The organism is Trichocoleus sp. FACHB-262, assembly GCF_014696035.1.
GTDB lineage: Bacteria > Cyanobacteriota > Cyanobacteriia > FACHB-46 > FACHB-46 > Trichocoleus.
The window spans coordinates 1-57,671 of the sequence record NZ_JACJPK010000064.1 but is presented as its reverse complement, the minus strand read 5'-3'; the positions used below and the strand labels follow the sequence as shown (position 1 = coordinate 57,671).

Annotated in this window: 55 protein-coding genes (1 of these 55 running past the window's edge); 29 read left to right on the top strand and 26 right to left on the bottom strand. The window is 49.0% G+C overall.

The genetic code is table 11. From position 1 onward, the window contains the following. Nucleotides 1-50 carry the 3' portion of a M23 family metallopeptidase gene (locus tag H6F68_RS12160; RefSeq protein ID WP_190559311.1) on the top strand. The gene continues 604 nt to the left of window position 1, outside the view, so the window shows 50 of its 654 coding nt (coding positions 605-654); its start codon lies beyond the left edge, outside the window; its stop codon occupies nt 48-50. A 156-nt stretch (nt 51-206) separates the two neighbouring features. Then, nucleotides 207-554 (top strand): helix-turn-helix domain-containing protein, encoded by a 348-nt coding sequence (locus tag H6F68_RS12155; RefSeq protein WP_190559309.1) that lies wholly within the window; start codon nt 207-209, stop codon nt 552-554. Between the two features lie 101 nt (nt 555-655). On the opposite strand, the gene H6F68_RS12150 is transcribed toward H6F68_RS12155, so the two are convergent. Then, on the bottom strand, nt 656-1,666 hold the full coding sequence (locus tag H6F68_RS12150) for a phosphoribulokinase (protein WP_190436037.1): 1,011 nt from the start codon (nt 1,664-1,666) through the stop codon (nt 656-658). A 571-nt stretch (nt 1,667-2,237) separates the two neighbouring features. Here H6F68_RS12150 and petH point away from each other — a divergent pair. Further along, nucleotides 2,238-3,494 (top strand): ferredoxin--NADP reductase, encoded by a 1,257-nt coding sequence (gene petH / locus H6F68_RS12145; RefSeq protein WP_190436040.1) that lies wholly within the window; start codon nt 2,238-2,240, stop codon nt 3,492-3,494. A gap of 172 nt (nt 3,495-3,666) precedes the next feature. Continuing rightward, complete coding sequence (locus tag H6F68_RS12140; RefSeq protein ID WP_190559307.1) at nt 3,667-4,992, top strand: homoserine dehydrogenase; 1,326 nt, start codon at nt 3,667-3,669, stop codon at nt 4,990-4,992. 124 nt (nt 4,993-5,116) lie between these two features. Here H6F68_RS12140 and H6F68_RS12135 read toward each other — a convergent pair whose 3' ends face one another. From H6F68_RS12135 to H6F68_RS12110, 6 genes are all read right to left on the bottom strand, one after another. Next, nucleotides 5,117-5,728 (bottom strand): hypothetical protein, encoded by a 612-nt coding sequence (locus H6F68_RS12135; protein ID WP_190559305.1) that lies wholly within the window; start codon nt 5,726-5,728, stop codon nt 5,117-5,119. Nucleotides 5,729-6,101: 373 nt separating this feature from the next. Next, nucleotides 6,102-6,392: an Asp-tRNA(Asn)/Glu-tRNA(Gln) amidotransferase subunit GatC gene (gatC, locus tag H6F68_RS12130; RefSeq protein WP_190559303.1), complete on the bottom strand. Its 291-nt coding sequence runs from the start codon at nt 6,390-6,392 to the stop codon at nt 6,102-6,104. Between the two features lie 96 nt (nt 6,393-6,488). Then, the gene (locus H6F68_RS12125) at nt 6,489-7,010 is read right to left on the bottom strand and encodes a photosystem I assembly protein Ycf3 (RefSeq protein WP_190436057.1); all 522 of its coding nucleotides are present in this window, start codon (nt 7,008-7,010) and stop codon (nt 6,489-6,491) included. Between the two features lie 141 nt (nt 7,011-7,151). Beyond that, complete coding sequence (gene bioD / locus H6F68_RS12120; RefSeq protein ID WP_190559301.1) at nt 7,152-7,880, bottom strand: dethiobiotin synthase; 729 nt, start codon at nt 7,878-7,880, stop codon at nt 7,152-7,154. A 125-nt stretch (nt 7,881-8,005) separates the two neighbouring features. Continuing rightward, nucleotides 8,006-10,036, bottom strand: coding sequence for a serine/threonine-protein kinase (locus H6F68_RS12115; RefSeq protein ID WP_190559299.1), 2,031 nt, complete (start codon nt 10,034-10,036; stop codon nt 8,006-8,008). A gap of 201 nt (nt 10,037-10,237) precedes the next feature. Next, complete coding sequence (locus H6F68_RS12110) at nt 10,238-10,696, bottom strand: GatB/YqeY domain-containing protein (protein WP_190559297.1); 459 nt, start codon at nt 10,694-10,696, stop codon at nt 10,238-10,240. A gap of 373 nt (nt 10,697-11,069) precedes the next feature. Here H6F68_RS12110 and H6F68_RS12105 point away from each other — a divergent pair, with 373 nt between their 5' ends. Further along, nucleotides 11,070-12,086 carry a ribose-phosphate pyrophosphokinase gene (locus tag H6F68_RS12105; protein WP_190436069.1) on the top strand — a complete coding sequence of 339 codons (1,017 nt, stop codon included), beginning with the start codon at nt 11,070-11,072 and terminating at the stop codon, nt 12,084-12,086. An 87-nt stretch (nt 12,087-12,173) separates the two neighbouring features. Here H6F68_RS12105 and H6F68_RS12100 read toward each other — a convergent pair whose 3' ends face one another. From H6F68_RS12100 to H6F68_RS12090, 3 genes are all read right to left on the bottom strand, one after another. Beyond that, on the bottom strand, nt 12,174-12,626 hold the full coding sequence (locus H6F68_RS12100; protein WP_190549778.1) for an NUDIX hydrolase: 453 nt from the start codon (nt 12,624-12,626) through the stop codon (nt 12,174-12,176). Between the two features lie 78 nt (nt 12,627-12,704). Next, entirely contained in the window at nt 12,705-13,160 is a 456-nt protein-coding gene (locus H6F68_RS12095; RefSeq protein ID WP_190436075.1) for a DUF3531 family protein, read from the bottom strand. Between the two features lie 195 nt (nt 13,161-13,355). Then, a complete protein-coding gene (locus tag H6F68_RS12090; protein WP_242065467.1) occupies nt 13,356-14,339 on the bottom strand; it encodes a Sll0314/Alr1548 family TPR repeat-containing protein in 984 nt (327 codons plus the stop codon). A 455-nt stretch (nt 14,340-14,794) separates the two neighbouring features. Here H6F68_RS12090 and H6F68_RS12085 point away from each other — a divergent pair, with 455 nt between their 5' ends. The 11 genes from H6F68_RS12085 to H6F68_RS12035 all read left to right on the top strand — a co-directional run bounded on the left by H6F68_RS12085 (nt 14,795) and on the right by H6F68_RS12035 (nt 27,837). After that, nucleotides 14,795-15,475 (top strand): ABC transporter ATP-binding protein, encoded by a 681-nt coding sequence (locus H6F68_RS12085; protein ID WP_190436078.1) that lies wholly within the window; start codon nt 14,795-14,797, stop codon nt 15,473-15,475. Nucleotides 15,476-15,480: 5 nt separating this feature from the next. Then, a complete protein-coding gene (gene rsmG / locus H6F68_RS12080) occupies nt 15,481-16,296 on the top strand; it encodes a 16S rRNA (guanine(527)-N(7))-methyltransferase RsmG (RefSeq protein WP_190559295.1) in 816 nt (271 codons plus the stop codon). A 182-nt stretch (nt 16,297-16,478) separates the two neighbouring features. After that, a complete protein-coding gene (locus tag H6F68_RS12075; protein WP_190559293.1) occupies nt 16,479-17,564 on the top strand; it encodes an ABC transporter ATP-binding protein in 1,086 nt (361 codons plus the stop codon). Beyond that, complete coding sequence (locus tag H6F68_RS12070; RefSeq protein WP_190559291.1) at nt 17,564-18,346, top strand: ABC transporter permease; 783 nt, start codon at nt 17,564-17,566, stop codon at nt 18,344-18,346. The genes H6F68_RS12075 and H6F68_RS12070 overlap by 1 nt, the downstream gene beginning before the upstream one ends. 90 nt (nt 18,347-18,436) lie before the next feature. Beyond that, the gene (locus H6F68_RS12065; protein ID WP_190436089.1) at nt 18,437-20,113 is read left to right on the top strand and encodes a Gldg family protein; all 1,677 of its coding nucleotides are present in this window, start codon (nt 18,437-18,439) and stop codon (nt 20,111-20,113) included. 183 nt (nt 20,114-20,296) lie between these two features. Further along, complete coding sequence (locus H6F68_RS12060; protein WP_190559289.1) at nt 20,297-21,145, top strand: DUF4340 domain-containing protein; 849 nt, start codon at nt 20,297-20,299, stop codon at nt 21,143-21,145. Nucleotides 21,146-21,238: 93 nt separating this feature from the next. Continuing rightward, nucleotides 21,239-22,093, top strand: coding sequence for a formyltetrahydrofolate deformylase (gene purU, locus H6F68_RS12055; RefSeq protein WP_190559287.1), 855 nt, complete (start codon nt 21,239-21,241; stop codon nt 22,091-22,093). A 439-nt stretch (nt 22,094-22,532) separates the two neighbouring features. Continuing rightward, nucleotides 22,533-24,842, top strand: a complete 2,310-nt coding sequence (locus tag H6F68_RS12050) for an ATP-binding protein (RefSeq protein ID WP_190559284.1) — start codon at nt 22,533-22,535, stop codon at nt 24,840-24,842. Then, the gene (locus H6F68_RS12045; RefSeq protein WP_190559282.1) at nt 24,790-25,236 is read left to right on the top strand and encodes a response regulator; all 447 of its coding nucleotides are present in this window, start codon (nt 24,790-24,792) and stop codon (nt 25,234-25,236) included. Before H6F68_RS12050 ends, H6F68_RS12045 begins: the two co-directional genes overlap by 53 nt. Nucleotides 25,237-25,260: 24 nt before the next feature. Beyond that, nucleotides 25,261-26,427: a hybrid sensor histidine kinase/response regulator gene (locus tag H6F68_RS12040; RefSeq protein ID WP_199300053.1), complete on the top strand. Its 1,167-nt coding sequence runs from the start codon at nt 25,261-25,263 to the stop codon at nt 26,425-26,427. Nucleotides 26,428-26,607: 180 nt separating this feature from the next. Next, nucleotides 26,608-27,837, top strand: a complete 1,230-nt coding sequence (locus tag H6F68_RS12035; protein WP_190559280.1) for a M20 family metallopeptidase — start codon at nt 26,608-26,610, stop codon at nt 27,835-27,837. 1 nt (nt 27,838) lies between these two features. Here the strand turns inward: H6F68_RS12035 and H6F68_RS12030 are convergent, their stop codons facing one another. Beyond that, nucleotides 27,839-28,387: a hypothetical protein gene (locus tag H6F68_RS12030; RefSeq protein ID WP_190559279.1), complete on the bottom strand. Its 549-nt coding sequence runs from the start codon at nt 28,385-28,387 to the stop codon at nt 27,839-27,841. A 65-nt stretch (nt 28,388-28,452) separates the two neighbouring features. On the opposite strand from H6F68_RS12030, the gene H6F68_RS12025 reads away from it, so the two are divergent. From H6F68_RS12025 to leuD, 3 genes are all read left to right on the top strand, one after another. Further along, a complete protein-coding gene (locus H6F68_RS12025; RefSeq protein ID WP_190559277.1) occupies nt 28,453-28,896 on the top strand; it encodes an NADAR family protein in 444 nt (147 codons plus the stop codon). A 117-nt stretch (nt 28,897-29,013) separates the two neighbouring features. Then, a complete protein-coding gene (leuC, locus tag H6F68_RS12020; RefSeq protein WP_190559275.1) occupies nt 29,014-30,417 on the top strand; it encodes a 3-isopropylmalate dehydratase large subunit in 1,404 nt (467 codons plus the stop codon). Between the two features lie 11 nt (nt 30,418-30,428). Then, complete coding sequence (leuD, locus tag H6F68_RS12015; RefSeq protein ID WP_190559273.1) at nt 30,429-31,031, top strand: 3-isopropylmalate dehydratase small subunit; 603 nt, start codon at nt 30,429-30,431, stop codon at nt 31,029-31,031. A gap of 95 nt (nt 31,032-31,126) precedes the next feature. On the opposite strand, the gene H6F68_RS12010 is transcribed toward leuD, so the two are convergent. The 3 genes from H6F68_RS12010 to ndhC are packed head-to-tail and all read right to left on the bottom strand — an operon-like array spanning nt 31,127 to nt 32,764. Continuing rightward, the gene (locus tag H6F68_RS12010; RefSeq protein ID WP_190559271.1) at nt 31,127-31,669 is read right to left on the bottom strand and encodes an NAD(P)H-quinone oxidoreductase subunit J; all 543 of its coding nucleotides are present in this window, start codon (nt 31,667-31,669) and stop codon (nt 31,127-31,129) included. Then, on the bottom strand, nt 31,662-32,405 hold the full coding sequence (locus tag H6F68_RS12005; RefSeq protein WP_190559268.1) for an NADH dehydrogenase subunit K: 744 nt from the start codon (nt 32,403-32,405) through the stop codon (nt 31,662-31,664). The genes H6F68_RS12010 and H6F68_RS12005 overlap by 8 nt, the downstream gene beginning before the upstream one ends. Continuing rightward, on the bottom strand, nt 32,402-32,764 hold the full coding sequence (ndhC, locus tag H6F68_RS12000; protein WP_190436122.1) for a photosynthetic/respiratory NAD(P)H-quinone oxidoreductase subunit C: 363 nt from the start codon (nt 32,762-32,764) through the stop codon (nt 32,402-32,404). Before ndhC ends, H6F68_RS12005 begins: the two co-directional genes overlap by 4 nt. Before the next feature lie 454 nt (nt 32,765-33,218). Between ndhC and H6F68_RS11995 the strand changes: the two genes are divergently transcribed. From H6F68_RS11995 to H6F68_RS11970, 6 genes are all read left to right on the top strand, one after another. Beyond that, the gene (locus H6F68_RS11995; RefSeq protein WP_190436126.1) at nt 33,219-33,554 is read left to right on the top strand and encodes a rubredoxin; all 336 of its coding nucleotides are present in this window, start codon (nt 33,219-33,221) and stop codon (nt 33,552-33,554) included. A gap of 102 nt (nt 33,555-33,656) precedes the next feature. Further along, nucleotides 33,657-34,667, top strand: a complete 1,011-nt coding sequence (locus tag H6F68_RS11990; RefSeq protein ID WP_190559266.1) for a photosynthesis system II assembly factor Ycf48 — start codon at nt 33,657-33,659, stop codon at nt 34,665-34,667. 137 nt (nt 34,668-34,804) lie between these two features. Next, nucleotides 34,805-35,050 (top strand): cytochrome b559 subunit alpha, encoded by a 246-nt coding sequence (gene psbE / locus H6F68_RS11985; protein WP_190436132.1) that lies wholly within the window; start codon nt 34,805-34,807, stop codon nt 35,048-35,050. 26 nt (nt 35,051-35,076) lie between these two features. Beyond that, nucleotides 35,077-35,211 (top strand): cytochrome b559 subunit beta, encoded by a 135-nt coding sequence (psbF, locus tag H6F68_RS11980; protein WP_190436135.1) that lies wholly within the window; start codon nt 35,077-35,079, stop codon nt 35,209-35,211. Nucleotides 35,212-35,219: 8 nt separating this feature from the next. Continuing rightward, nucleotides 35,220-35,345 (top strand): photosystem II reaction center protein L, encoded by a 126-nt coding sequence (locus tag H6F68_RS11975; RefSeq protein ID WP_190436139.1) that lies wholly within the window; start codon nt 35,220-35,222, stop codon nt 35,343-35,345. 70 nt (nt 35,346-35,415) lie between these two features. Continuing rightward, nucleotides 35,416-35,535 carry a photosystem II reaction center protein J gene (locus H6F68_RS11970; protein ID WP_190436142.1) on the top strand — a complete coding sequence of 40 codons (120 nt, stop codon included), beginning with the start codon at nt 35,416-35,418 and terminating at the stop codon, nt 35,533-35,535. A 161-nt stretch (nt 35,536-35,696) separates the two neighbouring features. Here the strand turns inward: H6F68_RS11970 and psaI are convergent, their stop codons facing one another. The 6 genes from psaI to H6F68_RS11940 all read right to left on the bottom strand — a co-directional run bounded on the left by psaI (nt 35,697) and on the right by H6F68_RS11940 (nt 41,544). Next, nucleotides 35,697-35,813: a photosystem I reaction center subunit VIII gene (psaI, locus tag H6F68_RS11965; protein ID WP_190436145.1), complete on the bottom strand. Its 117-nt coding sequence runs from the start codon at nt 35,811-35,813 to the stop codon at nt 35,697-35,699. Nucleotides 35,814-35,980: 167 nt separating this feature from the next. Beyond that, nucleotides 35,981-38,593 (bottom strand): hypothetical protein, encoded by a 2,613-nt coding sequence (locus H6F68_RS11960; RefSeq protein ID WP_190559264.1) that lies wholly within the window; start codon nt 38,591-38,593, stop codon nt 35,981-35,983. 220 nt (nt 38,594-38,813) lie between these two features. Further along, on the bottom strand, nt 38,814-39,485 hold the full coding sequence (locus tag H6F68_RS29010; protein ID WP_242065466.1) for a hypothetical protein: 672 nt from the start codon (nt 39,483-39,485) through the stop codon (nt 38,814-38,816). A gap of 22 nt (nt 39,486-39,507) precedes the next feature. Then, nucleotides 39,508-39,870, bottom strand: coding sequence for a YtxH domain-containing protein (locus tag H6F68_RS11950; RefSeq protein WP_190559262.1), 363 nt, complete (start codon nt 39,868-39,870; stop codon nt 39,508-39,510). Nucleotides 39,871-40,077: 207 nt separating this feature from the next. Further along, nucleotides 40,078-40,410: a hypothetical protein gene (locus H6F68_RS11945; protein WP_190559260.1), complete on the bottom strand. Its 333-nt coding sequence runs from the start codon at nt 40,408-40,410 to the stop codon at nt 40,078-40,080. 177 nt (nt 40,411-40,587) lie between these two features. Beyond that, nucleotides 40,588-41,544 (bottom strand): PRC-barrel domain-containing protein, encoded by a 957-nt coding sequence (locus H6F68_RS11940; protein WP_190559258.1) that lies wholly within the window; start codon nt 41,542-41,544, stop codon nt 40,588-40,590. A 297-nt stretch (nt 41,545-41,841) separates the two neighbouring features. Between H6F68_RS11940 and H6F68_RS11935 the strand changes: the two genes are divergently transcribed. From H6F68_RS11935 to H6F68_RS11925, 3 genes are all read left to right on the top strand, one after another. Further along, nucleotides 41,842-44,079: an S-layer homology domain-containing protein gene (locus tag H6F68_RS11935; protein ID WP_190559256.1), complete on the top strand. Its 2,238-nt coding sequence runs from the start codon at nt 41,842-41,844 to the stop codon at nt 44,077-44,079. 203 nt (nt 44,080-44,282) lie between these two features. Next, nucleotides 44,283-44,618: a photosystem II reaction center protein Psb28 gene (gene psb28, locus H6F68_RS11930; protein ID WP_190436159.1), complete on the top strand. Its 336-nt coding sequence runs from the start codon at nt 44,283-44,285 to the stop codon at nt 44,616-44,618. A 129-nt stretch (nt 44,619-44,747) separates the two neighbouring features. Continuing rightward, nucleotides 44,748-45,257, top strand: a complete 510-nt coding sequence (locus tag H6F68_RS11925; RefSeq protein WP_190559254.1) for a molybdenum cofactor biosynthesis protein B — start codon at nt 44,748-44,750, stop codon at nt 45,255-45,257. A 77-nt stretch (nt 45,258-45,334) separates the two neighbouring features. Here H6F68_RS11925 and ctpB read toward each other — a convergent pair whose 3' ends face one another. Then, on the bottom strand, nt 45,335-46,693 hold the full coding sequence (gene ctpB, locus H6F68_RS11920; RefSeq protein WP_190559252.1) for a carboxyl-terminal processing protease CtpB: 1,359 nt from the start codon (nt 46,691-46,693) through the stop codon (nt 45,335-45,337). A 491-nt stretch (nt 46,694-47,184) separates the two neighbouring features. Between ctpB and H6F68_RS11915 the strand changes: the two genes are divergently transcribed. Next, complete coding sequence (locus tag H6F68_RS11915) at nt 47,185-47,883, top strand: YdcF family protein (RefSeq protein WP_190559250.1); 699 nt, start codon at nt 47,185-47,187, stop codon at nt 47,881-47,883. 43 nt (nt 47,884-47,926) lie between these two features. On the opposite strand, the gene recJ is transcribed toward H6F68_RS11915, so the two are convergent. The 5 genes from recJ to H6F68_RS11890 form a co-directional block, all read right to left on the bottom strand. Continuing rightward, the gene (gene recJ, locus H6F68_RS11910; protein ID WP_242065465.1) at nt 47,927-50,341 is read right to left on the bottom strand and encodes a single-stranded-DNA-specific exonuclease RecJ; all 2,415 of its coding nucleotides are present in this window, start codon (nt 50,339-50,341) and stop codon (nt 47,927-47,929) included. A gap of 108 nt (nt 50,342-50,449) precedes the next feature. Continuing rightward, the gene (locus H6F68_RS11905; RefSeq protein WP_190436175.1) at nt 50,450-51,982 is read right to left on the bottom strand and encodes an HlyD family efflux transporter periplasmic adaptor subunit; all 1,533 of its coding nucleotides are present in this window, start codon (nt 51,980-51,982) and stop codon (nt 50,450-50,452) included. 366 nt (nt 51,983-52,348) lie between these two features. After that, nucleotides 52,349-55,375, bottom strand: a complete 3,027-nt coding sequence (locus H6F68_RS11900; RefSeq protein ID WP_190559246.1) for a peptidase domain-containing ABC transporter — start codon at nt 55,373-55,375, stop codon at nt 52,349-52,351. Further along, a complete protein-coding gene (locus H6F68_RS11895) occupies nt 55,375-56,127 on the bottom strand; it encodes a peptidylprolyl isomerase (protein WP_190559244.1) in 753 nt (250 codons plus the stop codon). The genes H6F68_RS11900 and H6F68_RS11895 overlap by 1 nt, the downstream gene beginning before the upstream one ends. Nucleotides 56,128-56,626: 499 nt before the next feature. Beyond that, entirely contained in the window at nt 56,627-57,262 is a 636-nt protein-coding gene (locus tag H6F68_RS11890) for a calcium-binding protein (RefSeq protein ID WP_190559242.1), read from the bottom strand. Nucleotides 57,263-57,671 lie beyond the last annotated feature (409 nt).

Below are 57,671 nucleotides of genomic sequence, written 5' to 3'. Positions count from 1 at the left end.
ATCCGATCGCCTATCTTCCCAGTACGGTGGCTCAGCAATTCACTCGCTAACGATCTCTAGAAAAACTAGTGCTGCACCAAATCAGATTTGCAGGTTTATGTTGGGCAGGCGCAGACCACTCCACCAAGCAAAATTAACTTGAGGCGATGCTAGGGGCTAAATGTAAGGTATAGACTAGAAGCCTAGATACTACCTCAAAAGATACTATGGAGTCTCAAGTTGAGAGCCGCGATCGCGTCACCTGTGCTGTAGAAACGACACTAGGCGTGATTGGCGGGCGTTGGAAGGTTTTGATTATTCGCGAATTATTTCCTGGGGTGAAACGCTTTGGAGAGTTACACCGAGCGTTGAATGGCATCACCCAAAAAATGCTGACGCAACAACTGCGAGAAATGGAACAAGACGGTTTAGTACATCGCCAGGTTTACCTGCAAGTCCCACCCAAAGTGGAATACTCCCTGACTCCCCTAGGTGCAACCCTCAAACCAATCTTGAACTCCATGCACGAATGGGGAACCAAGTTTTTGGAGAGCCAGGAGTCAGACCAGATTTGACCTCAGCTAGCGATCGCCATATTGCCATCAACGCCATAGAAAAAGCGCGAGACTTCAGCCTCGCGCCCCAGTAATACAGCCTGTGATGGAAACAAAAAGCTTTAGACGTTAGCTGCTACTTTGGTCTTCGCTTCTTTAGACGTCAAACGCTCGTAAGTTGCCCGCATCTTCAGACCCGTCAGTACTTGGAATAAACCAGTACCGTTGTTCGAACCAGGATACTCACGGTGTTGCAGCAATAGATGAGTCACTTCACCTTCATACTTAGCCGAAGTCTTGCTGAGGTGCTTCTCAATGTAGATTACTTCCTCTAGCTCGTCGAACTGACCATCCACTTCCAGCACGGAAACGCTGTGATCGTAGTAGGTATCAGGACCGTAGAACATCTTGATACCGGGATACGAGCAAGTGAGCTTACGACCACAAGGAGTCCAGTCGATGGTAGAGCCTTCATCAAATAGATAAGCAGGCTCGAATCCTTCAACCCCATCTTTCTGCACCATACGAACGCGCAGAACTTTGCGCTCCGTTTCACCTTTGATCAGGTTAGTGGGTAGTACCTGAATCACCACATCAGCGTGGCCTTTTTGCGGATCGATATAAGCTTCGAAGTCAGGGCGACGAGCATTGATGGCTGCCATGACATCGTCATAGGTGTGACCACGCTCAGCCATATCCCGCTGAATCTTCCAAGCGATCTTCACTTCGTCGCTGATGTCGAGGTAAACGCTGAAGTCAAGCAGCGATCGCACCCGCTCATCATGCAGAGGATGCAAACCTTCAATCACGATGATGTGATTAGGATCAATCCGTTCTGGAGGATCGAGCTCGCCCGTTTCGTGGTTGTAGATAGGCTTATCAATAGACTGGCCGTTCTTCAGAGCTTTGACCTGCTCGTACATCAAGTCAAAGTTGTTAGCACGGGGATCAAGGGCGGTAATCCCGGTCTCCTTACGTTGCTTCCGGTCCAGACTGTGGTAGTCGTCGAGGCAGATTACGGTAACAAAATCTTCCCCAAACAAATCTGTCAATCGGCGCAAAAATGTAGATTTACCGCATCCGGAGTCTCCGGCAACGCCAATTAAAACCACGCGGTCTGGCTTACTGGTCATAGATTCCCTCTAACGATCGTTGAATAGACTGTTCACTAACTGAGTTTTGAGCAGATTCACTCTAGAGCCCGGAATTCACGCCCGAAGTGGGTAGTGCGGCTTAGAAGGCTGGCACAGAGGCAGATGCAAAACAAACGTGCAGCAAAAGAGCTACCGCTTATCCTGAGGAAGCTTTTCTAGTAAGTATTTAATACTACTTTAACAGTTCATCTTACCAGAACATGATCCCCTCTACAAGTTCAGCCTGAATTGAAAATTAGCTCGGTTCCTATCTATGCTAAGGTTAATTGCGCATTTTAAAGAAATGAAATTGGCTCGACATTGACATTCTTTTCCTGACTAACCTTTTATGCTTTGGGTAGCCATGAGAAAGAGGCCGAGATATTTCGGTCTTCCGATACTCTAGAAGTAGGCATGACTTCTATAACTGCGTGATGTAATTGCGTGATGCAGATTTAATCTTTCAGTCCTTTGAGACTTGCGATTGAGGCGTAGGGCTAACATTAATGGGAGCCAAGGACGCTTTGTAGCAAAATGTTAAGTTAAGTTGGGTTCGGAGATATCTATAGCAATGTTCAATTCAAGTGCAGCGGGCGGTGCTGGTAACACGGCTTCCGGTAGCCGTCTCTTCCGCTATGAAGTCGTCGGTCTGCGTCAGAATTCGGAAACGGATAAAACGAACTACCCCATTCGTCGCAGCGGTAGCACCTTTATCACAGTGCCCTATAACCGCATGAACGACATGATGCAGCGCATTCTGCGTATGGGCGGCAAGATTGTTGGCATTGAGCCACTCAATAGTGAAACCCTTACCAACGGTAATGCGGCTGCTAGTAAAAGTTCGCAGTCAGCGCAATCTGCTCCGGCGGCTCAACCCGCTAAGATGCAAGCAGATTCTGCTCCAGCAGCAGGTGCAAAGCATGAGGCTCTATTCGAAGAAAATGTTCCCGTTAACATTTATCGCCCAAATAGCCCCTATTTAGGTAAGTGTGTTTCTAACGAGGAACTAGTAGGCGAAGGCGGGATTGGTACCGTTCGCCACCTGATTTTTGATGTTTCTGGCGGTGATTTGCGCTACCTGGAAGGCCAAAGTATTGGTATCATCCCACCTGGAATTGACAAGAAAGGTAAACCCGAAAAGCTCCGTCTGTACTCGATCGCGTCTACTCGGCATGGCGATCATGTCGATGACAAAACTGTTTCTTTGTGCGTGCGTCAGCTAGAGTACAAGCACCCTGAAACAGGCGAAACCGTTTATGGGGTTTGCTCTACCCACCTCTGCAACCTCAAGGAAGGCGACGAAGTTAAAATCACGGGGCCAGTTGGTAAGGAAATGCTCTTGCCCACCGATCCCAATGCCAACGTGATCATGTTTGCAACAGGCACGGGGATTGCGCCTTTCCGCGCTTACCTGTGGCGCATGTTTAAGGACGCTGAGCGCCAAGCCAATCCTGGCTACCAATTTAAGGGCTTTGCTTGGTTGGTCTTCGGCATTCCCACCAGCCCCAACATTCTCTACAAAGAAGAGTTGGAAGAAATTCAGCAAAAGTATCCAGAAAACTTCCGCCTCACCTGTGCCATCAGCCGAGAGCAAAAGAATGCCTCTGGCGGTCGGATGTACATCCAAGACCGTGTGGCCGAGCATGCAGATGAACTGTGGAAGCTGATCCAGCAAGAAAACACCCACACCTACATTTGCGGTCTCAAAGGTATGGAAGGTGGCATTGATGAAGCTCTATCTGCTGCGGCTGCCAAAGATGGCGTGACCTGGAGCGATTACCAGAAGCAAATGAAGAAGAGCGAGCGCTGGCACGTAGAAACCTACTAAGCCGCGATCGCTCCGCTGAAGGCTCCACTGAGCTGAAGTCTCAGAGTGTCATCACTAGCAGTTAAACTAGCCCTAGAGTCTGGATCGATTGGGAAGCAACTTTTCTTCCTGAAGATTCAAACCCTAGGGCTTATTCGTTTGTCAGAACTTATTGGAATTTGGGATAACGGTTGTGACCTTCAAAGTCGGTTTGCTAGGGCTAGGAACAGTAGGCACGGGTACAGCACAGATTTTGCTCGATGCGACGCAGCGCCACCCTTTGTTAAAGGAGTTAGAAATTCATCGAGTTGGGGTGCGATCGCTCGACAAACCCCGTGAAATCGACCTACCTGCTGACTTACTAACCACGGATCTCGAATCCATTGTGACCGACCCCAACATCGATATTGTGGTTGAAGTGATGGGGGGTTTAGAGCCTGCGCGATCGCTGATTCTTCAAGCCATTGCTCATGGTAAGCATGTGGTCACAGCCAATAAAGCTGCGATCGCCCGGTATGGCGCTGAGATTTTCACCGCTGCCAACGAAGCAGGAGTATATGTACTGCTAGAAGCAGCGGTAGGCGGGGGGATTCCAGTAATTCAACCCCTCAAGCAGTCACTCGGGGCCAATCGTATTGATACGGTCATAGGAATTATCAATGGCACCACTAACTACATCCTGACCCGGATGCAAAACGAAGGCGCTGACTTCGCTGAGGTGCTAGCAGATGCTCAACGATTGGGTTATGCCGAAGCCGATCCCACCGCTGATGTAGATGGCCTAGATGCAGCCGACAAAATTGCGATTCTAGCTTCACTAGCCTTTGGCGGACGAATTAAATTAGCAGAAGTTTATTGTGAAGGCATTCGTCAGGTCAGTGCTGCTGATATTGCCTACGCGGAGCGGCTCGGTTTTGTAATTAAGCTGCTAGCGATCGCCAAACGCAACACAGTCTCTACTGAGAACGCACCGGAGCAGCTCCAAATCCGAGTACATCCAACTCTAGTTCCCAAGTCTCACCCTCTTGCCAGCGTCAACGATGTCTACAACGCCATCTTGGTGGAAGGTGAGCCAATTGGGCAGGTGATGTTCTTCGGTCGCGGTGCAGGCGCAGGACCAACCGCTAGTGCAGTGGTGTCAGATATGCTCAACATTGCCGCTGTGCTGCAAGCTAATCTAGTGCCAGTTCCCACTCAGCCTACTCAAGCCGCACACCCTCTGTTAGCTTGCTCTCACCAGCACTACAGCGCGATCGCACCGATGACAGACTTAGTGACTCGCTTCTACGCCCGATTTCTCACTAAGGACTACCCTGGCGTCATTGGCAAACTAGGTACCTGCTTCGGCAACCATCAAGTCAGCTTGGAATCCGTTGTTCAGATCGGCAATCAAGATGGTTTAGCAGAAATCGTCGTCGTTACGCACGATGTCCCAGAAGGGAACTTTCGCCAAGCCCTAGAAGAAATCCGCAGCTTGTCATCAATCAGCAGTGTCTCTAGCGTGCTACGAGTGCTTTAACTTTGCAACATAAAATCCAGCTCTAAGAAAAGCCTTATTACTTAGAGCTGGATCGATAAGATTCTAAGGTCTTGGTATGAGCTTGAAACAGTGCAACCCTGGGGGCTTTGTCTGACTGAGAGCCTCAGGGGGTCTGAGGTGCAGGTGAATCTGAGCCGGGGGCTGATTCAGGAGACATAGAACCGTCAGGACTCATGCCGGGGTCGGTCGTACTCCCAGCGTCATCGGCGGGGCTAGATGGGTCTACTTCAGGTACAGTGCCGCTGTCAGGGCTACCGGGGGAGCTGGGTGGACCCGCAGGCCGAGTCATATCGGGCTCTTCGGTCTCGGTTGTGTCTGTTGTGCCCGGGTCAGTCATAGTCCCAGAGTCATCAGCGGGGCTAGATGGGTCTACTTCAGGTACAGTGCCGCTGTCAGGGCTACCGGGGGAGCTAGGTGGACCCGCAGGCCGAGTCATATCGGGCTCTTCGGTCTCGGTTGTGTCTGTAGTTGTATCCGCAGGTTCAGCCGTATCCTCAGAAGGGCTGGTGGGGGCTGCGGTCGAATCTAAAGGGGTACCACCAGGACAGCGAGAGTTTAGGGGAAAAACTTCGCACAGAATTCTGAAGCCTTCTGGAGAAAGCTTGATTTCTGCCGCAGAGGGAGCAGTTGTGCCACTCGATTGGGCAACAGCAGCACCGCTAGTGAGAGCCAGGGCTAGGGCTGTCCCAAAGAGGGTAACGTATTTAGCCTTCACAAGACTTAACCTCAACAAAGGACTTTGCCAATTAAATCAGAAGGCAAATTTTTAGAAATCCGCCTTATAGGTAGTGTGAATATCCTCCTATGGAGGGTAGACAGCTTAACATCCTACTCCGTGGCATCCATCTATAGATATGCCAAACTTTGATGTCAGAGCTTACTAACCTGTTTTTAACCTTTTGGCTAACAGCATGGAGAGGAGGGCAACTTACGCCCCTCCTCTCCATGCTGTTAGGACTCTATAGGTGTCCTAAATAATTTATCCGGTTGGAATTTGTGAGAGGTGCACCTCTCACAAACCATTTAGGATTGCTAAATCTGATTGAGAGACACCAGTTGTTTGGTTAGATTTCACTAATCAGCTTTCACTAATCAGCGTTGATGATTTTAGGCACTCTAAAAAAGTCAGCATCTCGCTCAGGCGCACCTTCTAGAATCGTTTCGCGATCGCCATATGGCTGCAACTGGTCTACTCGCGTCACATTAGTCAAATCAATCGCCCGTGTGGTTGGTTCTACATTGCTTGTGTCCAACTCACTGAGCTGCTCAAAGTAGTCCAAAATGCTGCTTAGTTGTGTCGCAAATTTCTCTTCCTCTTCGACCGCCAATTCTAAACGAGCGAGATGAGCAACTTTATGAACTTGATCGCGATCCAGCATAGGTAAGTGGCTCAGAAGTAAAGGTCAAAAAAAACACAGCTAACCATGAAAAAAGATTAGCTGCTGTAGGTCAAGTGGTATAGAAGGAGCAACCGACTAAAAATACACATCCATCTGCGAACGGCCTGTGGTTTTGAGCCAGTTCTGCGCCTCAATATAGTTGTTAGGAGCCATCCGAATGGCAGTTTTCCAATATTGAGCTGCTTGATCAAACAAGGCTTCGGCTGCCTCATCGTTGCCCGCTTCTTTTTCCTGTTCGCCTCGGTAGTGGTAAATTACTGCTACGTTGTTGAGGGCCTGAGGTAAGCGAGGGTTCAGCTCGATCGCTTCTAGATAGTTCTTTAGGGCTTCTTCGTGTTCACCATTGTTGGTGCGAATTAAGCCAATGTTGTAAAGAACGTAACTGCGATCGTAGGGATCGTCTTCCAGCTTCAAGGCTTCGAAATAGTTGTCGAGAGCTTCCGCATACTCTCCATCAGCCTGAGCAGACATGCCATCTCGGTAATAGGCAAACGCTTCTTTTTCTTTCTTGGTGGCTGGCAGAACTTTGAGAATCATGTCTGCCATGACTGTGAAGCTTTTATCGATGAAGTTGTCGTTTCGTTGGAATCTTGGCATAGTCGCCTCTGCGAATGGGGGCCAGTGGCTCAGATAACCGCTTGGCTAGGTCACTTGCTAAACGCTTATTCCACTAATTTAGCGCCGATTGGTCACTTCCTGAGGAGCAATCCAGCTTGTAACAGTTCTTAGTGAGCTTAGTTAAGATGAAGCGCGATCGCCGACCGATAGAAAATCTTGTGGCGAGATAGCAATTGGCATCAGTCGCTCCAACTCCAAATTAGCGGCAACTTCCGTTAACTTCGCTAAATCGGTGGCATCTGTTAAATGGGGGATCACGCCTAACACTGGCACATTCGTTAAAGACTGAATCAAATCTCTGGGTGCCCAATCCTCGATCTCCTGCTCGGTGCGAGGTTGGGTACAGTTCAGCACAATGCCTTTGAGGTGCACCCGCGCTTGACGCGCTAAAGCAACATTAGCGACTGCTTGAGCGATCGCCCCTAAGCGCACAGGCACCACCAACACAGTCGGCAACCGCCAATCCCAAGCCAAATCTGCCACCGTGGTTTCGTGAGTAACCGGGGAACCCAAACCACCAAGCGATTCTACTAACACCCAATCTCGCCGTTGTCGGAGCGCTTCCAAACCTTTCCAAGCCAGTTCTAGCTCGATTTTGCGCCCTTCGCGATCGGCTGCCAGCGGTGGCGCTAAAGGAGCTTGGAAGTAAAGCGGGGTAATTTCGTCTATGGACTGATTCAAGTTGAAGAGGCGCAGATAGAGCTCGCGATCGCCCAGACCCGACTGGATCGGTTTCATAATCCCTAAACTGCGGGCAGAGCAGTAAGTCTGCCAGTAAGCAGCAAGAGCAGTCGTCAAGACAGTTTTACCCGCGTCTGTATCAGTTCCAGCAATGAGTAGTGCGTTCAAGGGGAGTGGAATGGTATCTGTTAGATTACGAAGTCAAGACAGTCTCAAACTATACTTTATCGTTCTTCCTCACATCAGTTAGGTTGAGCTGTGAATCTCATCATTGGGACCATAGGTGACCATAGCTATGGAGAGGGTTCCGGACTCTGGGCGCTAATATTTAGCGTGAAGTTAGTATCGCGAGCTGCAATCACATCAATTTGGTAATCTCCATCCGTTGGCAACTGCGATTGCCACGAAACAACTCCAGAAGCATCCTCTACCAACCGACCATCTGGATAGCGGATGTCTAGTGTAGCAGCGCCATCCGTGATTTCTACGTTGAGTACTTGTCCTGCTTGAGCGGTGACTAAATAACGCTTGATTGTCGTGGGGTTAGTCTGACCAGATACTTGGGTCTCTGTTGCACCTGCGGGAAAACTGACTCGCTCGACATCAACCGCACCCGGTGTAGGGCTAGGAGTAGGCGTCGGGCTAGGCGTCGGACTCGGAGTTGGAGTTGGCTCAACAGGGCTCTCTAAGTTCAACTCCAATTTATAATCTGCCTGAGCGATCCCTCGCACCGGACTGAGTTGAATATAGTAGTCTCCGGTATAAGGCAAAGCTCCTTCCCAAGCGGAGACACGCTTAGCGCGATTGTTGACAGGGTTTTGGTCCGGAGCGAGCACCGTCATTAAAATTCCTTCACCACCCAAATAAGCACTTAGGGTTTGGTCCTGCTGCCCTGGCACGATGTAACTAATGGTCTCGTTAGCTTTCAACCCGCCTTCAACTGTATTTTGTTCGCCAGGAGTAACATTCAGCCGTTGGCTAAATTGAACTGGACTAGGGCTGGGTGTTGGCGTCGGACTAGGGGTAGGACTAGGGGTGGGACTAGGACTAGGAGTAGAGCTAGAGGTGATAGTAACGGAAGGCGTTGGAGAAACAGAATCTCTCGGAGAGCGTAGTAAAGAAGTGACCAAAGCCCAAGAACCTAGCCCAGCAGCTAAAGCTAAAGCTGTTCCTACTGCTGCGATCGCCCAAGGATTTTCCCAAGACGGACCACTCGAAGGAGCGGGAATTACAGGATTGGTTCGGTTGGGATCACTATTGGGATTGGGATTTACAGGGTCTGGTCGGCGACCTACGGCAACAGTGGCCACCTGAGACAAGTTGGGATTAGCCGGGGGCGAAGGCGTTTGAGGAGGCGTTTGAGGAGGTGTCTGAGTAGGAGGAGGCGGAGGTGATGGTACTTGAGCCTGGATGGGAGGCGGCGGGGGGGATTGGGGTTGCCCCGGATAGGCAGGCGGAGGAGCTGGTGGAGAGACAACCGTGGGTTGAGTCAGAGCTTGTAGCGCTTGAACCACCTCAGCCACAGATTGATAGCGATCGCCCGGTTTATAACTCAACATTTGGTTCAAGATCTGAGCCAATCCGGGGCTAACCTTAGCCAAATCTTGCCAGTGCCAAGTCAGAGTACTTTCGTTATAGAGTTCTTGTGGCTCCTTACCCGTCAGCAAAACTATAGCCAGTACCGCCAAAGAATAAAGATCGCTGCTGGGGTAAGCGCGGCCCGTCTGCATCTGTTCGCTGGGTGCGTAACCAAACTTACCGACTGTGGTAGGTTGCGGCACCGTCTCCGGAGATTGAATCCGGGTCGCCAAGTCTTTCACCACACCAAAATCAATCAAAACTGGCAGGTGGTCACTTTCTCGCAAAATCAAATTATCAGGCGCAATATCTCGGTGAATAATGCCCTTACTATGAATGTGAGCCAGCACAGGCAATATTTGCCGTAGCAGTTGGATCACCTCTGACTCCGAGAAGGGATAACCCTGCGCCGTCCGCTCCTGAACCAACGTGCCATAGGTTTTGCCCTCAACATAGTCCTGAACTAAAAAGAGGCGCTGATCTTGTTCAAATGTGGCTCGAAATTGAGGTACTTGCGGGTGCTGAATTTGATACAGAATCGCCGCTTCTCGCTGAAACAATTCCTTGGACTTCTCCAAAGCGTAAGGACTCGACTGAGCCGGAATAAATTCCTTTAAGGCGCAGCGCTCATTAAAACGCCCTTGATCCTCCGCTAAATAAGTTCGGCCAAATCCACCTTGGCCCAAAATACTAACTAAGCGGTAGCGGTTTTGCAGAATAGTCCCGGCAGGAATTGGCGGTTGCATAGCAGGTTAGTTTGCTTTGAATTGATTGCAACAGGGACATCACGGACTCAGCTCACCAGAGGTAGAGCCACCAAAAATTAGCTGAGGGTGGCCCATAGCTATAATTGCGCCCGTAACTATGTTGTGACAAAGAGGCTACAGCTGAGTAGGTTTAGCTAGCAACTTTAGGGACACTCAAGCTAGCTGTGCTCCCACAACAGCTTATTCGCTCAACTTGGCTTTGACTAGAGCTTGAATCTTCTTACCATCTGCCTGACCTTTGACTCGTTGTATGGCAGCTCCCATAACTTTGCCTAGGTCTTTCAGTGAAGTTGCTCCCACCTCTGTGATAATTTCATCAATGATCTTGCTTAACTCGTCATCTGAGAGTTGTGTCGGCAAGTACGCTTCTAGAATCGCCAGCTCTTGCGCTTCTTGATCCGCTAAGTCTGTCCGTCCTGCTTGCTGATATTGTTCGATAGAATCACGGCGTTGCTTGGCTTGTTGCAGCAGTAATTCCATTTCCTGGGCTTCTGTCAAATCTGTCTGCCCACTGGGTCTGAGGCTGACTTCTTTTTCTAACAACGCCTTTTTAATACTGCGGATCGTCTCTAAGCGAAGTTTCTCCTTAGATTTCATTGCCGCTTTTATATCTTCACCAATGCGATCTTTCAAGCTCATAAGGCCATCCTCAGAAGAAATTTTTCGCCCTACTTAAAGTGGAGCTGTTTGCCTCTATTTCCCCAATAAACTAGGCAGAATTTTTCTCATAAGTATGAATGAGGAATTTTGCCTAAACCAGCTAGGTGATCAATTTTAGCTTGCTTACTGACTGTTTGGCAGGAAAGTGAACACAGCCATTGCCTTCCACCGATCTGCAAGTTTCTCTGAAATTCTCATTAATCTGCGGATTGTTCAGCCAAAAATCGCTAGTTTGCCTCTCCACTCTTGTGCGACAATTCCTAGTCAGTTTCCACAAAAATTACTCTCCATAGCTACACCTAATTCAGGGAATTTTTGGAGGATGATTCTGGATCAGAATGATAATATTGCGATGAATGCGCTTCGGGGGCCTGTTGTGATCCGTTCTGCAACTTTGACTCTTCACCCAACTCTGCCGACTATTTCTGACAATAGTCGTCTGCGGTTGTTTTCCGGCTCTGCCAATGTACCGCTCTCTCAAGAAGTTGCTCGGTACTTGGGCATGGACCTAGGACCTATGGTCCGTAAACGGTTTGCCGATGGAGAACTTTATATCCAAATTCAGGAATCGATCCGAGGGTGTGATGTTTATCTAATTCAGCCGACGTGCCAGCCGGTTAACGATAACCTGATGGAATTACTGATCATGGTGGACGCTTGCCGACGAGCTTCGGCTCGGCAAATTACCGCTGTGATTCCTTACTATGGATACGCTAGAGCAGACCGTAAAACTGCGGGGCGAGAGTCTATTACAGCCAAGCTTGTGGCTAACTTAATTACTCAGGCTGGCGCAAATCGAATTCTAGCAATGGATTTGCACTCAGCCCAAATCCAAGGCTATTTTGACATTCCCTGTGACCATGTCTATGGTTCACCAGTTGTGTTTGACTATTTAGCCAGTAAGAATTTATCGGATATTGTTGTCGTTTCTCCAGATGTGGGTGGAGTCGCGCGGGCCCGAGCCTTTGCCAAAAAGCTCAATGATGCTCCACTTGCCATTATTGATAAGCGTCGTCAAGCTCATAATGTGGCAGAAGTGCTCAATGTGGTTGGGGACGTTGCTGGCAAGACTGCCATCTTGGTGGATGACATGATCGATACTGCGGGCACGATCTGTGAGGGAGCTCGTCTCCTACGTAAGGAAGGGGCTCGTCAGGTTTATGCTTGCGCGACCCATGCTGTTTTCTCACCCCCGGCGATCGAGCGGCTATCCAGTGGCTTGTTTGAGGAAATCATTGTCACCAATACCATTCCAGTGCCTGACACAAGTCGCTTTGAGCAACTGACGGTACTCTCGGTGGCGAATATCTTGGGTGAGGCCATCTGGAGAATTCACGAAGACAGCTCACTCAGCAGTATGTTTCGGTAATGTATTAGCGTTCTAGTTTTGTATGTTAGGCGTAGCCATAACTTAAGTAGGGGCACCTCTTGTGGGTGCCCTTCATTTTTTAAAGCTTTAGAGGTAATCAAAAAACTGCTCTGGAACCAGGGTGAGTTCTCCAGATTTGAAGCGATCGCTCTCAATCCAGAGGGCTTTCTTCTGGCGATCGCCTTCGGCAAACATCAATTCATCCAGTTCATAGAATTTGGGATCAGCGAAGTCGCATTTGTAGAGCTGGATTAGCTCATGACCCGACTGGCCATTAAACACAAAGACGTTCTCTAGACAGCCCAAGTAACGAATGTTAGCTAGCTCTGCTTGGATTTCTTCCTGAAATTCTCGCTGCAAAGCGATCAGGCTGGTTTCGCCAAAGTCTACGCCACCTCCCAAGGCTCGATAAAAAGTTTTTTGTTTTACTGGGTCGTATCCTTCCGAGACAAAGATGCGATCGCCTTTTCCAGCAGCAGCAGCCTGACGGTCTTGGATTAGCCCTAGCGCTAAAACGCGAATTTGATTGACTCCGTACATAGTTCTTAGAAGATGGGATGCAAAAGCTACGCCAAACCTAACTAGCAAAAGTAACAGAGTGGCGTATGGGTTAGCTGATTAATTATCGTCGTATTCTGAGTACTCTCGTTTGCGGCTTTCGGGGATCGGCCAGTCTTCATTCTCTCCGCCAATAATCAGCGTTGTGATTTCTACGTAATCTTTGCTGAATTGCCGCAAGGAATTGATTAAAACATCTAGGGCGATCGCGTCACTGGTGCCTAAGTCAAACCAACAACGGGCCCAGTTGCTTTCGTACTCTACTTCCCCAATGTTGTGCATCAAGGCCATGAAGCTATCTTCAGCCGCATCCTGGTTGTAATTCATGTAGCTGATTTCTAGGCCAACATCTTGCACCTGGAGATTTTCGGCGTTAAACCCGCCTAACTTCCCTAGAAAAAACCAGGAGTTGATAATTTCTTCAACGTACTGTTTTTCTAGTTCAGAGGGGTTCAAGCTGAACTCTAGCCAAATCCAGACATTAAAGGGATCAAACTCCCGAAACTGTACTTGCATTTTGTTTGAAAACCGAATAAATGGGGCGTGGCTTAAGCGATCGCGAATCTGCAAGCTAAGCAATTCCAGAATACCGCAGCCAGTTTAGCCTGCTGTTGTGAGGGTAGCCACTCTGTAGAAACCCACCCATAAAAAAAGGTGCCATACTTGACACCCTCAGGAGTATTTTCGAGTAATTGATCGAGCGATCGCGACCTATTTCTTTAGCTCAGTACTGCAATTGCGCTCTTTTTGATCAATGCGGAATTCGGTTCTACAGCGCTCATACGCGATTTGGTTTCGCAGTTGGCGAGGCAATTGAGCGGTTTTATCCAAGGCTTTGCGGAAAAATTCTAGGCTTTCCTGATTTTTACCCTGTTTAACGAGAACTTGGGCTTTGAGGTAGTACAGATCTGGGTTGTTAGGGGTCACCTTCAAGGCTTGATCAACAAACTCTAGCGCTTTCGTCGGTTGGTTCAGGTCTCGGTAGCCAATCGCAATCCCCCGATAAGCCAAGTAACGAGGCTGGGCATATTTGTTCAATCGCTCTACCGCATCGGCTGGATTGGCAAAGGGGAGATTAACCGCCAGCATCAAATCCATAAAACCTTTTACTAAGTTAAGTTCTGGGTCTTGAGGACTGAGCTTTTCAGCCGCATTCAATGATTGAAACACTCGTTGAAGTTTGTTCAGGGCTTGAGGAGTCCCTCGCACCGTACCTTCACGGGAGACGATATAAGCGCCTTCCATAAATTCGCCCACTGCCACGTACAAGTTGCCGCGTAGGGGGTCAGTTTTGCGTAGCTGCTCAGCGGTTTCGCGAGTCTTAGTGGCATTGGTTCGCAAGGCATTCCAATCTTTGTCCAGGTAAGCCAGTGACGCTTTCATGGCATAGCTGAGTGGCTCACTGGATTCAGCTTGAGATAAGTATTTTCTGGCAGCTTGGTAATCACCCCGCTCAAAAATCGCTTTGAAGGCTGCTTCGGTATTCTTACCAATGGCATGCTGGTTAGCAGTACGGAAGGGGTCGCCCGCAAAGGCAGGACTGCCGCATAAGCTAAGGGCGATCGCCGCAGTACCTGCAACGGCAGAAACGAACCGCCGGGAGGCGGAAACGGGGCGGCTTTGGCGTTGCATCCTAGATGAGCAGGGTGGGGCACTCGTCCCAACACTACTGGAAGCAATTGGCATGTTCGTCATAATAGAGCCTCTCAAAACGTTCCTCGAATTCGTTCTGCTTGCAAATGCTCTAGAGCCTCGGATGGCGCTCGATGAGTTGAAAATTCGCTCATCGCGGTTGATGCCAAAGGTCTAGAAGCACTCGGTTCAGGTGCGATCGCCTACCGATTAAGGGTTCAGCTAGCTGCATAAATTTGACGCAGTCATTCGGTTTGGGTTCCAGTTAGACTGGTCGATGGGTAGGCTAAATTTGTCACCGTTGAAACAAAATTATGACTACCTCGCTACAGCCCACGCCTCAGGTTTGCAACTTTCCTTCTCGTTAGACTAGCGACTGGCACGACTGACTTGAATTAACTTGGGTGGCAATTTCAGCGTCAGGGCAGGCTCTAGCCAACGGCGATCGCTGTATCCTGACATTCATCGGCTGCTTTGCGCTTCTCTAGAAACCTTGCTCCTCGCTGGTAACATCGTTAATGCTCTATCTCAAAAACCTGATCTATCATCCGACTGCTACCCCGACCGCCATCCTCAAATCAATCAATTTGGAGCTAGCGCCTCAGCAAATGGGCTTGATCATCGGCCCCAGCGGTTCAGGAAAAAGCACCCTCCTGGAAATTCTAGCGGGGTTGGCGGAAAAAACTTCAGGTGACATCCTATGGCGAGAGCAGGAACTGACTCCAGCCCATCTCCAGCAACTGGGTGGTCTTGTCTTTCAGTTCCCGGAGCGACATTTTTGCGGTGCCACAATTCTAGAAGAGCTGCGCCTTGGCCACCCAGAACTAGGGACAGAAAAGGTAAATCAGGCTTTAACAGAAGTGGGGTTGGGGCACTTATCGCTACAAACATCGCCTCATTCCCTGAGTGGTGGACAACAGCGACGCTTAGCCTTGGCGGTACAGTTGATTCGCCAACCCTATTTATTACTATTAGATGAGCCAACGGCAGGGTTAGATTGGTCTATGCGACGGCAGTTGGTCAATTTATTGGCTCGCCTCAAAGACCACTGGAGTTTGTTGATCGTGACCCACGATGCGGGTGACTTGCTAGCGATCGCTGACCGCTGTTGGACTCTCAACCACGGCGAGTTGCAGTCTGTCGATCCCCAAGTGTTAGAAATGAATGCGAAGCAACCTCAATCTGTTGTCCAAAGTTAACTTTAATGTTGGATCTTGAAACCGTGAACCTGCCAGAAATGATCGCTGTTTGGCAAAAAACCCTCCACTGGCAGCCCACCTTGCACCAGCAACAGCAGTTACAGCGGCTTTACGAACTCATTCTAGAGGGCAACCGTCAGCTAAACCTCACCCGCATTACCGAGCCAAGTGAGTTTTGGGAAAAGCACTTGTGGGACTCGTTGCGAGGCATAGCACCATTCTTCAAGGAGGAAGGAGGAGGGATGAAGGATGAATTTGACTCCTCTTCCTCCTTCATCTCACCCTACGGAAGTGGCGAGGGCATACATCCTTCATCCTTTCGCGTAATCGACATTGGTACAGGTGGTGGTTTTCCTGGTATTCCGGCAGCGATCGCCTGTCCTGACTGGCAGGTAACACTGCTAGATTCGACTCAGAAGAAGGTTACTTTTCTGCAAACTCTGGCAACCACGTTAGAGCTGGAAAATATCACCACTTTAGTAGACCGAGCCGAACAGGTCGGGCAGTTGCCTGAGCACCGGGAAGCTTACGATCTAGCCCTGATTCGAGCAGTGGGGCCAGCTTCAGTTTGTGCTGAGTACGCCTTACCACTGCTGAAGCTGGAAGGCCAAGCAGTGCTCTATCGTGGTCAATGGACTCCTGAGGAAACCGAAGCATTGCGTCCGGCGGTGGCTCAGCTGGGTGGCGCGATCGCCGCGATCGAAGAATGCAGCACCCCCGTTAGCCAAGGGATGCGGCACTGTCTCTACTTACGCAAAGTGGCTCCCACCCCTAGTGAATTTCCCCGGGCGATCGGAGTCCCAGCAAAGCAGCCCTTATAGGTAAGGTGGCGATGAATTGCAGTTAATCCCAGATTTTGGTATCCTGCCAGACTGCAAGGCGCATTGCTTTTTGGGGTGAGTTGAAAGCGTGGCCTGTAAGTTAAAGCTGAGTTGAGTTAGGAAATTGTTGCCACGTATCAGGGTAACTGTCGGAATGAACAACTCCTGGGAGTGAAGTTTGCATGATTGAAGTTGAACAGTTGAGCAAGGTTTATGGCTCAACCCCTGCGATTCAAGATGTGACATTTGCGGTAGAACCAGGGGAAATCTTGGGGTTTTTGGGACCAAACGGGGCTGGAAAAACCACCACCATGCGGATTCTGACTGGATACTTACCTGCAACGAGTGGCAGTGCGCGAGTCGCGGGCTACGATGTCCACGAAGATTCGATGGCGGTGAGGCAACGCATTGGTTATCTACCCGAAACGCCGCCGCTCTATCCAGAAATGACGGTGGAGGGGTTTCTCTACTTTGTGGCTCGGATTAAAGGCGTAAGTGCGGGCGATCGCTCTCGACAAGTTCAATCAGCTCTAGAGCGTTGCAGCTTGGTTGAAAAACGCAAAACCTTAATTCGCAAGCTATCTAAAGGCTTTCGCCAACGAGTAGGCATTGCCCAGGCGATCGTGCATGATCCCCCGGCGATTATCTTAGATGAACCGACGGTAGGTTTAGATCCGCGACAAATTATTGAAGTTCGTAACTTAATCAAGAACTTAGCCGGGACTCATACAGTAATTCTCTCCACGCATATCTTGCCTGAGGTCAGCATGACCTGTAACCGAGTCGCCATCATCAATCGCGGGCGAGTAGTAGCAACGAACAGTCCTGAAAATCTGATGGCGCAACTCAATGCGGGGTCGGGGTATGAGCTAGACGTGGACGGCGATGTCAACACTGTGCAACAACTAGTGCAACCCATTCCCGGTGTGCGTTTGGTAGAGCCGATGCAAATCGAAGAAGTAGCAGACCAGGCATTCACGCCTCAGCGCTGTCGGGTGCGAGTAGTAGCTGAAGCCGATAGCGATCCAGGTCGGGATATTGCCGCTGCTGTCGTGGGGGGAGGTTTAGGTCTCTACGAAATGCGCCGGACTAAGGCCAGCTTAGAGGATGTGTTCTTGCAATTGACGATGACCGAAGAAAAAGCTTTAGAGTCGAGTGCAGAGACTGAGTTGAGCGCTGGGGCGGAAGTGGAACCAGTCCTTGAAGACGCGCCTGGAGCAACAACTGCTGTCGTGTCTGAGTCAGCAGAATCGGAGGAGGAAGCGTAATGCGGGTGATTCTTAGCAATATTGTGGCGATTTATCGCAAAGAGTTGCAGGGGTACTTTGCCTCTCCCTTGGCTTATGCGATCGCGGGTGTGTTTTGGTTCTTATCAGGTTTTTTCTTTGTAATTGCCTTGCAAGACACCCTGCAAACTGCCGCCGCTGCGGACCAAATTGGGCAACCCTTTGATGCAGCTTATGCCTTGATTCAAGCTTTTTTGGGCTTGATGGGAGTTTTGTCTTTGTTTATTTTGCCCATTCTCTCAATGGGGCTTTACGCCGAGGAACGCAAGCGGGGCACATTGGAACTGCTAGCCACCTCTCCCGTAACCAACTGGGTGGTCTCCTTAGGCAAGCTGCTAGGAGTTCTCACTTTCTTCATCACCTTAGTGTTGCCCTTGCTAGTTTACGAAACGATTACTTTAAGTGCTGCGAATCCTCCCTTAAATCCCACGCTATTGTTAACTGGCTACGGTGGCTTGATTCTAATGGCCGCAGCAGTTTTATCTTTGGGCATGTTTCTGTCTTCATTGACCGATAGCAGCATTTTGGCGGCAATTTTGACGTTTGCCCTCGTTTTACTTCTCTGGTCGATCCAGGCGATCGCCATAGTAGTGGGGGGGCCTGTGGGTGACGCCATCGGGCACTTATCGCTGCTGAAGCACTACGGCGATCTGGTTCGCGGTGTAGTGAATACCAGCGGCTTAATTTTGTTCGTGAGCTACATTATTTTGGGCTTGTTTTTGACTGCCCAGTCTATTGAAGCGCTCAGATTCCAGCGCTCTTAATCTAGCCATTGCACCCGCGTCCACGCTGAGTGGGTCACTGGCTAAAGCCACTTGCAAGTACTATCCCTGTTAAGGGTTGAGTAGAAGTCGATGAAACAAATTCCTACCACCTGGAAATCGTTCAAGCAATCTTGGCAATGGCTCTTCTGGGCTGGGCCAGTGCTGGTAGTTATAGGCTTATCCGCCGGAGCTGTGTCTGGCAACTGGGGCAGCATTCCGGTCGGTCTGACCGTTGCTGGCATTGTGTTGATTGGGGTCTGGCTGCTGCTCCAAAGCCAACCCGGTTCTGGCTTTTGGGGCCGACGCTCGACTCAAGCCAGCACTAATGCGCTCCTCTCCACGCTGGCCGTTGTCGTCATCCTAGGTTTGATTAATTTCCTGGGAGTCCGCTATGCCAATCAAGTTGACCTGACCGAAAATCAACTTTACACCCTTGCTCCTCAGTCACAGGGTATCTTGAGGCGCTTGCCCCAACCTGTGAAAGTTTGGGTGTTTATGGACCCCAATAGCCCTAATCCAAATTCTGGCCCGACTCAAGCTTTGTTAGACCAATACAAGCGCCAATCAAGGCAGTTTAATTTTGAGATGGTTGATCCGCAAGCTCAACCAGGCTTGGCGCAATCTTTTGGCATTCAGGATATTGGCGATGTCTATATTGAGGCAGGCCAAAAACGCCGTTTTCTCCAGAACCTTAAGAGTGAGCGGTTGTCAGAGGGCCGACTGACTAATGCGATTGAGCAGATTACGAGCGATCGCCAAGCCAAAATCTACTTTCTGCAAGGTCACGGAGAGTCTTCCCTGGATGAGGGTCAAAGGGGTTTAGCCCAAGCCAAAGCTTTGTTGCAAGAGAAAAACTTCATCAGTGAACCGCTGAACTTGGTCGAGCAACCTGCTGTACCTGAAGATGCAGCAGCAGTTGTAGTAGCTGGCCCCAAGCAAGCTTTGTTTGACAAGGAAGTTAGGGAGCTGAGCGCTTATTTGCAGCAGGGGGGCAGTGTGCTGCTAATGATTGACCCCAATGTAGACCCAAAGCTAGAGGGCTTACTCAAAAATTGGGGTGTGACCCTAGGCAACCGAATTGCGATCAATGCTTCGGCTCAGCAAATCGCTGAGTTAGGCCCGACCGCCTCAGTGGTTAATCAGTATGGCGATCACCCGATTACTAAGGATTTTGGCAATCGCTATTCGATTTATCCGATCGCAAGACCGATTCAAACGACTCCTGTTTCTGGGGTGCAGGAAACGCCTTTGTTGGTCACGAGTCCTCAAAGTTGGGCGGAAAGTGACCTGAAAAATCAAAACTTGGAGTTTAATCCGGAGCGCGATCGCCAAGGGCCTTTGGTGTTAGGTGTGGCGCTAAGCAAGGCGGCTCAGGCTACGGGATCTGCTCAGGCTTCTCCCTCACCTAGCCCATCTGCTAGCCCGTCTGTTTCTCCTTCTGCTAGTCCCAGTCCTAGCCCTAGTCCTACACCAACTACTGAGGCTAATAAAACGCCATCTGAATCTCGTCTGGTTGTGGTGGGTAATTCTAGTTTTGCTACGGATGGTTTGTTTGGTCAGCAGTTAAATGGAGATGTTTTTCTTAATTCGGTAAGCTGGCTGAGCAAGCGGGATGACCAGGTTCTATCGATTCGTCCGAAGGAGGACAAGAACCGCCGGATTACGATGACGGCGCAGCAGGCGAATTTGGTGGGTTGGTTGTCGCTGGCCGTGTTGCCTTTGTTGGGTTTTGGAACTGCTGGGGTGATGTGGTGGCGACGCCGCTAGAATCCGAGCCTTGGGGCACTCGCTCCCAAACCCCCGCTGAGGGACGGTTGTGTCCCCCAGATACCCTCCAAAAGTGAATTCAGAGCACTATGGAACTCTGGTGAGGGGAATGATCTTGCGGCGATCCAAAATCTAAAATCCAAGGTCGAAGATGGCATTACGAGGTGAGCGGTCAATACAAGTATGAAGCTGAATTCGAAAACTTTGATTTTGCTCTTACTGGCCTGCGGGTTGGGGGGCTTTGTCTATTTTTATGAGATTCGTGGGGGTGGCAAGGGCCAAGAGCAGCAAGTGCAAGGGTCGGGGCAGCGAATTTTTGCTTTTGAGGAGTCTCAGGTTCAAGCTTTGACGCTAACGACATCGGGGCAAAGGTTGGAGTTTGTCAAAGCTCCTACTCCTGAAGCAAAGTCTGGTGCGTCTCCATCTCCAGGGAAGCAGACTGAACAAGCTACAGAAAAACCAACGGAGAAGCAATCTGAATCTAAGCAACCTCAGTCTCAGTGGTTGTTGAAGGCTCCGGAGGAGGGTCCGGCGAATGATGCTTCGGTGGCTTTCTTGCTGAGTTTGCTGGCAACGGGAAGGAGCGATCGCACGATTAAAGCGCCTCTCACTCAGAAAGCAGATTTTGGTTTAGACCAACCCACGGCGACGATTGAGCTGAAGCTGAATGATCAGAAAACTCACCGTTTTGTTTTGGGTAAACCTGACTTTAATCAGAGCTTTTGGTACGCTCAAGCTGATCCGGCGACTTCAGGAACGCCAGAGTTATCGGTTTTGTTGGTGTCTCCAGACTTTAACAATGCTGTGAGTCGTCCACTGTCGGAGTGGAAAGCAGCACCCGAAGCTCCTACTCCAGCTCCATCTGCCTCTCCCTCGGCGGAGAATGCGACTCCTAGCCCTGAGCCTGCTCCAGAAGAGGCTAGCTCTAGCCCTGAATCCCCTCCTCCGGTAGACAATGCCAGTCCAAGTTCCAACTCGTCAGCAAGCCCTGACCCTGGCACTTCGTCTACTCCTGCGCCTCCAGCAGAATAAGCTGTTGAGCGTTCTATTTCGGTGATGATGAAGGGGTGAGCTTTGGTTTGCCCCTTTTCGTTATGCGTCTAAATCATTCAGTCTGAGTTTGATATGACTAGCCCTACCGCAACCCTTTTAGTCTCCTGTCCTGACCAGAGGGGACTTGTCGCAAAAATCGCCAATTTTATTTATGCCAATGGCGGCAATATTATTCATGCGGATCAGCACACCGATTTTGAGGCAGGGCTATTTCTGACACGGATTGAGTGGCAGCTCGAAGGATTTAATTTGCCGCGTGATCTCATTGGACCTGCTTTCAATGCGATCGCTCAACCTCTACAAGCAAATTGGCGCTTACACTTTTCGGATGCGGTGCCTCGAATTGCCATTTGGGTCAGCCGCCAAGACCATTGCTTATTTGATTTAATTTGGCGACAACGGGCTCAAGAGTTTGCTGCTAAAATTCCGTTGATTATTAGCAACCATCCAGATTTAGGCGCGATCGCCAAACAATTTGGCATTGATTATCACCATATTCCTATCAATAAAGAGAATAAGGCTGAGCAAGAAGCCAAGCAGCTAGCTCTACTTCAGCAGTACCGCATTGAGTTAGTGGTGCTGGCTAAATACATGCAAGTTTTGAGCGCTGACTTTATTGGTAATTTTCCTCAAGTAATTAATATTCATCACTCGTTTCTGCCTGCTTTTGCAGGAGCAAATCCCTATCAGCGAGCTTACAAGCGTGGGGTCAAAATCATTGGCGCTACGTCTCATTACGTAACTGAAGACTTAGATGCAGGGCCAATTATTGAGCAGGATGTCGTGCGCGTCAGCCATCGCGATGAGGTTAATGATTTAATTCGCAAGGGCAAAGACTTAGAGCGTGTGGTTTTAGCTAGAGCGGTGCGACTGCATCTCGAAAATCGGGTGTTGGTTTACAGCAATCGTACTGTCGTATTTGAGTAGAGTAATATTCCCAACAATATCGATTTACAGATATAAATCTCGAATTATTTCAAAGAGTTACTAATTAAATATTAAGCATTAGCAATATTAGCTGAGTGTTTACTTTTTAATATTTCCTCTAGAATGCCTGTTTGATCATCGTGGTAGACTTTTGAACGCGCCTAGATTAGGGGAAGAAAGCGCAACGCGATCGCAAACTCAATTCGATTTAGAGCTGCAACCTCATTCTTGTAGCTTCAATGGCAAGAGTGAATTATTGCAGTAGAAATATTGCAGTAAAGAATCGGGATATCAGAATGTTTTTGCTAACTGGTTCTCTATTCAATTAATCATTCAAGATATACGAAAACTCTTATCCATCGTGTGTCCACGGTCAGGCATTCGAGACTAGATTCACACCTTAACTTTGCGGCTTCCAGAGGCTGGAAGAGAATTATCTATGGTAGGCCCTTTACAAGCACAAGAGCTTCATCTCGCTTATTTGGAGCAAGCGCCGATTCAGTTTCATAATCAAATTCAGCCGCATGGAGTTCTGCTAGTTTTATCGGAACCAGACTTAAAAATTGTCCAAGTCACTAATAATACGCTGGCTGTATTTGGGATTACTCCTGAAAATGTTTTACAAAAAGCCTTAGATGAATTAATCGATCCATTTCAAGTAGAACGGATTAGGGCAGGGCTAGTAGATAGCAGCTTGGAGTTAATTAATCCGATTAAGATTTGGACGAAAAATCGGCAAAAAGGAGATGATTACTTTGTGTTTGATGGGGTTTTCCACCGGAGCGCTGATGGCTTTTTGATTCTGGAGTTAGAGCCTGCCCTTTCTCAAGAAAGCATCCCCTTTCTCAGCTTCTATCATTTGGCTAGAGCCTCGATTAACCAACTAGAAACAAACTCCAGCCTCCAAAACTTCTGCCAAACCATCGTCCAGGAAGTGCGGCAAGTCACTGGGTTTGATCGAGTCATGCTTTACAAGTTTGACCACGACGAGCATGGTGTGGTTCTAGCCGAAGAAAAGCTGGATCACCTAGAGCCTTATTTAGGTCTGCATTATCCTGAATCTGATATTCCTAAAGCTGCCAGAAAGCTATTTGCCTCCAATTGGATTCGGCTGATTCCAGATACTCATGCTGAGGCGATCGCTCTAGTCCCCGCGCAAAATCCAGAGACGCAGCGATCGCTCGACCTCACTTTCTCGATTCTTAGAAGTGCGTCTCCCTGCCATATCGAGTATCTCCACAACATGGGCGTGGGGGCATCTCTGACCATTTCGCTGATGAAAGATCAGAAACTTTGGGGGCTGATTGCTTGCCATCACCAATCTCCCAAATATGTTTCCTACGAACTGCGGAAAGCCTGTGAATTTTTGGGACGGTTAATCTTTGCCGAAATCTCAGCGCGAGAAGAAACTGCCGATCACGACTACCGCATGAAGCTGACCTACGTGCAGTCAGCCTTGGTGGATTACATGTCCCAAGAAGAAAACTTTGTGGATGGATTGGTGAAGCACAACCCCAATCTACTGGACTTGGCAGGGGCGCAAGGAGCGGCCGTTTGCTTTGGCAGTAATTGCACATTAATTGGGGAAACTCCCAAAGAAGAAGACCTCAACTTTTTGTTGCAATGGCTGAGGCAGCAAGTTCAGGAAGAAGTTTTTTATACCAATTCTCTTTCTGAGCTTTACCCAGATGCGGAGCGGTTCAAGAACGTAGCCAGCGGGCTACTAGCGATTCCAATTTCTCAACGAAATTACGTGTTGTGGTTCCGTCCAGAGGTGATTCAAACCGTTAATTGGGGAGGCAATCCGAATCAGCCCTTTGCCGCAACGCAGACAGAAGGGGCAGTACATCTATCTCCCCGCAAGTCCTTCGAGCTGTGGAAAGAAACAGTGCGCTTGACTTCCTTACCCTGGCATCCAGTGGAAGTAAAAGCGGCGTTAGAACTGAGAAAAGCCATCATCAACATTGTGTTGCGCCAAGCCGATGAATTAGCCCAATTGGCTCAAGATTTAGAACGCTCCAACGCCGAGCTGAAAAAGTTTGCGTATGTCGCCTCCCACGATTTGCAGGAGCCGCTGAATCAAGTCGCCAACTACATGCAACTGCTAGAGCTGCGTTACAACGACAAACTAGACGAAAGCGCTAAGGAGTTCATTGGTTTTGCCGTCGAAGGCGTGAGCTTGATGCAGACCTTGATTGACGACGTGCTGGCTTACTCCAAAGTAGACATCCAGGGAGTTGAATTTGAACTGACTGAGGTAGAAACGGCTCTCGATCGCGCCCTCGCAAATGTCCGGGGTCGCATCGCTGCCAGTAACGCGGTGATTACTCAAGACCCATTACCGACCGTGATGGCCGACAGCACCCAACTGATGCAGCTTTTTCAGAATTTGGTTGGCAATGCCATCAAGTTCCGCAGTCAGAATCCTCCAGAAATTCATATTGGGGCGCAGCGGCTAGAAGATGCCTGGTTATTCTCGGTCAAGGACAATGGCATTGGGTTTGATCCGAGATTTAGCGATCGCATTTTTGTCATCTTCCAACGTCTCCATACGCGAGATGAATATGCGGGCACAGGCATGGGTCTGGCAATTTGCAAGAAAATTGTGGAGTGCCATCGTGGCCGAATTTGGGTGGAATCCCAAGTGGGGCAGGGAGCAACATTCTACTTTACGATTCCAGTAGGGGGGCGCGATCGTGAGCGTAGAAGTGGACGAAAAGTACAAAACCATCTTTTTGGTCGAGGATAACAGAGCTGATATTCGCCTGATTGAAGAAGCACTCAAGAACAGCAATGTCCCGCATCAAGTTGTAGCAGTTCGCAACGGTATGGATGCAATGGCGTTCCTGCGGCAAGAGGGCGAGTATGTGGATGCACCTCGCCCCGACCTGATTCTGCTGGACTTGAACCTCCCTCGAAAAGATGGGCGAGAAGTTTTAGCTGAAATTAAAGCTGATCCCAATCTGAAACGAATTCCAGTCGTCGTTCTCACCACTTCCAAAAACGAGGAGGATATTTCTCAAAGCTATGACCTGCATGTGAATTGCTACATTACTAAATCCCGCAACCTCAGCCAGCTGTTTCAGATTGTTAAGGGAATTGAAGAGTTCTGGCTGGGCACTGTCACATTGCCGCCGGGATGAAGTGGGGAGAGCAGATCGCAATTCATGATTATGTCTGCAAGCGCCATCAAGGTCTTGTTAATTGAAGACAATCTCGCGGAAGCCAGACTGTTGCAGGAGATCTTGCGGGTGCCTAAGTTCAAGCAATTTAGCTTACTGCACGTCAAGCGGTTGGCGGAGGCGCTAGTCCATCTCCAGCAAAACAGCTTTGATGCCATTTTGTTGGATCTGACCTTGCCAGATAGTCAGGGCTTAGCGTCTTTGCCGCCTTTGCTGCATCAAGCACCTAATCTACCGATCGTGGTTCTCACCAACACCAACGATGATGACTTAGCGATCGCGGCAGTGCGCCAAGGGGCCGAAGATTATTTGGTCAAGCGCCAAGTGAATGCCGAGTTATTGGCGCGATCGCTCTGCTATGCGATTGAGCGCAAACAGGTTTCAGAAGCTTTACGCAAAGTCAACGAAGCCCTAGCAACGCAAGTGCAAGAACGCACCGCTGAGTTGATGAAAGCGAAGGAACTCAACCAGTTGAAGTCGGAATTTGTTTCGATTCTGTCCCATGATTTCCGCAGTCCGCTCAATAGCATTTTGCTCTCCACAGGTCTATTGCAAAATAACCAAGACCAACTAACCGAGGAGAGAAGACTCACCCATTTTCAATTGATTCGCTCTGCCATTACCAACATGGCCCATTTACTCGACGAAGTTTCCTTAATTGGTAAAGCTGATTTAGGCCACCTTCAGTGTCAGCTCACCGCCTTAGACCTGGCTCCGTTTTGTCGCCAACTGTTTGAAGAACTGCGATTCAGTTCTCATGAGAAACACCAATTCCTCTTTACTCAGCAAGGCGAATTATCTCAAGCCCTTTGGGATGAGAATTTCTTGCGCCATATTTTGAGCAACCTCCTCTCAAACGCACTCAAGTATTCGCCCGCCGGAGGTTTAGTGCAGTTTGAGCTGATTGCTCAAGAAACTACAGTCACCTTTCAGATTCAAGACCAAGGCATTGGTATCCCTCCCGAAGATCAGCCTCGCTTGTTTGAACCGTTTTATCGTGCGAGAAACGTAGATAACATTCCTGGCACAGGGTTGGGGCTAGCGATCGCGAAAAAATGCGTTGAGGCCCACGGCGGTCAAATTTCTGTACAGAGTGAAATGGGAATCGGCACCACATTCACGGTCAGATTACCCATTTGGAAAGCCGTGTGATTACTGGGAGATAGGTGTTAGGCGATCGCTTCCCTTGCTACTTGGGGTTGAGAAGTGAGTAAATTCGCAAACTAGCTTCACCCTTTACTATAAAGACAGGATGGGCACCCTAAGTATTAACGCTCCCTGATCATTTCTGTCTATTTGTCTTTGTAGTTCAGTCGCAAGCCACTCTGCCCTATGGTTTCTACTTCTTTAAGCCCACTTCCCGTCGATCAATCTCGGATTCGGCCAGCTATTCAGTCGTTGCAACCCCAACTCGTTGAGTGGCGAAGACAACTACATCAGCGACCCGAATTAGGCTTTCGTGAGAAACTAACGGCAGAATTTGTCGCCCAGAAGCTAACTGAATGGGGCATTGAGCATCAAACTGAAATCGCCCAAACCGGAATCGTGGCTACGATCGCCTCTGGCAAACCAGGCCCCGTATTAGCGATTCGAGCCGATATGGATGCCCTGCCGATCCAAGAAGAAAATGAAGTGCCCTATCGATCGCAACACGATGGCTTGATGCATGCCTGCGGTCATGATGGCCATACCGCGATCGCCCTCGGCACCGCTTACTATCTCTCTCAACATCGAGATAGCTTTGCGGGCACGGTGAAAATTATTTTCCAGCCTGCCGAGGAAGGTCCGGGAGGCGCACAGCCCATGATCGAAGCAGGAGTACTCCAGAACCCAGCAGTAGACGCGATCATTGGTCTGCACTTGTGGAATAACTTACCTCTGGGAACAGTCGGTGTGAGAACTGGAGCCCTGATGGCAGCCGTGGAACTCTTTCGTTGCACCATTCAAGGTAGAGGCGGACATGGAGCCATTCCCCACCAAACTATAGACTCGATTGTAGTTAGTGCTCAAATCGTCAACGCTCTGCAAACAATTGTTGCCCGCAACGTCAACCCCATCGACTCCGCGGTGGTGACCGTGGGAGAACTTCATGCAGGCACCGCCACCAATGTAATCGCAGCTTCAGCCAGAATGAGCGGCACAGTGCGTTATTTCAATCCTGCCCTAACAGGCTTCTTCCATCAACGGATTGAACAGATTGTTGCAGGGATCTGCCAAAGTCATGGAGCTAGCTACGAGCTAAATTATCAATCTCTGTATCCGCCTGTGATTAATGATGGGGCGATCGCGGACCTTGTTCGTTCTGTCGCAGAGAATGTGGTCGAGGCAGAGGTAGGCATCGTCCCCGAATGCCAAACAATGGGAGGCGAAGACATGTCGTTCTTCTTGCAGCAAGTCCCTGGTTGCTACTTCTTCCTCGGTTCCGCCAATATCAATAAAGGTTTAGCCTACCCCCACCACCATCCCCGTTTCGACTTTGACGAAACTGCCCTAGGCATGGGGGTAGAAATTTTTGCCCGCTGCGTTGAAAAATTCTGTGTTCAGAACCGCAAACCAATTTAAGTTAGCGCTTGTAGTCCAAAGGGTCCACTGCTAGTAACAGGGCTTCTTTGGTTTTGGGAATCAGCAGATAAACTCGGCGATCGCCTACCACCAAATCTGTGGAACCATAGTCAGTTGCGTCTGTAATCCCTTGAGCCAGCCAATCATGGGCTTCATTCCAGTCGGGAAGCATCACCTGCAAAAACTCTTCCATGTAGTTCAGGGTCTGCGGTTTTCTCTTCTTGGTCAACGGTTTGTGGACCACTAAAACCGCATTAGAAACCAGCTCTTTAGGCGTGACGTTCAGGCGCACCGTCGCCACCCCATCCTTCGACTTACCAATGAAAGCTGTCTCAGTTTTAGGTTCTAGCCGAAATCCTAGTTGCTCGAAATTTCCTTGCAGAGACACCAGCGTAACGCCCAAGTTAGAGTTCGCAGCCCAAGCGGCCCCAGGCATCCATAGCGCGATCGCCAACACCAAAGCCAGCCCAGTTGCGATTGCGCCTCGGCTGATCCGTGCGATCGCCTGACTAAAACGATTTGCTAAACGTGAATTGAAAGTTTGAATCATAATAAACAAAATTTAGTGAGAGTATATTCTATTGTCTCATCGTTACATAAATACACAAAATAGTTATGCCTGTCTATTTCTATGACTTCTATGAAAACCCTTATGGGTGTTTCACGAATTTCTCGCGGCATGGGTTTGAACTCGATGGCGATTGGTGGTTAACAAGTGAGCATTATTTTCAGGCGCAGAAATTTGTTGGTACGCCTCACGCTGAGCAAATTCGTAGACTGCCCACCCCCAGGGACGCTTTCAACACAGCTCAGACTCTCAAACCTTTTGTTCGCTCAGATTGGCTAAAAGCTAGAGACGATGTGATGCGTAAAGCTGTCCTTCGTAAATTTGAAATCAATCCTGAAATTAAAGCTGTTCTACTCGCGACTGGCGATGCCTTGTTGGTTGAAAACTCACCTGTAGACAACTATTGGGGATGCGGTGCGGACGGTAAAGGTCAAAATCGGTTAGGGCAAATTTTAATGGAAGTCCGAGACCAACTGCGTCAACCTATTTGAATTAAGCGATCGTTAATCTCTGCTCACGTTGGGTAAAAATCCTCCCTAAGAGCGAAGCTCAGCTCTACGTTACAATAGTGGATTGATTCCTTAGCGCACTAAGTACCGAACGTCAGCATGAGCAAAGGCACACTCTTCGATAAAGTCTGGGATTTACACACAGTTGGAATCCTTCCCTCAGGCCAAACGCAACTGTTTATTGGTCTGCATCTGATTCACGAAGTCACCAGCCCTCAAGCCTTTGCCATGCTGCGCGATCGCGGCCTAAAAGTGCTGTATCCAGAGCGGACAGTGGCAACGGTGGACCACATCGTGCCTACGGAGAACCAAGCGCGTCCCTTTGCCGACAGCTTGGCAGAAGAAATGATGCAGTCCCTAGAGCAAAACTGTGAAGAGCATCAGATTCGTTTTTATAACGTTGGCTCGGGCAGTCAAGGCATTGTCCATGTAATCGCCCCAGAGTTAGGATTCACTCAGCCTGGAATGACGATTGCTTGTGGAGACAGTCATACTTCCACCCACGGAGCCTTTGGTGCGATCGCCTTTGGGATTGGCACTAGCCAAGTGCGAGATGTCTTAGCTTCCCAAACTTTGGCACTTGCCAAGCTAAAAGTTCGCAAAGTCGAAGTTAACGGCACTCTGAAGCCTGGGGTTTACGCCAAAGATGTGGTTCTACACATCATTCGGAAACTAGGTGTTAAGGGCGGGGTTGGCTACGCCTATGAGTTTGCGGGCACCACGTTTGAGCAGATGAGCATGGAAGAACGCATGACCGTCTGCAACATGGCGATCGAAGGAGGTGCTCGCTGTGGTTACGTCAACCCGGATGCAGTCACTTTTGAATACCTCAAGGGTCGCGACTTTGCTCCCAAAGCCGAAGCATGGGACAAAGCCGTAGCTTGGTGGCAAAGCCTACACAGTGATGCTGCTGCCGAATATGACGATTTAGTAGTCTTTGATGCAGCGGACATTGCGCCCACCATCACTTGGGGCATCACCCCTGGACAAGGCATTGCCATTAACGAACTAGTGCCTACGCCGGAGATGTTGCCCGCTGACGAGCAGCCGATCGCAGCAGAAGCCTACCGTTACATGGACTTGCAACCCGGACAGCCGATTCAAGGCACCAAGGTGGATGTGTGCTTTGTCGGTAGCTGCACCAACGGTCGGATCAGCGATTTGCGCGAAGCCGCTAAGTTTGCTCAAGGACGACAAGTGGCCGAGGGAGTCAAAGCCTTTATCGTTCCTGGCTCGGAGCGAGTCAAGCAGCAAGCGGAATCCGAAGGTTTGGACAAGGTTTTTGTCGCAGCGGGCTTTGAGTGGCGCGAACCGGGTTGCTCGATGTGCCTCGCGATGAACCCAGACAAACTCGAAGGCCGTCAGCTTAGCGCTTCTTCCTCCAACCGCAACTTCAAAGGCCGTCAAGGTTCGGCTTCTGGTCGCACCCTATTGATGAGTCCAGCAATGGTAGTAGCTGCCGCAGTCACAGGCAAAGTTTCTGATGTGCGTGAATTACTCTAGGGGAGAACATCATGAGTAGTGAAGTTAAGACAGTAGTAGGGCGGGGCGTGCCCTTGGTCGGCAACGATATTGACACCGATCGCATTATTCCAGCGCGGTTTTTACGCTGTGTCACGTTTGACGGTCTAGGCGCACAAGTATTTGCAGACGATCGCATCCAAACCCAAGGGCAGCATCCTTTTGATCAGCCACAGTACCAAGGAGCCAAGATCCTAGTAGTCAACGGCAACTTCGGCTGTGGTTCCTCCCGTGAACATGCTCCTCAAGCTCTTGCTAAATGGGGCATTGAAGCGATCGTGGGCGAGAGTTTTGCAGAAATCTTTTTTGGCAACTGTGTGGCGTTAGGAGTACCTTGTGTAATGGCAGCTCCAGAAGACGCTAAGCGGCTACAAGATGCGATCGCGGCTAATCCTCAGGCAGAAGTCAAAGTAGACCTAGAAGCAATGCAGGTGCAATGTGGCGACCTCACCATTCCCGTGACGATGGGCGCAGGGCCTCGGCAAATGTTCACCAGTGGCACTTGGGATGCTTGCGGTCAACTCGTCGCCCAAGCAGATCAAATCCGAGCGACTGCTGCCAAACTACCTTACGTTTCCTGGTCAAAAACAGCTTAAGTCTCAAACAAAAAACCTCTCCCCCATCCCCTCTCCTTGAAGGAGAGGGGTGCCGTAGGCGGGGTGAGGTTTAAATTGTTCGCAGCAACCTCAAATTAGTAAGCGTCTTGCAACTCGTAAAAGTCAGGCGAGATGTAGTCTTTGCGGAGCGGCCAGCCTACCCAATCTTCGGGCATCAGCAGGCGCTTCAAGTCGGGGTGTCCTTCATAGACAATCCCGAACATGTCAAAAGCTTCTCGCTCTTGCCAGTCAGCAGTCTTCCAAATCCAATAGACGGAGGGAATTCTGGGATCTTCGCGAGGGAGAAATACTTTAATTCTCACTTCGTCTGGGCGATCGCTGTAGTCACTGACCTTGGTGAGGTCATAAAAGCTAACTAACTCTTGCCCAGGCCCCGCGTCATATCCACCTTGGCAGCGGAGGTAGTTGAAACCATAAGCATAAAGAGCAGTCGCGATCGGAACCAGAAAATCGCGATCGACCTTGAGCATTTCTACGCCAGAGCGATCAGGCCCTAAGGACTCATGCTCAAATCCGTTCTCACTCAGCCATTTGGAGATTCTACCAGCCTCGACGATAGGAGCTGGTGCCTGAGCCTGTTCCGCTCCATTTTCAGGGGCATTAGATTCTTCAGCCACGACGAATTTCCTCCTTCTCTGCGGCTTTCAAAGCGGGTGGAACGGGTAGGCCCATTGCTTCTGTAAGTTCCTTAGGTGGCGCTTGACGACTTGGAACTTGCAGATAAGTCCCCGTTGTAATGTCAGGCACCTGCTTCATCTTGTGAGCAATGCTGTAGAAGCGATGAGTTTGGCCCTGCTTGCCGCGCTCTTGCATCGAGTCATTGGCGATTTTCTTTCTCAGCTTGATGATCGCATCAATGATTGCTTCTGGACGTGGGGGGCAACCGGGTAAATAGACATCGACAGGAATCAACTTATCCACGCCGCGCACTGTGGTAGGCGAGTCTACGGTAAACATTCCACCCGTAATTGTGCAAGCACCCATTGCAATCACGTACTTCGGATCAGGCATCTGCTCGTACAAACGGACTAAAGCGGGAGCCATCTTCATGTTGATCGTGCCCGCAGTGATAATCAAATCAGCTTGACGCGGGCTAGAACGCGGAATCAAACCAAAGCGATCGAAGTCAAAGCGGGAGCCGATGAGAGCCGCAAACTCAATAAAACAACAGGCGGTTCCATATAACAGAGGCCACAAGCTAGAGAGGCGCGCCCAGTTATAAAGGTCATCTACAGTCGTTAAAATGACATTCTCGGACAGCGCTTGCGTCACTTGGGGACGCTCAATGGGGTTGATAATTTGTTCATTTGGCTGCAAAATTGCGCCATTTTGAGCCGCATCTTTGGGACTCATGACCATTCCAAAGCTCCTTTACGCCAAGCGTAAACTAGACCAATCACGAGAATCGCAATAAAAACTAGGGCTTCGATAAAAGCTAGCAACCCCAATTGGTTGAACGCGACGGCCCAGGGGTACAAAAACACTGTCTCTACGTCAAAGATGACAAAGACTAGGGCAAACATGTAGTAGCGAATGTTGAACTGAATCCAGGCACCCCCAATGGGTTCCATCCCTGACTCGTAGGTGGTGCGACGCTCAGGACCTCGGAGCCGAGGGCGCAATAACTTAGACGCGCTCAGGGCCAGGACAGGTACCAGGCTACAGATAATTAAAAAGCCTAAAAAGTACTCGTAACCACTAAGAACAAACACTGCTAATAACTACCGCTTTAGTGAAAGAACTTCGCTGCTTTTCATTTACATTTTGACACGCTCACCGTAAACTGGAGCGCCTTATGAGGTGGCTCGACAGAAACTGCCGAGTTCATCCTTTAGTCAAGCTAAATTGGCCTTAGGACTCAACCCACTTACCCACTTCTTGAGTATAAATTCCTGGTGCATCACTCCACTCAACACATTTACTGCATCTTAAATCTCTTTTGCTGGCTGCTCTAAGAGTGGCAGGGTGCCGTTACAAGTAATTCGTAGAGATGGTTTCAGAATTTTTATAGCTAGCACTTGGTGAGAAACAACAGGCACATGACAGGAAGATTAACAGGGTGTGTCATAATCTTTAACAGATATTTTAAGGAAGAGATCTTTTATATAGATCTTCTATATAGATCGTTGGCCTAGATCAAATCCTCACCCCTCTGTTTTTCTCGTCATGAGCACTGAAGCTGTTGATCCTCAATCTCTAGACCGCCATGAGTGTAGAGCATGTGGCTATGTCTACGAACCAGTGAAGGGGGATGACAAGCGTCAAATCCCCCCAGGAACTGCTTTTGAAGAGTTGCCTGCTGATTGGCGTTGTCCAGTTTGCGGTGCCAAAGTTACACAGTTTACCAGTGTTGGACCAGCAGGTGCCGCTTCCGGTTTTCGGGAAAACTTAAGCTATGGCCTTGGAGTCAACCAACTCACCCCTGGGCAGAAAAATTTACTAATCTTCGGAGGTTTGGGGCTGGGGTTCTTACTGTTTCTCAGCCTCTACGGTTTGCAGTGAAGGAATGGAGCGCCCTCAGCAACGCGATCGCGGCTCCTTGAGCTCCTTCATTGAAACACCAAACACTATTGATCAAATATTCCAGGTATAGGCTGAAGCGAGATGAACTCGATTGTGAGAACACTGAAACGAATTGTAATGTTGCTAGCCGTAGTTATTCTATGTGCTAGCTGCGCTAACCGATATTTAAGCTCTTTGGATTACAACCCTTGGCAGCTTGTCCAACTGCCAACCGATGCCACGATCGCAGACATCAGCTTCGCGAGCGATCGCAAGCATGGGTGGGTAGTTGGGAGCAACTCTACCCTATTGGAAACTCACGACGGCGGCGAAACGTGGGAACTTCGCAGCCTCAATTTAGGCGATCAGAAGTATCGCTTTGATTCAGTTAGTTTCAATGGCGAAGAGGGATGGATTGCTGGACAACCTGGTCTCTTGCTCCATACCACCGATGGGGGCAAATCTTGGGCAAGAATTCCCCTCAGTGCCAAACTCCCCGGTTCTCCGAATACGGTGTTGGCCCTTGGTCCCCAAACAGCTCAAATGACTACCGATATTGGAGCCATTTATCGCACGACAGATGGCGGTAAAAATTGGAAGGCTGAAGTTCAGGAAGCAGTGGGTGTCGTCCGCAACATTTCTCGCTCTAGCGATGGCCAATATGTCGCTGTCTCTGCTAAGGGTAATTTTTACTCTGTTTGGCGACCTGGACAAGAAGCGTGGGAGCCACATAACCGCAATAGTTCTCGTCGAGTCCAAAACATGGGCTTCACGCCAGATGGTCGCCTGTGGATGCTAGCGCGGGGTGGCCAAGTTCAATTTAGTGAAGCCAATGACTTCGAATCTTGGCAGACCGCAAACAGCCCAGAATCTGCGACTAGTTGGGGATTTTTGGACCTGGCTTACCGAACTCCGGACGAGCTTTGGGTGAGCGGCGGCAGCGGCAATTTGCTTTGCAGCTTAGATGGCGGCAAAACTTGGCTTAAGGATCGAGATGTAGAAAACATTCCTGGTAATTTCTACAAAGTAGTCTTCCTGAGTCCTGACCAAGGATTTGTCATTGGCCAAAGAGGTACCTTACTCAAGTATCAAGCCTCAGTGAAGTCTGCTTAATCATGAACTTGCTTGACAATTGTGCAGTCATAAGTGGTCGAAATTAGCTCTTTCAGCAGATGACTTGCTTGTGACTGTTTCTATCGTTCCGTATGATAGTACTTAAGCTTTGTGTTGTTGTCAGAGGAGAAATCTGAATGTCCGGTACTACTGGTGAGCGTCCATTTTCCGACATTATTACTAGCATTCGCTATTGGGTAATTCACAGCATTACAATCCCTGCATTATTTATTGCAGGCTGGCTCTTCGTCAGCACTGGTCTAGCATATGATGTGTTTGGTACTCCTAGACCCAACGAGTACTTTACTCAGACTCGTCAAGAAGTGCCAATTGTGCAAGATCGCTTCGAGTCAAAAGAGCAGATCAATCAATTCCTCAAGTAATTGTTTTCAAACTTTGGTTCTAGATCATGACTACCAATACTCCCAATCAACCTGTTTCTTATCCAATTTTTACAGTTAGATGGCTGGCTGTTCATACCCTAGCCGTGCCAACCATCTTCTTCTTGGGCGCGATCGCATCTATGCAATTTATTCATCGGTAGGAAAAGAAATGGCAGATCGGTCTTCTAATAACCCTAACAAGCAGCCTGTTGAGCTAAACCGTACTTCACTGTACTTGGGACTACTGCTGGTCTTTGTTCTGGGTATTCTGTTTTCCAGTTACTTCTTTAACTAACTGGACGTAAGCTAACTGGCTATTCTTTAATCAGCCAGTTTTATTCAATTTTAATTAGGAGGTAAAAGCTGTGTCTGGAACTGGAAGAATTCCTCTGTGGGTTGTTGCTACTGTTGCAGGTCTGGGTGCCATTGGCATTTTAGGACTTTTCTTTTATGGGGCCTACGCGGGATTAGGTTCATCTGTTTGATTCACACAAAAGCTGGTTTTAACTCAGAATTTTCTATCGTCTCGAATTTTTGACATTTGCTTGTCTAAAACTCAGCGTAAAAAACCACCTACCCTTTAGAAGTAGGTGGTTTTTTGTTATGAGAGTTTTTATGGTTTGGCTACTTTTAATTCAGTACCAAACTAGATACCTGAGGGATCTTCACGCTCGATGTAGATAAACAGAAAAGCCATTGCCACGGCAGGAAAAAGTAAACCTACAGCGGGGACTAGGATTGAGGGCAAAAATGAAGCTGCCATAGAAAAGTTTCCTATCTAAGATTGCACAATTCCAAGACCGAATTTACTGCGAATCGATGGCTAAATTTCTATCTGCTAAAGATTTTTAACAAAAATGTGACTGGCCAAGAGTTAGAGCACAGATCAGCCTAAAATATTTTGCGTTTCACTATCTTTGGCATCATCCCTTAGTCCCATTCCGGATATGACAATGTAGGGGTATCAGGCGGCACCACCATTCTAGTAGCTACCACTTTGTGGCTCTCCCTTTGAGTTGCCATTTCAATCGCGATCGCTTCAAACTGAATCTCTAAGCTGCCGAAGGGTACGGTCATTTGAGTGGTTGCTTCTAAATCTCCCAGCCCAGTCGGTGTAAAGTCAACCAGCCAACGGGGGCCATCTAGGAGTGATCGGGTTTGGCGATCGTTAACCCAAAGCTTGACATAAATTCGGCAGGGTAAATCTGGCATTCTGACTCGTACAGATACTGGCTTACCAGAAACCAACTCCCCAGTTTGGACTTCCAGTTGAGGATTAGGGACGATCGCATCTGGATCAAGTAAAGCAGGGCTAAGCACTTCGGGGGTAGGTTCGGCGGGTGGAGCCGTTGCGATGACTGGATCATCCTCGACGACAATTTCTTGAGCAACCCACCAATCTTCTGGAGGTCTCGCGGTCGGATGGACAATGATCTCGTTGTTTTGAGGTGCCGCCAAGCTATCTGATGACGTGCCCAAATTGTACTCAGTTGCTGAATTAGGTGCCAAGTCAGCTTCAGAGAGGGGTTCTGTTAAATCGGTTAAATCAGCGGTGCTGGATGAATCATTATCATCCTCCTTCAACCACTCTGATAGGTTTGCATCTGAAGCTAGAGCATTCAGCCGAGCCCAGAAACGCTCCTGAAAATTCAAAGATTGAGAGGTAGTCTCTACCGCAGGCTCACTCTCCTCTGGAGTCGTTGCAGTCTCAGCCAACTCGTCATTAGACAAGTCTACTGTCGCTGTCATATCTATCTCCGCGACAGCTAGGTCAACGTCTCCTAAATCAGAATCAAGCTCTCCTAAGTCAGAGTCGAGATCGATGAAAGCTAAAGATGGTTCTAGCTGCATGTCCTCTACGATCGTTGCAGAATCATCAATTTCTGAGATGTCTGCTTCTACCACTGCTTCTGCGGGCAGTTCAGCTTGGCCTGGATGCAATCCTCGAATCACGGGCAGGGCTGGAGTCTTAGCAGCTTCCGATTGATGGGAGTGATAGATTTGGGGCGGGAGCGGGGAACCTGTCGAGGGTTGAATGTAGAATGGCGGCTTATCTTGCGATTGCTCTCCAACCTTTAAGAAGGAGAGATTTAAATAAGCCCGCTCTGACGGTTGAGTGTCTGTGGTAGGGTCAGCAGGTTCAGGTTCGGGCTCAGCCTCAGGCTCTGACGTTGTAGGCGAAGGCAAATCCAACAACTGAGCTTCACCCAAGTCAGCAGCGATCGCATCTAGCAACTCGTCTACATCTGCGGTGAGCGTAAAGGACTGGCTGGCGATCGCTGTGTCCATCGATTCTGAGCGGGTCGATTCTGCGCTAGCTGAATCCGGGTCTACGGTCGTGACGGCTGAGCGGTAGAAACCAGCTTCTCCGAGCAACAAGCGGGTTCTGCAACTTAAGGGAATTTCGAGTGTGCAGCTGAATGAATAAGGCAACTGTGGGTTGGCGACAGGCTGCCGCACCTCAACCAAAACCTGACCGCTTTGGGGATCGCGCAAGCCAACATATAATTCTCCCTGACCCGAACGAACTTCAGCCGGAAGACTAGCGATCGCCGCTGTAGCAATTTCTGGCTCTCGTAATTCAATTCGACCAGACAACGTAAAGGGCTGTCCCCATGAAGTCATATAGGCAGCTTCAGCCAGTACTAGTTGTAGCGGTAAACTTGCTGACTCGGCTGTTTCTAGCAGCGGATCAGGAGTCGCAGGTATTGCAAAATCTCCTAAAGCGGGGGAATCAGCTTCTGTATCTAACGGAACTGCGATCGCAGATGGCTGAACAGCCTCAGGATCAGGGTTCGCGATCGCGGCACTAACTTGATATTCGTCAGGACTTTCTTCGGGTAAGAGGCTAGCTTCCGCTTCTGAGATTCGCTCAGCAATGTACTGCAACTGTTCTACAGAATAGTCAGTGGCATCAGTCAGGTGGTGCGTGCTATTTAGAATCTCTGGTGTAACAGGTGCTATAGCTGTTTCTGGCACTGCTTCTACAGTAGCCTCAGCCTGAGCAGCAACTTCCGGCTCTACTGTGAGTGCATCTGGTTCTGGCTCAGGTTCGGCCTGATGCTGAGTTGGCTCTTGATCCAGATCAGCAACTGTCGCTGTAGTAACTGCTGAGTTTGATTGCGAGGAGGATTCTGTCGTTTCTTCATCCTGCATTTCCCACTCAGGATCCCAATCCGTCTCAGACTCAAACTCCTGAGGTAATACTTGTAGACAGACAATATGTTGCCAGCTTTGGCCCATAAAGTCTGACATCAGATCGCCCACGCAACGAATTTCCCATAATCCGGGTTTCATCCGGGTAAAGGGAAAAACCACCATCAACCCGTCTTTATTGGTGCGGCCAAATCGTTTTTGTGCCCGTCGCTTGGGCGATACTTCGTCATCAATTTGATGCGTGATTCGGATTTCGACGCTTGTATTGGCGCGGCTAGAGCGGGCAACCACTCGATAGCGTCCCTCTAAAATTTCCACATCGGGGGACTCTAGAGGTAGCCAGGAGCGATCGCCCTCTTTCTGTAGTAGAAATTCCCAGTATTCCATCTCAACCCTCGGCAAGGGGATGCCCACCGCACGTTACTTAAGGTGGTGAATTAGTTTGGCGGCAAAAAAGACTGCTGGTTTAAGTTAGCAGTCCTAGTCGCGACAGGATCGCTCCAGAAGCAATCTAGACGTATCTGATCGCATCGTTGAACTTTGGTTTTAAGTCTATCCCACTCCCGATCATTCCGCTTGGTCTTATGGCATTTTTCTTAACTGAAACTCACCATTCCACAGACTTCTCTTCAGACTCCGCAGATTCTGCTTGGGGCCAAGTTGACTCTGGCAGTTCTCGCCTTGGCGGATAGTTATGGTTGGTATTTTGTAGCCGAGTTTCTTCTCGAAGGCGATCGCTTTCTAAGGTAGATGGACGCTCTTCCAACGGCGAAGCTGGCCGACTCACTTCTCCAAGTTCGCTAAGAGCATCAGATGTAGACCGAGCATTATAGCTACCGCTCGGCACGTCCAGGGGCGATCGCGAAGGAGGAGGCAAACGCCCCATGGAGCGACGACCACCAGCGACACTAGTAGGGGTTCGACTAAACGTGCGCCATGCCGCTTTCATGCCTGCAAAAACGCTACGAGTAGTAGTCTGAGCTTTTTGGACTTGCTTCCGAGCACCATCAAAACTCTGATCTACCTGTTTGACGACTTGACCCGCACTCTTCACGCCTTCGCTCATGTCATCTGTCAGATCACTAATCTCCAACCCAGTCAGGCGAATCGATTCTAGAGTGGGAGGCAATTCCCGGGAGAGGGTGTCAAATAGTTTTTCAGCACTGCGAGCCGCCCTCGCTAATTCTTGAAGTGCTGGTATGGCTACAACTAAGACTGCTGCGAGACTCACAGCCACCAGTAGAATTGAAAGTCCTAGCCAAAAAATGGGATCAATCACTGAACTCTGCCTACTCTACAAGTTAGTGAATTTTATCGAACGCATCATGTTTAGCTAGATCGGATTCAGCCGCTTCCGAAGCTGGCACTTGCTCTAATACCTGTTGCTCCCGCTGAGTTGCTTCGATTCCAGAGGCGATCGCTTCCTTCAGGCGTCCTAGGGTTTCATCCCAACTCCGCAGAGCTGACTCTGATAGGCGATCGGCTTGGAGTTGCACACTAGTAGACAAATCTTCTGCGAGTTCTGGTAAAGCATCCGCAGATTTCTTTAAGAGCTGCCGCGTCTCCCGTCCTGGCCGAGGAGCAATCAATAAACCGGTCACTGTTCCAACAGCAGCTCCTAACAGTAGACCTCCAATGAATGATCCGGAACGGTTATTCGACATTGTTTGGCTTCTACCTTTCAATAACTAGCGGATTAATCTAACTGAATTTGATGCCACCTAGCTTGTGATCAGGTGGAACCGCCCCGATTTTACCGGATTGGCTCTCTAGAAGCTGCATCCTGCTTAGCACTCTTTGGGCGTTTAGACGCTTAAATCAGCGTTCTATGCTTCACTACACATTAATCTATCTCATGGTTTAGCTATCAGCTAAAAACGCTTTTTCGCCTTTCTTGGTCGCTGCGATCGCCTGACCTGCTGCCGCCAAACACCCTGTCCGAAACTTATCAGCCCTAAAACTTGCTGCACTTTCTGCAATTGCAATTCTAATTTTTGGTACTGTTGTCGCAACTGGTTCACACCTCGCTGCCCTTGCAAAATTCCAGTAGGAGCACCATATAAGACACTGTGGGTACTGCGCTCAGAAGCTGTTAGAGCATTAGCAACTTGGGCCAAGGTGCGACGCAATTTCCAAATCTGCCACGCTGCATAGAAGCAAAAGCAGCTAATCAGGAGATTAATTACTACTACGGTGATTACCATCGCCACACCTCCTAACCCGCGATGCCTCAATCGTTACATAGTTCTTGCCGCTGTAACATCTGCTAGCGAGACTAGTCGCCCGATTTACACCAGAACTTAATACAGCATGGTAGAGCTGCAAAAGTAAAAATCCGGAGAGCCAGGAGTTGTAATAGCCTGCCCTATAGAAGATAGAATCTACTGTGCAGATTCTGAAGGCTTTTCCGGGCTGACATCCACAATTACTTCAGTGGTGTGAGTTGGCTGGGCAATAACAGAGGTATCCGGTTGAACTGAGACAACAACTTCAGGTTCAGCGCGATCGCTAGCATTGGCTTTTGCTTGCTCCCCTAAAGCTTGAGTTTTGTCTTTGACTTGTTCGCCTAACAGTTGCGCTCGGTCTTTTAGGGTTTCTTTGAGTGTTTGGCTTTTCTCTTGGGCTTGCTCCGCTAGGGTTTGAGTTGTGTCTTTAAGCTGTTCACCCACCGTTTGCGCTTGTTCTTTTGCCTGAACACTCAGGGTTTGTAGTTGTTCTTTAGCTTGGCTAGTAATGGCTTGAATCCCTCCCAGCCAAGATTTCACATCTTGTTTCGTTTGTGCGTAATCTGACTGTAAAAAACTACTAACCTTAGCAACTTTATGTCTAAGACCCTCGGTGTAGATAGAAATCTCTTGAGCCGCATTATTGGAGATCATCACCCGCTTGCTGCCCAAGCCCAAAATCATGGATGGCTGTAACAGGTAGCTGCCATCTGTCAGGCTACTCCAGCCCCGTGCCACAAACAGATATTGAGTAATTTCTCCAGTCGCAGGGTCAAATAAATAGTCTGTTAGCTTGCCAATTTTACTGCCAGCGTCGCTCCAGACTTCTCGTCCAATCAAGGAATCAATCGGTTTAATGTCCTCAGGATTGACGCTGGTGTGACTAGAGTTAACGACAATGCTATCTGTGCCAAATGCCTCAATTTGCACCAGGGTAAACATTTGTTTCTTACCCTTCAAAAACCCGGTCGTGCAGATAATGCCCATGACTCGATGCAATTCTGGCACCATCCAAATTTGATCGACTCGACCCAGTTCTTCTGCGGTCTCTCGATCGAGTACCAAACGGTTGAGAAGCTCGCCTTGTCGGGCGATCGCTTGTGGAGAAGCCATAAAGACCTCAAAAATAGATGCGCTTTCCCAGCAGTATAGCTTCTGGATTCAGAAACTTTTAAGAATCGCTACAAAGCCCAGCAGCCAAGCCTTGGGCTGTCAACTAGGGGACTTGAGAAGCCGTGAGGTATCAGCCACTCTCTATCAAGATGAAAAACTGCCCCTAAAATCGACTTGCACACCTTGTAGCTCTCTAGTACGTCATCAAATTTTTGGGGTTCTAACCCTGATCAACAAAATTAACGTGACGCAATACATAGGTAAGTGCTCTTAAAGATTGCGGATAGGTGCAAAGTCATGGTTCAATCGGCTTCCGGCTCGATCTTGTATGTCAATCCTACGGCAGGTAATGATGCTGCCAATGGCAGTCAAGCTACTCCCTTCAAAACCCTAAAGCGAGCCTTACAGCAAGCCCGTGGTGGAACTACTATTCAGTTAGCAGCAGGCACCTACAATGCTGCTAGTGGAGAAGTGTTCCCGCTCGTGATTCCCGCAGGTGTGGCGCTTGTAGGCAATGAAAGCAATAAAGGTAGTGGCGTTTTGGTTGAAGGCAGCGGCGAATATATCAGCCCTACCTTTGCGCGGCAAAACATTACCCTACGGCTCGAGAACACAGCCCAACTGCGGGGTGTCACCGTTACCAACCGAGCCCAGCGCGGCACTGCCGTTTGGGTAGAGTCTACAGCTCCCACAGTTGCTAACAGTACGTTTACTAACTGTGCTCGCGAAGGCATTTTCGCCACCGGGACAGCGAATCCCGTCATTATAGACAACGTGTTTTTTCAAAATGCCGCCAGTGGCATCTCGCTGGTGCGGAACGCAAAAGGTGAAATCCGTCGTAATGTTTGTCAGAAGACAGGCTACGGCATTGCCATTGGAGATAACGCTGCCCCTCTTGTCGTTGATAACAGAATTTTTGAAAATCGTTCTGGGGTCGTACTGTCTGGTCAAGCCAATCCTGTACTTCGCAGTAACGTCTTAGAGAAGAACACCAGCGACGGCCTGGTTATTACGAATACTTCGTTGCCAGATTTAGGTAAAAGCCAAGATCCGGGGGGCAACATCTTTAGAGATAACGGTTCGTTTGACTTACACAATGCCACCAAGACCACTCTGATTTCTGTTGGCAATCAATTAAACCCCACCCGCGTTCAAGGTCTGATCAACTTTGTGGCCAGTGAGGTTCCCACTCCTACCCCAACTCCAGTTCCCACTCCGACACCAACACCTATTCCGGTTCCGCCCCCCACTCCCACGCCTACGCCAGTTCCAACTCCGACGCCTATTCCCGTTCCCACACCCACTCCCACGCCTACGCCAACCCCAGTTCCGACACCCACTCCAACTCCGACGCCCACTCCGAATCCCGTTGGCTTGACTGACATTACAGGTCATTGGGCCGAAGGATTTATTCGAGGGTTAGTCAGTCGTGGCATCATTAGCGGCTTCCCCGATGGTACTTTCAAGCCTGGAGCCAGCATCACCAGAGCCCAATATGCTGCGGCGATCGCTAAAGCGTTTAATCTACCCAACAAAAAAGAAGCGACTGATTTTGCGGACGTTCCAGCTGATTTCTGGGCCAAGGCAGCAATTCAGAAAGCAGCTCAAATGGGATTTGTCTCTGGTTTTCCAGACAACACCTTCCGACCTGATCAAAACTTGACGCGAGTTCAGGCGATCGTGTCTTTGGTCAGCGGTTTAGGGTTTACAGGTGGTAACACCAATATCTTGCTGGTCTATAGCGATCGCGCCCAAATTCCTAGTTATGCGACCGATGAAGTGGCTACAGCAACTCAGCGCCGCATGGTGGTAAATCAACCGCAGGTGAATCAACTAGAGCCAATGCGAGACATCAACCGAGCGGAAGTCGCAGCCTTGCTCTATCAAGCTTTGGTGGCTCGTGGTGAAGCCCCAGCGATCGCCTCTAACTTCATTGTCAACCCAGATCAAGCCACCCCCTCCTTCACCGATATTCAAGGTCACTGGGCAGCAGATTTTATTCGCGCTCTAGGCGGTCAAGGACTCATTAGCGGCTTTGAAGATGGTTCCTTTAAACCAGACGCGAAGATGAATCGGGCGCAATATGCGGCTCTACTCGTCAAAGCCTTAAATCCGCCTGCCATCCGAGCTGCTACTAGCTTTAGTGATGTGGCCGCAGATTTTTGGGCTAATAATGCAATCCAGCAAGCTTACCGAGGTGGGTTTCTTTCTGGGTTCCCAGATAATACCTTCCGCCCAAATGAGAACGTGCTGCGTGTTCAGGTGCTCGTTTCCTTGGTCAATGGCTTGAACTTGGGGAGTGGTGATGAAGCTGTGTTGGGGATCTATAGCGATCAAAGTTCAATCCCACCTTTTGCCCGTGGTGCTGTTGCCACAGCCACAAAACGCCGGATGGTAGTGAACTTCCCCACCGTAGGGCAGCTAAACCCTAACCGGGAGACAACTCGTGCTGAAGTAACCGCTATGGTTTATCAAGCCTTAGTTAATGCTGGGCGATCGCCTGCAATTAGCTCTCCATACATCGTTTCCGCTTAGGTCATCCCTGTAATGTTGTGTTGGCTAGGCTCTACCTATCCAGCACAACTGACCCGATCTTGGGTTTCCTTTGCCTATCTCTTGTCCTCTAGCCACTTCCCTTTATCTCTGCTTCCTCAACCGCCAACGAGTTTTGATTTAAGGCAACTGATCTATATGATTAAGAATAGTTAACTGTCCATTTAAGATTTAATTCTAAAGACATGGCTGAAATTCAATTTTCCAGAGGTATTACCGAAGATGCAGTGCCTGAAGTCCGTGTAACTCGTTCTCGCGACGGCAGTAATGGTACGGCGACGTTTTACTTTGAGCGACCTAAGGCTTTAAGCTCCACCAGCACTGAAACAATCACAGGTATGTACTTGATTGATGAAGAAGGTGAAATCTCTACACGTGAAGTAAAAGCAAAGTTTGTCAATGGTCAACCAGAAGCACTGGAAGCCTTCTACTATATAAAGTCCGTGGCAGAGTGGGAGCGCTTCATGCGGTTTATGGAACGCTATTCAGAAGAGCACGATCTTGGGTTCAGTAAGTCTTAATTGCCTTCTCTCATCCTCTAAAAAGCAGCCCATAGCCTGCCCTCATTCCTGCGTCGTCCATTGAAGATTTTGCAGCGGGCATAAGGATTGAGGGCAATTTAGATCCTGGCGAAGTGGAGAAAGAATTTCATGCCTCACCAGCCTCATCCTGATTCAGCAAATTTTGTTGTTAGTTGTGCGGTGATCACGGTCAGCGATACGCGATCGCTTGCAGACGATCGCAGTGGTCAGGTAATCCAGCAGTTGCTTCTAGCCGCAGGACATCGAATAGCTGAGTACAGCATTGTCAAAGACGATCCTGGGCAAATTCAAGCGCAAATCCAAGCTTTCAGCCAACAAACAGAGCTCGATGTAGTAATTTGCAACGGTGGCACCGGAATTGCTCCCAGGGACACCACCTATGACGCAATTGAGCAACTCTTAGAGAAGACGTTACCTGGCTTTGGCGAGCTATTTCGCTGGTTGAGCTATCAAGAAATTGGCTCACGGGCGATCGCTTCTAGAGCCGTAGCAGGCGTTTACCAGAGCAAGCTGATCTTTTCCGTTCCAGGTTCCACTAATGCGGTTACGCTCGCTATGCAAAAGCTGATTCTGCCCGAACTGGTACATCTAGTGAGCCAGCTACGATTACAGCCTTAAAGAACCAACGCAACAACTAAGCGCTCCCCTAGAGAAGCGCTTAACTTTTAGACCTTTAAACCTGGAAGTTAGACAAGTTATTGCACATTAGAGCGACAAGTCAGCCCTGGAATTAGACAATTATTGCGGCTCTGACGTTGAGCGGCAGTTGGTTGTTTGACCTTCGCGAACTCTGCTTCTAGCACATTCAAGGCTCGCAGATACTGAGGATCATCTTTAGTGCCGATTAGCTTCGGGTTAGAAGCTAACTTCTGACGTTGGGAATCACTTAAGTCAATCTTGATGTCAGGAGTAATTCCCTTCTGGCTAATGTCAGTGCCATCCGGGGTGTAGTAATGGGCAATTGTGACAGCCAGCCCAGAACCATCAGACAGAGAATGGACCGACTGAACTAGAGCTTTACCAAAGGTTTGACTACCCACAACAGTCGCACGCCCATTATCCTTCAGCGCCCCTGTTAAAATTTCACTGGAGCTAGCAGAATTACCATCCACCAAAACTGCGAGAGGTAGTTTGGTCAGGGAAGTACGATTGGCGGCTAATTGCTCATTCTCGCCTTTGCGATTGACGGTACGAACAATCGAGCCAGAGTCCATCCACATGCGAGAAATGTCAATGCTCGCTTGCAACAAACCACCAGGGTTACTCCGCAAGTCGAGGACAAAGGCGTCTACCTTTTGGCCCGTCAAGTCCTGAATCGCTCGCCGCATTTGCTGGGGAGCATGAGCACTAAATTCATTTAAACGAATGTAGCCAATCCGCTTCTGGCCTTCTTGCCGCAAGCTATAACGTACGGTCGGCAGTTCAATCCGAGCCCGCTGTAAAGGTATATCAAAGGCAGACTTTGTATCTCGGTCAATTCGTAGAGTGACTTTAGTACCAACATCGCCTCGAATCAGATTAGAGGCATCTTCTACGCTCATGCCTTTCGTCAGCTTGCCATTGATCGCCAAAATGCGATCGCCCGCTTGAATTCCTGCTTTTAGAGCTGGAGAGTTTTCAATCGGTTCTACTACGGTCAGAATTTTAGTTTTCTCGTTGAGTTCCAACCGAATCCCAACACCTGAAAGCTCCCCAGAAGTTTGGCTATTTAGCGCTTGGTACTGCTTCGGATCCATGAAGCGGGTGTAAGGATCTTCGAGCTGCTCTAAGGATTTACGTAGAGCTGTATAAGCTTCTTCCCGGGAATTATAGTTCTTACCTAGCAAGCTCTGGCGGACGGCCTGCCAATCTTTTTGGTTAAAAGTGCCATCCACATACTCGCTATTCACAATCTGCCAAGCTTCATCCAAAATCGTTTTGGGGCTATCTTGCAGAGCCGCCCGCACGGAGCGACTAAGACCAGGACCAAACAAAGTGAGGGTAGCGGCAGTAGCGATCGCCCCGCCACAAAGAGCAACTTGGAGCAGATGGAAATGTCTGGGGGACTGATTCATTGGAAGTTGGCTCAAATCGTTTAACTATCAGTGGCTCAGCAGTAAGGCTCTATATTCAGTAGCCCTAAGAAACAGAAGCGAAAATGCACCACAGTAAATGAGTTTCAAGGGGCTTGCGACGTCCCTAGCTCCAGCAACAACTCCTCATGCGCGAAACTGTCAAAAGGTCGGATTACCCCTAAGACAATTAGCTTCAACATACCCAAACTACCGAGTTAAACTACGCTGAACATGTGACAGTTTAACCAGTGTCCACGCTCATCAAGGGGTCATTAAACTAAGCTGACTAGGGGATGAAGCAATCGTAACGCATAGCAACTAAATCAAGTAGAAGAAGCAGAATACCTAAGAATCATAATAGTGTTGCCCGCCAGGATAGCATGAGGTGCAAGTTTTAAGAGTCAGTAAAGTTGCGGTGAATTGTTCGACTATAAAGGTGCAACTTTAAGGCATGAGATGCAAATTTGGTTCATTAAGGTTTTTTGCTAAACATGAAGCCGAAAAGCAAGCGTCATAAAACTTCATATCACCAAGCTTGGCCCTACAAGCTCTGGAATCACCCCCTTAAAATTGGAATTTGGAGCCTCGGCTTACTGCTTGGCAGTTGGCTGTTAATTAACACGGTAGTGTTGCGATCGGCAGCCTTGGGACCAGTTAATGCTTTTTTCGTTTTAGGGGGTAGTATCCGTCGGGAAATTTATGTGACTGAACTTGCCAAACAACATCCTGAAACTCCTATCCTGATTTCTCAGGGTTCACAAGATCCTTGTATCTGGCTCATTTTTCAACGCTCCGAGGCTCCCATCAGGCAAGTTTGGTTAGAAAAGTGCGCTGATTCCACTTTCGATAACTTCTACTTCAATATTCCGTTGTTGCGGCAATGGCAAGTCCATAAAGTGAAGCTGATCACCTCGGGGACTCATCTCCCTAGAGCTAAGTGGATGGCACAGATTTTGCTGGGAGCACATGGTATCTGGGTAGAGCCAGATATCGTTAAAGAAGAAGGCGTGCCTGGCAATCGTGAGTCCTGGCTCAAAACTGGGTTAGATGTAGCGCGGAGTTTAGTCTGGGCCATAGTCAGCCAAGTTTATACGCCTAAGTGCGCTGATGTGATTCCGCTGAGCGATGTCAACATTCAGGAGTGGCAACAGCAAGGATTTAAGTGTGAATATCAAGGTAAGGTCCAGTAGAACTTTTAGCCAGATTTCAGGACACAAAGGCTAAAGCATAGAACTACTCAGTTAGCTGTAGTTGAGGTGAGCGATGAGTTTGCAGCAAGATCGTTTGATGAGCTACTGCTTGTAGCGTTGAGAGTGGCACCTGATAGAAGTATTGGCGGCGAAACTGTTCTTCTTGAACCACTCCTAGAAATTGCTGGACTACTTCTGTTAATTGCATCTCGACAGAGGTAAGGTCCACTTTCGCTTGATACTCCACTCGAAATCCTCGATCTGCATGAGTGATAGCAAAGCCTAAAAGGTGCAAGGCTTGAAAGCCTAGTTGTAATGGGCGATCGCCGATCCCCAACTTTTCATGGAACTGGCTTAGAGTGGCAGAATCACCCGTACGGCCGAGATATTTAGCAATGCCGATTAACTGCTGCCAAATCTGAGTCGGGGCAACTAGGCTAGGGGATGGATAAGCGATCGCCAACCGTTGCCCTTCTTGCACTGCTCGACGAAACCAAACTTGCAATTCTGCCCAACTAGTTGGGCATTGAGTCATGAGCAACACATCTGTATCTGGTGTAGTGGATTTGAGATCCTCTCGCCAGTCCACCAGCCAATCTGCGGGCTGTGGAATTTCGCTCAGTAACACTGCGTTGCTGGCAGGTAACACCTCTAAAAGACGAACTTCATAGTGCGGTGCCTGTCCACGTCGTCGGTTTTCGTAGGTATTGAAGTCTAGCTCTACAACAACGTCACAGCGCCCGGAAGAAAGTTCTTCTTTGTAGTGCCCCCACCAAACTCCTGGGAAACCAATGGAGGAAGAGTCATCGCGTAGCACAAACTCTGTTTTAATGTACTGGACTTTCCTACCTTGCCAGTCTTGGCTGTTGCGGTGCCAAGCCCGCTCAAACCAACAATTTCGCATCATGAGTTTGGGGACAGGATTACCCATCCCACAAGGTTCCAGCAGCTTAAGTTCGCGGAATAAAGTTTTGCCCAACTCTGCTACTGTAACCACGAGGTCTGCTTGATTGGCAGAAGCGGGAGAAGTAATGCCACAGTTTTGCTGGCGTAGTTGACGATTGACAGCTTCAGTAAACAGAGGCAGGTTAGCCACTGGCAGGCTCAACCCTGCCGCAAAGGGATGCCCCCCAAAGCTATGGAGTAAGTGAGCTTGATCTTGTACTAGCTGGTAGAGGTCAATTTGATTTACCGACCGAGCCGAGCCTCTAGCCAAAGCTGAAGCCTGCGATTGCCCCTCCGTAATTGAGCTGGGTGTCACCAAATCAAGATCTGGCGAATCAGCATTGAGCAGAATTGTAGGACGACCGTATTCTTGAGCGATTTGCCCAGCGACTAGGCCCAAAATTCCAACGGGCCATTGAGTATCGACCAAGACAATCACGCTCGTCGTTGACAAGTCCAACTGAGATAATCTGTCTTTGACTTGGTAAGTAACTTCCCGCTGTAGAGCTTTACGCCGCATATTGGCTAGCTCGGTTTCCTCAGCCAACTGCTGACAACGCTGCTCATCCCGACTGGTGAGTAGTTCCACACAGAAATGGGCATCTCCTTGAATCCGGCTGACGGCATTGATGCGAGGACCAAGCCCAAAGGAGATATCAGTGGGGCGATCGCCACTTTTCTTACATAGCTCTAGTAAACGCGCGATCCCAGGCCGAGCAGGTTCCACTCCAGCCTCATGGTTGATCAGGTGCTGCTGTAGCTGCTCAATGCCTTGCTGAGCGAGGTAACGGCAATCTCCGGTGAGTTGAACTAAATCAGCAATTAAGCCAATCGCCACCAAATCTAGTAGATGCGTCAGTGGTTGCTGCGGCACCTCTGGCCAGGTTTGGTAGAGGGCTTCCACCAACTTATAGGCGACAGCCACACCGGAGAGATGGGCCAAAGGATGAGTTGGCAGCAAATAGCGCGGATTGATGAGCGCTGTGACGGTGGGGCGCTCAGATGGCAAGGTGTGATGATCGGTAATGACCACATCCATACCTAAGCTTTGGGCATACCGAATTTCTGCCAGATTGGTGCTGCCCGTATCGCAGGTGACAACCAACTGACATCCTTGTGCTGCTAAGCGATCGAGCCCTGAGTAAGAGAGACCGTGAGACTCAATCAGGCGGTTGGGGATGTAGTAAATCAGGCGATCGCCCTGACTAAAAAATTGACCTAAGCCATCCCAAAGTACTGCTGTCGCTGTAATGCCATCGGCGTCAAAGTCACCCCAAATAGCAACAACTTCATCTTGATTGCGAGCTTGCTGTAAGCGCTCGACTGCCCATTGCATCTCCTGCCCAAACTCAAACGGACTCGTCGGTTGGTAAAACTGTGGGTGCAAAAAGCCAGCAAGTTGCTCTGGATCTCGAATTCCTCGTTGCCACAATAACTGAGCTGCATAGTGCCCAGGCAATCCTACAGCCTGCTGTTGTACAGCCTGCACAAACCAAGCAGGTGTCTCAGCCATAGCTTGACTAGCACCTACTGAGGATATTTGCATGGGCTGTGCTTGCTGCTCCAGCATTTAAGTAATTAAGCAGTTGAGTCAATTGCGCAGAGTGACTGCCACAACAGATTATCTGATCGCTTTCATACCATCCAACTGCTTAGCAAATAAGTCAACAAAGATACTCATCACTGTGCGTTGGCGGATCTTGATATTAGTGCTGACAGACATACCTGACTGTAATGCCACTTCTCGCCCTCGGACTCGCAGCGTTTGCTCATCTAGAGTGATCTTGGCGGGGAAGCTATAGTACTGCCGAATTTCGTCGGGAGGTAGGGCATCAGAGCCAACCGAGGTTAGCTTACCTTTAATATCCCCAAATTCACTAAAGGGGAAAGAATCAATTCTGACATCTACATCCATGCCTTCTCTAATAAAGCCAATATCACGGTTCGTGATATACACTTTGGCTACTAGATGGTCAGTAGGGACAATCTTGAGGACAGGTTCGCTAGGGTTAGCTACAAAGCCAGGACCACCCGCTTTAACATCAAAAACGAGGCCGTCCGTCGGAGCCTTAATGTCCTGATACTTCAACGTTAGTTGGGCTTGACTGAGTTGGCTATTGATTTCATCAATCCGTTTTTCATTCTCAACGATTGCCTTGGTCAATTGGCTGTCAATTTCCGCAATGCGTTGTTCGTTATTCGCCATCAAAGTCAAAACATCTTTTTGCGTCTGAGAGACAGTGTTTTGCAGTTGTTGTTGAGCTTGAGCGATCGCAAACTGTAACCGTTGTTGTTCTTGGCCCAAACGCTCAACTTCAGCTTGACCTGAGCGAACTTCTTGTTCTTGCTTCAGGTATTGAATTTTGGCAATCCCGCCTTCTTCATATAACGGTCGAATGCCATCTAGAATTCGCTGGTTCACCCCCAAACTATCTCTGGCGTTGGCTAAAGACACTTGGTTTTGACTGTACTGCCGCTCTAACTGTTTAGTTTCTAACTGGGCGGCGGCAGCGCGTGAGTTAAATTCATCTCGACTGGACTGCAAGCGAGCCAATTGCTCAACTGAGAAGTTGCCTCCTTGGGCAGCCCCCGGAAGCTGAGCGCGATACAGTTGATTTTCTGCCAAGAGATTGACGCGACTCTTAGTCAGAGAGGCAATCTCTGCGGGTAGCTTCAGCGCGATCGCGGCTTGATCTGTAGTAGCGGGAGACGCTAAGCCAGCAAGCTGAGACCGATAAAACTGATTTTCCTGCATCAAGGCCATGCGAATATTCAGCAGTGATTTCTCTTGGGCCTTCGCTGCGGTGGGGTCAAAACTGAGAAGCGTTTGCCCTTGCTTAACGCGATCGCCTTCCTTGACATAAATTTCTTTCACGACCCCTGCAACTGGAGCTTGTACTTCTTTTACAGCACCTTGCGGCTCTAGCTTGCCCTGAGAGCTTACCGCCTCCTCAATCTTGGCTACACAAGCCCAAATGATTGAAGCTGTGGTGACAGCGACGATGCTCCAAACAATGGCTCGTGACCAAGTGGCAGGTTGCTGAAGCACAACGGGTTGGTCAAAAGTCGTTGATTTCGCTGAATAAGAAGCTACTTCTGGGGTGGGAGGTAGCTGTTGATTCAACTTGGCTCCATTTTGCTGGTTAATCGTCATAAACCTAGTGAGTGATAGGGAAGGTGGCGCAATTCAAGGGCGGTAGCAAAGGGGGATTTGCCAGCACCAGCAACGTAGCAATCAGACTTCGCTTAAAACTTTTAGAACTTAGTCCTGTTGTTAGCGTGCCCTTTAGCCTGCCAAGATTTGCAAAAACTGAAAATCAATTGCTGCAATATTGACCTTTAGAGGGTAGTCTTCTCTTCTCTTTTAGCAATTTCGCTTCACTTCAGGAAATAGCCTACTGAGAAAGTTTGATGAAACTTTACGGCTACACCTTAACCCTTACGTGATTAAAAAAAGAGAGCTGGCGATCGCCACCCCTCCGACTCTTTAGCTTCAAGCTCTCTCCTAAAAACAACTGCACTACATTTGCGACTCTTGTTGTTGATAGAGACAGTAGTAACGGCCTTTGATGTCCATGAGTTCTTCGTGAGTTCCTGTCTCGACAACCGAACCCCGATCCATCATCAAAATCATGTCCGCATTCTTAATTGTGCTGAGGCGGTGCGTGATGAAGAAAACAGTGCGATCGTGGAATGCATCGGCTAGGTTCAAGCAGACTTGCCGTTCCGTGTCATAGTCCAAGGCACTGGTCGCTTCATCCAAAATCAGGAGCCGAGGATTTTGCAGCACTGTCCGAGCGATCGCCACCCGCTGCCGTTGGCCACCCGAAAGTGCTGATCCCCGCTCACCTACACGAGTGTTATAGCCATTCGGTAAAGTCATGATAAAGTCATGAGCCGCTGCCACTTTAGCCGCAGCGATAATCTCTTCAGAAGTGGCATCTGGCTGAGTTAGAGCAATGTTTTCCTGCACAGTGCCATCAAACAGTAGTGGCTCCTGTGGCACAATCCCCACCTGTCGCCGCAGGGAATATAGCTCCACCTTGTTGATATCGTAATTATCAATCAAGATACGCCCAGAATCGGGTTCATAGAGACGCGGCAGCAACTTCATTAAAGTACTCTTACCCGAACCACTCTGCCCCACCACACCCACAAAAATCCCCGCAGGAAATTCGATGCTGATGTGGTTGAGTTGAGGCGGACTATTCTTGTTAAAACTGAAGACAATATCGTCGTAAGTGACGGCCCCCTGAATCGTAGGCATTGGAATGTTCTGCCGATCCAGCTCATCTGCCTCTTGCGGCGTGTCAATAATATCGCTCAGACGCTCCAGCGAGAGAGCCGTTTCCTGAAAGTTCTGCCACAGTTGGGTTAAGCGCAGCAAAGGTGTGGTGACGTAGCCTGCAATAATGCGGAAAGCAAACAACTGCCCCAAGGTTAATTGGCCCGCAATCACGAGGTAAGCCCCTACCCAGAGAACCAACAGACCAGAAATTTTGTTGAGTAGGTTACTGGTCGCTCCAGCCGTTGTAGAAGTCAAGACCGTTTGAAACCCAGCACTTACATAGCGAGCATAGCGTTCTTGCCATTGCCAGCGCGATCGCAACTCAATGTTCTGAGCCTTGACCGTCTGAATTCCAGACATCACTTCCACTAAGTAGGACTGAGTTTCAGCGTTACGCTCTGCTTTAGCCCGCAACTGTCGCCGAATAATTGGAGAAACTAAAGCCGTAAGAATGGCAAATAGAGGAATTGTAGCTAGCGCGACGATTGTCAGCAGCCAACTATAGATAAACATAACCACGATATAGATGACCGAAAATACGGCATCCAGCACCACAGTCAGCGCCGTTCCAGTTAAAAATTGACGAATATTTTCTAGCTCATTGATACGGCTAGAGAGTTCCCCCACGGGACGCTTCTCAAAATACTTCAGCGGCAACCGAAGCAGGTGGTCAATAATCTCTGAACCCAAAGCCATGTCGATCCGGTTGGTGGTATCGACAAACAAATAGGTTCGCAAGCTCATTAACAGCGACTCAAAGAACGCCATCAGAATCAAGAAGATGCCGAGGACGTTTAAGGTATCCAAACTATTTTGGACCAACACCCGGTCAATGATGATTTGCAGCATCAAGGGGTTGGCTAAGCTGAATAGCTGAACGAAGAAGGAAGCAATCAGAACTTCGATTAAAACCTTGCGATACCGAATCAGCGATGGCAAAAACCAACCGAGACCAAACCGCTGCTTGGGCGTTTGTTTGGTAGGCTTTAGCAGTAAAACCTGACCTTCTTGTCCCCAGACCTCTGCAAAGTCCGCTGGTTTCAGTCGCCGAATTCCTGTTTCTGGAACCGCCAGCACGATCGCTTTATCACTAATTTCATACAGCACCGCGCAGCTATCTTGCCAACGAATCAAGGCGGGGGCTGGCAGACGGCTCACAGTCGCAGCCGGGACATTAACCAGTTGAGCATTTAATCCCATTAGTTCTGCGATCGCGCCACAGACCTGTAGAGACATACTGCCCGAGCGATCCATTTGGTTCGTCAGAACTCGTTGCACCACGTCTCGACGGAAGGGTAATCCCAGATGCTGCGCCAACATCTGAAAACAAGCCAGAGTTGCATTGAGCGGTCCTCGCGCTCGAATGTAGGGATACTTCTGTTTTCCCTTAGCCTGTTGTGTAAGGGCGGCAGTCGAATCTCCCGGCACCCTTTCCGGTGCATATGGAATATCTACCTCTCCCGTATCCAGTTCAACCTCACCCTCTGAGAGGGGTAGTAGTTCAGCTGCATCAGCGAGTACCAAGGCTGAGCCATTGGTTTCTGGGTTCACCTCTCCCAGAACCGCAGCAGGAAACCCAACTAAGCGAGCCGCAGTCGGTCCCTCAACACTAATAAATGATTGAGCACCAGATCCATTTAGGCGGCTAGCCACCGGATAGTTAGTCACGGTGCCGCCGCCACTGACCAACCAAATGAAGCTAGAGTCGAGTTGGCTGAGCTGCGTCCTACCTTTAGGCAAGTTCATGACTACAGCGTCTGGCCACACCTGCTGAGTAAAATCTTTGAGATTAGTAATTTTATTAATAGGTTGACGCTGTAGCTCTGCTCCGAGCAAGTCGAAGCCTTCTACCAACGCACAACGTTGACGAAACGCAGCCGCAAACCCTGCTTCTTGCTCAAGCAGTTCCAGGAAGTCAGTGGTTGCAAGCGTAATACAAATCACTTCATTAGAAGCGATCGCCGTCTCACAAGGCATTCCGCGCAGGAGCCCTGCCCAACCTAAGACTTCCCCTGAATCTAACAACTTCAATGTACTGGGAAGTTGGGTGCGTGGGTCGTACCCCAAGTAACGAGCTTGCCCTTCATACAGAATCGAAATCTGAATGGGCATTTTCTCTCGCACTAGGATAGCTTGCCCCATCCGATAACGCAGCAACTGAAATCGTGGCAGCAACCTCGTAATCGTAGCGGGAGGTAGTTGACTAAAGCCAGGTACAGTAGCTAAAAAATCTTGAATTGTGTTTGTAGTGTAAGTCATTAGGAAGCAGAAGTAGCAACAGTGCCCAAGGTGTTAGCAGAGTTAATTTGGTTGAGCTGCTCTTGCAGCCAATTATTAAAAAGTTCGTTTAGTAGTCGTTGGCGCATGGGTTCATCTAGCTGCGCCGGAATAAATTTTTCTAACCGCACAATGACTACCCATTCTCCAAGCTGAGTGGGTGGCCACAACTGTCCAGGCTGACTCATTGCTAGCACTTTTGCTAACTGGGGGTGAGGAGTACTCAACTCCACTGGACCAATCAACCCCCCTGTCTGAGCTTCAGGGCCCTGAGAATATTCTCTAGCTAAATCTGCGAAAGATTGCTCACCCTCTTGAACGCGAAAGTAAAGTTCTTGGGCGATACCAACATCTTGGGTGCGAATAAGGGAGTAGATCACTTTGTCCATCTGCCCTTTTCTCTGGAGGAAGTAAGATTCTAGCTTGATTCCCCAAGTTGCCTGCTTAAATTTTTCAATTCTCAACCCGCGCTCAGTTCTGGCATCAAACTCTTCTGAAGTCATTTGGCGCTGCGACAGCCAAGCTTGCTGAGCCGCTTCGGAGCCCAGCTGATTTTGAGCATAAAACTGCTGACAAGCCTGAGCTGTTTCCTCGGAAGTACAAGTATACGGAGTAATGACCTGATCGAGCAGCAACTCCCGTAGTAGTTGAGGTAATAGCTGGTACCGAGCCAGCAAAGGCAGTATTTCTGCGGCCGTAATGGCACGCTCCCCAACTTGTAGAATTACGGTCATATCGGCTTTCAGAGGGCTTTCCAAAACAAAATTTCTTTGTAAAGACATTAAGTAGCGGGGGCTAGAAAGCAATAATCAGTCATCACTCGCAACTAGGGAATATCAGTGAGGAGACATCATAGCTTTACTAAACAAGATACCCAGTGCAGTAGCAGTTCTCCCTAAGATACCCCCAGCGATCAACCGATTCCCAAAACTACTAACCGAAATTAATCAGCGATCGCGGTTAATCACCCTAACAGCTTCACAAGTAGATTTACGTACTCAGATTACCTAAATTTCAGTCTGGAACAACCTATACAGAACGAAATTTGCATATTTTTTACAAATCGGCGTTAGTAGTGGCTCATTCAGGCTCTCTGTCGGTTACCAAACTGTCTTTGAGTGCGATCGCTACAACAATCTATTTTGCTTAAAAAAATAGGAGAAGCAGTTAGCTAAAATGCCACTCCTCCTCCTACATTCAGGTTACAGAATTCAAGAATTTTAGGGTCTCTGTCTAACTAATCCCGAAAAATGAAACGTCAGGCAGATTAATGATTTGAAGGGATGGACTGTTTATCAAAGTTGCCAGCAACTCGTTTGTAGCTGCAACCCGAATCAAAGTGTCGCTCCCTAACTGAGTCACAGCGACTCCTTCAGAAGTCAAACCACCACCAAACTGAATTAAGTCAACCCCCTCCACAAAGTCAGCGATCGTATCTGAACCCTCGCCAGGAGTCAGCACAAAAGTATCTTTGCCTTCTCCACCATAGAGAGTGTCTTCACCGCTGCCGCCATTGAGTACATCATCCCCCGCTCCGCCTAAAAGCTGATCATTACCAGCACCACCAAATAACTCGTTATTACTAGTACTACCTATCAGTTGGTCGTTTTCGGCACCGCCACTAATCATACCGACGGCAAGGCTGGCTTGAGCATCACGCACTGTATAGATAAAACTACTAGTATCTAAAAAGTTGGGTTCAGCAGGGTACGCCAACGTTCCACGGTCGTTGTTTGAGGGCATGCTATGGTTTCCAGGACTCAAGTCAGCGATCACCACAGGCAAGTAATCAACGTCACTCGCTAATGAGTTGGCGGGAACAGGAGCATCTTCATGCAGAGTCGGAATATTAGTATTTTTGATCGACATACGAGTTATCGGCGCAGAATAAAACGTATAGGTACTGTATCCAGTTTTCGCTCAATATGTATCTCTATTTTGTTCTAACTAACTTAGCTGATGGTTTGCGAACAACTCTAAGAACCGCAAACTCTAACAATGATTAAAACTACCCCTAAGAATCAGATTAGCACCCTAATATAGGTACAAAATACTCTTTACATAACTATGAACAGTACTGGCTTACGGCAAGAGTAAGCTTATAGAAATCAGCCAGCATACCAGAACAGCAAACTTAATTAAGATATTTGCCAGAATTGTTCGCTATAAACAAAGCTCCTCTTTGTATATACAAAAAGGAGCCTTCTCTTAAATATTATCCTGGCATCGAGCTATTGTCCCGTGGGGCTGCCCCCAAAGTATCGTCGCCGCTACAGCG

Coding starts and splice junctions, on each gene's coding strand:
- H6F68_RS11960 (WP_190559264.1), bottom strand. CDS start 38,593: ATGGAATACTGGGAATTTCTACTACAGAAAGAGGGCGATCGCTCCTGG.
- H6F68_RS12060 (WP_190559289.1), top strand. CDS start 20,297: ATGAAGCTGAATTCGAAAACTTTGATTTTGCTCTTACTGGCCTGCGGG.
- H6F68_RS11975 (WP_190436139.1), top strand. CDS start 35,220: ATGGCAGATCGGTCTTCTAATAACCCTAACAAGCAGCCTGTTGAGCTA.
- gatC (WP_190559303.1), bottom strand. CDS start 6,392: ATGCTGGATCGCGATCAAGTTCATAAAGTTGCTCATCTCGCTCGTTTA.
- H6F68_RS11995 (WP_190436126.1), top strand. CDS start 33,219: ATGAGCACTGAAGCTGTTGATCCTCAATCTCTAGACCGCCATGAGTGT.
- H6F68_RS12050 (WP_190559284.1), top strand. CDS start 22,533: ATGGTAGGCCCTTTACAAGCACAAGAGCTTCATCTCGCTTATTTGGAG.
- leuC (WP_190559275.1), top strand. CDS start 29,014: ATGAGCAAAGGCACACTCTTCGATAAAGTCTGGGATTTACACACAGTT.
- H6F68_RS12150 (WP_190436037.1), bottom strand. CDS start 1,666: ATGACCAGTAAGCCAGACCGCGTGGTTTTAATTGGCGTTGCCGGAGAC.
- H6F68_RS12070 (WP_190559291.1), top strand. CDS start 17,564: ATGCGGGTGATTCTTAGCAATATTGTGGCGATTTATCGCAAAGAGTTG.
- leuD (WP_190559273.1), top strand. CDS start 30,429: ATGAGTAGTGAAGTTAAGACAGTAGTAGGGCGGGGCGTGCCCTTGGTC.
- psaI (WP_190436145.1), bottom strand. CDS start 35,813: ATGGCAGCTTCATTTTTGCCCTCAATCCTAGTCCCCGCTGTAGGTTTA.
- H6F68_RS11905 (WP_190436175.1), bottom strand. CDS start 51,982: ATGACGATTAACCAGCAAAATGGAGCCAAGTTGAATCAACAGCTACCT.
- H6F68_RS11950 (WP_190559262.1), bottom strand. CDS start 39,870: ATGTCGAATAACCGTTCCGGATCATTCATTGGAGGTCTACTGTTAGGA.
- H6F68_RS11895 (WP_190559244.1), bottom strand. CDS start 56,127: ATGACCGTAATTCTACAAGTTGGGGAGCGTGCCATTACGGCCGCAGAA.
- psb28 (WP_190436159.1), top strand. CDS start 44,283: ATGGCTGAAATTCAATTTTCCAGAGGTATTACCGAAGATGCAGTGCCT.
- H6F68_RS12125 (WP_190436057.1), bottom strand. CDS start 7,010: ATGCCAAGATTCCAACGAAACGACAACTTCATCGATAAAAGCTTCACA.
- H6F68_RS11945 (WP_190559260.1), bottom strand. CDS start 40,410: ATGGTAATCACCGTAGTAGTAATTAATCTCCTGATTAGCTGCTTTTGC.
- H6F68_RS12065 (WP_190436089.1), top strand. CDS start 18,437: ATGAAACAAATTCCTACCACCTGGAAATCGTTCAAGCAATCTTGGCAA.
- H6F68_RS12095 (WP_190436075.1), bottom strand. CDS start 13,160: ATGCAAGTACAGTTTCGGGAGTTTGATCCCTTTAATGTCTGGATTTGG.
- H6F68_RS12035 (WP_190559280.1), top strand. CDS start 26,608: ATGGTTTCTACTTCTTTAAGCCCACTTCCCGTCGATCAATCTCGGATT.
- petH (WP_190436040.1), top strand. CDS start 2,238: ATGTTCAATTCAAGTGCAGCGGGCGGTGCTGGTAACACGGCTTCCGGT.
- psbE (WP_190436132.1), top strand. CDS start 34,805: ATGTCCGGTACTACTGGTGAGCGTCCATTTTCCGACATTATTACTAGC.
- rsmG (WP_190559295.1), top strand. CDS start 15,481: ATGTTGGATCTTGAAACCGTGAACCTGCCAGAAATGATCGCTGTTTGG.
- H6F68_RS12090 (WP_242065467.1), bottom strand. CDS start 14,339: ATGACGAACATGCCAATTGCTTCCAGTAGTGTTGGGACGAGTGCCCCA.
- H6F68_RS12040 (WP_199300053.1), top strand. CDS start 25,261: ATGATTATGTCTGCAAGCGCCATCAAGGTCTTGTTAATTGAAGACAAT.
- psbF (WP_190436135.1), top strand. CDS start 35,077: ATGACTACCAATACTCCCAATCAACCTGTTTCTTATCCAATTTTTACA.
- H6F68_RS12115 (WP_190559299.1), bottom strand. CDS start 10,036: ATGCAACCGCCAATTCCTGCCGGGACTATTCTGCAAAACCGCTACCGC.
- H6F68_RS12030 (WP_190559279.1), bottom strand. CDS start 28,387: ATGATTCAAACTTTCAATTCACGTTTAGCAAATCGTTTTAGTCAGGCG.
- H6F68_RS12105 (WP_190436069.1), top strand. CDS start 11,070: ATGAATGCGCTTCGGGGGCCTGTTGTGATCCGTTCTGCAACTTTGACT.
- H6F68_RS12100 (WP_190549778.1), bottom strand. CDS start 12,626: ATGTACGGAGTCAATCAAATTCGCGTTTTAGCGCTAGGGCTAATCCAA.
- H6F68_RS12075 (WP_190559293.1), top strand. CDS start 16,479: ATGATTGAAGTTGAACAGTTGAGCAAGGTTTATGGCTCAACCCCTGCG.
- H6F68_RS11890 (WP_190559242.1), bottom strand. CDS start 57,262: ATGTCGATCAAAAATACTAATATTCCGACTCTGCATGAAGATGCTCCT.
- H6F68_RS11935 (WP_190559256.1), top strand. CDS start 41,842: ATGGTTCAATCGGCTTCCGGCTCGATCTTGTATGTCAATCCTACGGCA.
- H6F68_RS11990 (WP_190559266.1), top strand. CDS start 33,657: ATGAACTCGATTGTGAGAACACTGAAACGAATTGTAATGTTGCTAGCC.
- H6F68_RS11940 (WP_190559258.1), bottom strand. CDS start 41,544: ATGGCTTCTCCACAAGCGATCGCCCGACAAGGCGAGCTTCTCAACCGT.
- H6F68_RS11915 (WP_190559250.1), top strand. CDS start 47,185: ATGAAGCCGAAAAGCAAGCGTCATAAAACTTCATATCACCAAGCTTGG.
- H6F68_RS12155 (WP_190559309.1), top strand. CDS start 207: ATGGAGTCTCAAGTTGAGAGCCGCGATCGCGTCACCTGTGCTGTAGAA.
- purU (WP_190559287.1), top strand. CDS start 21,239: ATGACTAGCCCTACCGCAACCCTTTTAGTCTCCTGTCCTGACCAGAGG.
- H6F68_RS11925 (WP_190559254.1), top strand. CDS start 44,748: ATGCCTCACCAGCCTCATCCTGATTCAGCAAATTTTGTTGTTAGTTGT.
- H6F68_RS12025 (WP_190559277.1), top strand. CDS start 28,453: ATGCCTGTCTATTTCTATGACTTCTATGAAAACCCTTATGGGTGTTTC.
- H6F68_RS11900 (WP_190559246.1), bottom strand. CDS start 55,375: ATGACTTACACTACAAACACAATTCAAGATTTTTTAGCTACTGTACCT.
- H6F68_RS12005 (WP_190559268.1), bottom strand. CDS start 32,405: ATGAGTCCCAAAGATGCGGCTCAAAATGGCGCAATTTTGCAGCCAAAT.
- recJ (WP_242065465.1), bottom strand. CDS start 50,341: ATGGCTGAGACACCTGCTTGGTTTGTGCAGGCTGTACAACAGCAGGCT.
- H6F68_RS12110 (WP_190559297.1), bottom strand. CDS start 10,696: ATGAGCTTGAAAGATCGCATTGGTGAAGATATAAAAGCGGCAATGAAA.
- ctpB (WP_190559252.1), bottom strand. CDS start 46,693: ATGAATCAGTCCCCCAGACATTTCCATCTGCTCCAAGTTGCTCTTTGT.
- H6F68_RS12085 (WP_190436078.1), top strand. CDS start 14,795: ATGCTCTATCTCAAAAACCTGATCTATCATCCGACTGCTACCCCGACC.